The organism is Planobacterium oryzisoli (assembly GCF_015354315.1).
GTDB lineage: Bacteria > Bacteroidota > Bacteroidia > Flavobacteriales > Weeksellaceae > Planobacterium_A > Planobacterium_A oryzisoli.
The window spans coordinates 57,216-114,886 of the sequence record NZ_JADKYY010000003.1; the positions used below are offsets into that span (position 1 = coordinate 57,216).

The 57,671-nt window shown below is 41.4% G+C and carries 60 protein-coding genes and 2 tRNA genes (2 of these 62 cut by a window edge); 13 read left to right on the top strand and 49 right to left on the bottom strand.

Translation table 11 applies throughout. The annotated features are described in order from the left end of the window. The 28 genes from secY to rpsL form a co-directional block, all read right to left on the bottom strand. A protein-coding gene (gene secY, locus IC612_RS03075; protein ID WP_194738712.1) for a preprotein translocase subunit SecY crosses the window boundary here: on the bottom strand, positions 1-860 show its 5' portion. Its footprint begins 520 nt before the window's first position; only the first 860 of its 1,380 coding nucleotides appear in the window; its start codon is at positions 858-860; its stop codon lies beyond the left edge, outside the window. Between the two features lie 14 nt (positions 861-874). Then, a complete protein-coding gene (rplO, locus tag IC612_RS03080) occupies positions 875-1,324 on the bottom strand; it encodes a 50S ribosomal protein L15 (protein ID WP_194738713.1) in 450 nt (149 codons plus the stop codon). 14 nt (positions 1,325-1,338) lie between these two features. Continuing rightward, positions 1,339-1,518: a 50S ribosomal protein L30 gene (gene rpmD, locus IC612_RS03085; RefSeq protein WP_194738714.1), complete on the bottom strand. Its 180-nt coding sequence runs from the start codon at positions 1,516-1,518 to the stop codon at positions 1,339-1,341. A gap of 12 nt (positions 1,519-1,530) precedes the next feature. Continuing rightward, the gene (rpsE, locus tag IC612_RS03090) at positions 1,531-2,055 is read right to left on the bottom strand and encodes a 30S ribosomal protein S5 (RefSeq protein ID WP_194738715.1); all 525 of its coding nucleotides are present in this window, start codon (positions 2,053-2,055) and stop codon (positions 1,531-1,533) included. 19 nt (positions 2,056-2,074) lie between these two features. Continuing rightward, positions 2,075-2,422: a 50S ribosomal protein L18 gene (gene rplR, locus IC612_RS03095; protein ID WP_194738716.1), complete on the bottom strand. Its 348-nt coding sequence runs from the start codon at positions 2,420-2,422 to the stop codon at positions 2,075-2,077. A gap of 14 nt (positions 2,423-2,436) precedes the next feature. Next, positions 2,437-2,982 carry a 50S ribosomal protein L6 gene (rplF, locus tag IC612_RS03100; protein ID WP_194738717.1) on the bottom strand — a complete coding sequence of 182 codons (546 nt, stop codon included), beginning with the start codon at positions 2,980-2,982 and terminating at the stop codon, positions 2,437-2,439. 18 nt (positions 2,983-3,000) lie between these two features. Beyond that, the gene (gene rpsH, locus IC612_RS03105) at positions 3,001-3,399 is read right to left on the bottom strand and encodes a 30S ribosomal protein S8 (RefSeq protein ID WP_194738718.1); all 399 of its coding nucleotides are present in this window, start codon (positions 3,397-3,399) and stop codon (positions 3,001-3,003) included. Between the two features lie 130 nt (positions 3,400-3,529). Continuing rightward, positions 3,530-3,799, bottom strand: a complete 270-nt coding sequence (gene rpsN, locus IC612_RS03110) for a 30S ribosomal protein S14 (protein ID WP_194738719.1) — start codon at positions 3,797-3,799, stop codon at positions 3,530-3,532. Between the two features lie 2 nt (positions 3,800-3,801). Further along, positions 3,802-4,353: a 50S ribosomal protein L5 gene (gene rplE / locus IC612_RS03115; RefSeq protein ID WP_194738720.1), complete on the bottom strand. Its 552-nt coding sequence runs from the start codon at positions 4,351-4,353 to the stop codon at positions 3,802-3,804. A gap of 10 nt (positions 4,354-4,363) precedes the next feature. Further along, positions 4,364-4,684, bottom strand: a complete 321-nt coding sequence (rplX, locus tag IC612_RS03120; protein ID WP_194738721.1) for a 50S ribosomal protein L24 — start codon at positions 4,682-4,684, stop codon at positions 4,364-4,366. A gap of 19 nt (positions 4,685-4,703) precedes the next feature. After that, positions 4,704-5,072, bottom strand: coding sequence for a 50S ribosomal protein L14 (gene rplN, locus IC612_RS03125; protein ID WP_194738722.1), 369 nt, complete (start codon positions 5,070-5,072; stop codon positions 4,704-4,706). After that, positions 5,072-5,326, bottom strand: coding sequence for a 30S ribosomal protein S17 (gene rpsQ, locus IC612_RS03130; RefSeq protein WP_194738723.1), 255 nt, complete (start codon positions 5,324-5,326; stop codon positions 5,072-5,074). The genes rplN and rpsQ overlap by 1 nt, the downstream gene beginning before the upstream one ends. A 12-nt stretch (positions 5,327-5,338) precedes the next feature. Beyond that, positions 5,339-5,524 (bottom strand): 50S ribosomal protein L29, encoded by a 186-nt coding sequence (gene rpmC / locus IC612_RS03135; RefSeq protein WP_194738724.1) that lies wholly within the window; start codon positions 5,522-5,524, stop codon positions 5,339-5,341. A 10-nt stretch (positions 5,525-5,534) separates the two neighbouring features. Then, positions 5,535-5,960, bottom strand: coding sequence for a 50S ribosomal protein L16 (rplP, locus tag IC612_RS03140; protein ID WP_194738725.1), 426 nt, complete (start codon positions 5,958-5,960; stop codon positions 5,535-5,537). 96 nt (positions 5,961-6,056) lie between these two features. Continuing rightward, positions 6,057-6,797, bottom strand: coding sequence for a 30S ribosomal protein S3 (gene rpsC / locus IC612_RS03145; protein ID WP_194738726.1), 741 nt, complete (start codon positions 6,795-6,797; stop codon positions 6,057-6,059). A gap of 8 nt (positions 6,798-6,805) precedes the next feature. Next, complete coding sequence (gene rplV / locus IC612_RS03150; protein ID WP_194738727.1) at positions 6,806-7,204, bottom strand: 50S ribosomal protein L22; 399 nt, start codon at positions 7,202-7,204, stop codon at positions 6,806-6,808. A 5-nt stretch (positions 7,205-7,209) separates the two neighbouring features. Beyond that, positions 7,210-7,488: a 30S ribosomal protein S19 gene (gene rpsS, locus IC612_RS03155; RefSeq protein ID WP_055861765.1), complete on the bottom strand. Its 279-nt coding sequence runs from the start codon at positions 7,486-7,488 to the stop codon at positions 7,210-7,212. A 2-nt stretch (positions 7,489-7,490) separates the two neighbouring features. Then, complete coding sequence (gene rplB, locus IC612_RS03160; RefSeq protein ID WP_194738728.1) at positions 7,491-8,312, bottom strand: 50S ribosomal protein L2; 822 nt, start codon at positions 8,310-8,312, stop codon at positions 7,491-7,493. Between the two features lie 31 nt (positions 8,313-8,343). Beyond that, complete coding sequence (rplW, locus tag IC612_RS03165; protein WP_194738729.1) at positions 8,344-8,631, bottom strand: 50S ribosomal protein L23; 288 nt, start codon at positions 8,629-8,631, stop codon at positions 8,344-8,346. Positions 8,632-8,634: 3 nt separating this feature from the next. Next, complete coding sequence (gene rplD, locus IC612_RS03170) at positions 8,635-9,264, bottom strand: 50S ribosomal protein L4 (RefSeq protein ID WP_194738730.1); 630 nt, start codon at positions 9,262-9,264, stop codon at positions 8,635-8,637. Next, positions 9,255-9,878 carry a 50S ribosomal protein L3 gene (rplC, locus tag IC612_RS03175; protein ID WP_194738731.1) on the bottom strand — a complete coding sequence of 208 codons (624 nt, stop codon included), beginning with the start codon at positions 9,876-9,878 and terminating at the stop codon, positions 9,255-9,257. The genes rplD and rplC overlap by 10 nt, the downstream gene beginning before the upstream one ends. A 241-nt stretch (positions 9,879-10,119) precedes the next feature. Further along, a complete protein-coding gene (locus IC612_RS03180; RefSeq protein ID WP_194738732.1) occupies positions 10,120-11,307 on the bottom strand; it encodes a PepSY-associated TM helix domain-containing protein in 1,188 nt (395 codons plus the stop codon). 52 nt (positions 11,308-11,359) lie between these two features. Next, entirely contained in the window at positions 11,360-11,977 is a 618-nt protein-coding gene (locus tag IC612_RS03185) for a hypothetical protein (protein ID WP_194738733.1), read from the bottom strand. Between the two features lie 30 nt (positions 11,978-12,007). Further along, a complete protein-coding gene (locus IC612_RS03190) occupies positions 12,008-14,179 on the bottom strand; it encodes a TonB-dependent siderophore receptor (protein ID WP_194738734.1) in 2,172 nt (723 codons plus the stop codon). 145 nt (positions 14,180-14,324) lie between these two features. Beyond that, positions 14,325-14,630, bottom strand: a complete 306-nt coding sequence (gene rpsJ, locus IC612_RS03195; protein WP_002661363.1) for a 30S ribosomal protein S10 — start codon at positions 14,628-14,630, stop codon at positions 14,325-14,327. Positions 14,631-14,649: 19 nt separating this feature from the next. Further along, the gene (fusA, locus tag IC612_RS03200; RefSeq protein ID WP_194738735.1) at positions 14,650-16,767 is read right to left on the bottom strand and encodes an elongation factor G; all 2,118 of its coding nucleotides are present in this window, start codon (positions 16,765-16,767) and stop codon (positions 14,650-14,652) included. A 6-nt stretch (positions 16,768-16,773) separates the two neighbouring features. Continuing rightward, the gene (rpsG, locus tag IC612_RS03205) at positions 16,774-17,250 is read right to left on the bottom strand and encodes a 30S ribosomal protein S7 (RefSeq protein WP_194738736.1); all 477 of its coding nucleotides are present in this window, start codon (positions 17,248-17,250) and stop codon (positions 16,774-16,776) included. A gap of 25 nt (positions 17,251-17,275) precedes the next feature. Further along, positions 17,276-17,680, bottom strand: coding sequence for a 30S ribosomal protein S12 (rpsL, locus tag IC612_RS03210; protein WP_095072689.1), 405 nt, complete (start codon positions 17,678-17,680; stop codon positions 17,276-17,278). A gap of 232 nt (positions 17,681-17,912) precedes the next feature. On the opposite strand from rpsL, the gene IC612_RS03215 reads away from it, so the two are divergent. From IC612_RS03215 to IC612_RS03235, 5 genes are all read left to right on the top strand, one after another. Beyond that, on the top strand, positions 17,913-18,389 hold the full coding sequence (locus IC612_RS03215) for a Dps family protein (RefSeq protein ID WP_194738737.1): 477 nt from the start codon (positions 17,913-17,915) through the stop codon (positions 18,387-18,389). Positions 18,390-18,476: 87 nt separating this feature from the next. Continuing rightward, entirely contained in the window at positions 18,477-19,652 is a 1,176-nt protein-coding gene (gene pncB, locus IC612_RS03220; protein ID WP_194738738.1) for a nicotinate phosphoribosyltransferase, read from the top strand. Between the two features lie 5 nt (positions 19,653-19,657). Beyond that, on the top strand, positions 19,658-20,143 hold the full coding sequence (locus IC612_RS03225; RefSeq protein ID WP_194738739.1) for a YciI family protein: 486 nt from the start codon (positions 19,658-19,660) through the stop codon (positions 20,141-20,143). 5 nt (positions 20,144-20,148) lie between these two features. Then, entirely contained in the window at positions 20,149-21,660 is a 1,512-nt protein-coding gene (gene rmuC / locus IC612_RS03230) for a DNA recombination protein RmuC (protein ID WP_194738740.1), read from the top strand. Next, positions 21,657-22,439 (top strand): TrmH family RNA methyltransferase, encoded by a 783-nt coding sequence (locus tag IC612_RS03235; protein ID WP_194738741.1) that lies wholly within the window; start codon positions 21,657-21,659, stop codon positions 22,437-22,439. The genes rmuC and IC612_RS03235 overlap by 4 nt, the downstream gene beginning before the upstream one ends. 57 nt (positions 22,440-22,496) lie before the next feature. On the opposite strand, the gene IC612_RS03240 is transcribed toward IC612_RS03235, so the two are convergent. Together IC612_RS03240 and IC612_RS03245 are read right to left on the bottom strand one after the other, a co-directional pair. Next, on the bottom strand, positions 22,497-22,730 hold the full coding sequence (locus IC612_RS03240) for a hypothetical protein (protein WP_194738742.1): 234 nt from the start codon (positions 22,728-22,730) through the stop codon (positions 22,497-22,499). Between the two features lie 100 nt (positions 22,731-22,830). Then, a complete protein-coding gene (locus tag IC612_RS03245) occupies positions 22,831-23,169 on the bottom strand; it encodes a hypothetical protein (protein WP_194738743.1) in 339 nt (112 codons plus the stop codon). 191 nt (positions 23,170-23,360) lie between these two features. Between IC612_RS03245 and IC612_RS03250 the strand changes: the two genes are divergently transcribed. Both IC612_RS03250 and IC612_RS03255 read left to right on the top strand, forming a co-directional pair. After that, the gene (locus IC612_RS03250) at positions 23,361-24,473 is read left to right on the top strand and encodes a hypothetical protein (protein WP_194738744.1); all 1,113 of its coding nucleotides are present in this window, start codon (positions 23,361-23,363) and stop codon (positions 24,471-24,473) included. Beyond that, positions 24,457-25,038, top strand: a complete 582-nt coding sequence (locus IC612_RS03255; RefSeq protein WP_194738745.1) for a hypothetical protein — start codon at positions 24,457-24,459, stop codon at positions 25,036-25,038. The genes IC612_RS03250 and IC612_RS03255 overlap by 17 nt, the downstream gene beginning before the upstream one ends. Here IC612_RS03255 and IC612_RS03260 read toward each other — a convergent pair. Genes IC612_RS03260 through IC612_RS03270 form a run of 3 tightly spaced genes read right to left on the bottom strand, consistent with a single transcriptional unit; the run spans position 24,996 to position 27,046 of the window. Beyond that, positions 24,996-25,562 (bottom strand): 5-formyltetrahydrofolate cyclo-ligase, encoded by a 567-nt coding sequence (locus IC612_RS03260; RefSeq protein WP_194738746.1) that lies wholly within the window; start codon positions 25,560-25,562, stop codon positions 24,996-24,998. The genes IC612_RS03255 and IC612_RS03260 overlap by 43 nt on opposite strands. Further along, entirely contained in the window at positions 25,562-25,792 is a 231-nt protein-coding gene (locus IC612_RS03265; protein ID WP_194738747.1) for a ferredoxin, read from the bottom strand. Before IC612_RS03265 ends, IC612_RS03260 begins: the two co-directional genes overlap by 1 nt. Before the next feature lie 9 nt (positions 25,793-25,801). After that, a complete protein-coding gene (locus tag IC612_RS03270) occupies positions 25,802-27,046 on the bottom strand; it encodes a peptidase U32 family protein (protein WP_194738748.1) in 1,245 nt (414 codons plus the stop codon). Positions 27,047-27,281: 235 nt separating this feature from the next. On the opposite strand from IC612_RS03270, the gene IC612_RS03275 reads away from it, so the two are divergent. Beyond that, entirely contained in the window at positions 27,282-28,793 is a 1,512-nt protein-coding gene (locus IC612_RS03275) for a trypsin-like peptidase domain-containing protein (protein WP_194738749.1), read from the top strand. A gap of 44 nt (positions 28,794-28,837) precedes the next feature. On the opposite strand, the gene aroQ is transcribed toward IC612_RS03275, so the two are convergent. Then, positions 28,838-29,263: a type II 3-dehydroquinate dehydratase gene (gene aroQ, locus IC612_RS03280; protein ID WP_194738750.1), complete on the bottom strand. Its 426-nt coding sequence runs from the start codon at positions 29,261-29,263 to the stop codon at positions 28,838-28,840. 94 nt (positions 29,264-29,357) lie between these two features. Between aroQ and ku the strand changes: the two genes are divergently transcribed. Further along, on the top strand, positions 29,358-30,161 hold the full coding sequence (ku, locus tag IC612_RS03285; RefSeq protein ID WP_228512847.1) for a non-homologous end joining protein Ku: 804 nt from the start codon (positions 29,358-29,360) through the stop codon (positions 30,159-30,161). A gap of 6 nt (positions 30,162-30,167) precedes the next feature. Further along, on the top strand, positions 30,168-32,621 hold the full coding sequence (gene ligD / locus IC612_RS03290; protein WP_194738751.1) for a DNA ligase D: 2,454 nt from the start codon (positions 30,168-30,170) through the stop codon (positions 32,619-32,621). A 179-nt stretch (positions 32,622-32,800) separates the two neighbouring features. On the opposite strand, the gene IC612_RS03295 is transcribed toward ligD, so the two are convergent. The 4 genes from IC612_RS03295 to IC612_RS03310 all read right to left on the bottom strand — a co-directional run bounded on the left by IC612_RS03295 (position 32,801) and on the right by IC612_RS03310 (position 34,764). Further along, a tRNA-Glu gene (locus tag IC612_RS03295) sits at positions 32,801-32,872 on the bottom strand. 10 nt (positions 32,873-32,882) lie between these two features. After that, positions 32,883-33,137, bottom strand: a complete 255-nt coding sequence (gene rpsT / locus IC612_RS03300; RefSeq protein WP_194738752.1) for a 30S ribosomal protein S20 — start codon at positions 33,135-33,137, stop codon at positions 32,883-32,885. A 204-nt stretch (positions 33,138-33,341) separates the two neighbouring features. Beyond that, positions 33,342-33,413, bottom strand: a tRNA-Glu gene (locus IC612_RS03305). A gap of 49 nt (positions 33,414-33,462) precedes the next feature. After that, positions 33,463-34,764, bottom strand: a complete 1,302-nt coding sequence (locus IC612_RS03310; RefSeq protein WP_194738753.1) for an N-acetylmuramoyl-L-alanine amidase family protein — start codon at positions 34,762-34,764, stop codon at positions 33,463-33,465. Between the two features lie 137 nt (positions 34,765-34,901). On the opposite strand from IC612_RS03310, the gene IC612_RS03315 reads away from it, so the two are divergent. The 3 genes from IC612_RS03315 to IC612_RS03325 are packed head-to-tail and all read left to right on the top strand — an operon-like array spanning position 34,902 to position 38,307. Next, positions 34,902-37,412: a putative LPS assembly protein LptD gene (locus IC612_RS03315; RefSeq protein WP_228512848.1), complete on the top strand. Its 2,511-nt coding sequence runs from the start codon at positions 34,902-34,904 to the stop codon at positions 37,410-37,412. 54 nt (positions 37,413-37,466) lie between these two features. After that, a complete protein-coding gene (locus IC612_RS03320; RefSeq protein ID WP_194738755.1) occupies positions 37,467-37,847 on the top strand; it encodes a RidA family protein in 381 nt (126 codons plus the stop codon). A gap of 4 nt (positions 37,848-37,851) precedes the next feature. Then, on the top strand, positions 37,852-38,307 hold the full coding sequence (locus IC612_RS03325) for a hypothetical protein (RefSeq protein WP_194738756.1): 456 nt from the start codon (positions 37,852-37,854) through the stop codon (positions 38,305-38,307). A 97-nt stretch (positions 38,308-38,404) separates the two neighbouring features. Here IC612_RS03325 and pckA read toward each other — a convergent pair whose 3' ends face one another. The 11 genes from pckA to infB form a co-directional block, all read right to left on the bottom strand. Then, complete coding sequence (gene pckA / locus IC612_RS03330) at positions 38,405-40,009, bottom strand: phosphoenolpyruvate carboxykinase (ATP) (protein ID WP_194738757.1); 1,605 nt, start codon at positions 40,007-40,009, stop codon at positions 38,405-38,407. Between the two features lie 127 nt (positions 40,010-40,136). Further along, a complete protein-coding gene (locus tag IC612_RS03335) occupies positions 40,137-41,039 on the bottom strand; it encodes a GYDIA family GHMP kinase (protein ID WP_194738758.1) in 903 nt (300 codons plus the stop codon). 2 nt (positions 41,040-41,041) lie between these two features. Beyond that, positions 41,042-41,920, bottom strand: a complete 879-nt coding sequence (fabD, locus tag IC612_RS03340; RefSeq protein WP_194738759.1) for an ACP S-malonyltransferase — start codon at positions 41,918-41,920, stop codon at positions 41,042-41,044. Between the two features lie 58 nt (positions 41,921-41,978). After that, entirely contained in the window at positions 41,979-43,838 is a 1,860-nt protein-coding gene (locus IC612_RS03345) for a LysM peptidoglycan-binding domain-containing protein (RefSeq protein ID WP_228512849.1), read from the bottom strand. 38 nt (positions 43,839-43,876) lie between these two features. Next, positions 43,877-45,466 (bottom strand): bacillithiol biosynthesis cysteine-adding enzyme BshC, encoded by a 1,590-nt coding sequence (gene bshC, locus IC612_RS03350; RefSeq protein WP_194738760.1) that lies wholly within the window; start codon positions 45,464-45,466, stop codon positions 43,877-43,879. A 1-nt stretch (position 45,467) separates the two neighbouring features. Then, complete coding sequence (locus IC612_RS03355) at positions 45,468-47,381, bottom strand: putative porin (RefSeq protein WP_194738761.1); 1,914 nt, start codon at positions 47,379-47,381, stop codon at positions 45,468-45,470. Between the two features lie 87 nt (positions 47,382-47,468). Further along, on the bottom strand, positions 47,469-49,040 hold the full coding sequence (locus IC612_RS03360) for a RagB/SusD family nutrient uptake outer membrane protein (RefSeq protein WP_194738762.1): 1,572 nt from the start codon (positions 49,038-49,040) through the stop codon (positions 47,469-47,471). Between the two features lie 12 nt (positions 49,041-49,052). Beyond that, positions 49,053-51,932: a SusC/RagA family TonB-linked outer membrane protein gene (locus tag IC612_RS03365; protein ID WP_194738763.1), complete on the bottom strand. Its 2,880-nt coding sequence runs from the start codon at positions 51,930-51,932 to the stop codon at positions 49,053-49,055. Between the two features lie 502 nt (positions 51,933-52,434). Further along, positions 52,435-53,853, bottom strand: coding sequence for a RagB/SusD family nutrient uptake outer membrane protein (locus tag IC612_RS03370; RefSeq protein WP_194738764.1), 1,419 nt, complete (start codon positions 53,851-53,853; stop codon positions 52,435-52,437). Between the two features lie 19 nt (positions 53,854-53,872). Beyond that, the gene (locus IC612_RS03375) at positions 53,873-56,794 is read right to left on the bottom strand and encodes a SusC/RagA family TonB-linked outer membrane protein (protein WP_228512850.1); all 2,922 of its coding nucleotides are present in this window, start codon (positions 56,792-56,794) and stop codon (positions 53,873-53,875) included. 275 nt (positions 56,795-57,069) lie between these two features. Next, positions 57,070-57,671, bottom strand: partial view of a translation initiation factor IF-2 gene (gene infB / locus IC612_RS03380; protein ID WP_194738765.1) — the 3' portion only. It continues 2,245 nt past the right edge of the window; only the last 602 of its 2,847 coding nucleotides appear in the window; its start codon lies beyond the right edge, outside the window; the stop codon is at positions 57,070-57,072.

The window sequence follows — 57,671 nt, forward strand, 5'->3', positions numbered from 1 at the left end:
ACTTTAAGTGGAATCCACTGTCTTGCACCTTGCATTAGGTTTTTGTTCACGCCCCCACGAGCCTGAGCACGGCTTACGTACTGAATAGGAATCTTTCTTACGGCTACCGAAAGAATAATACCTAACAGAACCACCAGCATCCAAAATAGAACCTCAATTAAAATCATGATAGTTCCAGCGCCACCAGCACCTGTCTGCGTTGCAATCTCTTGCATGAAAGCAGAAGGAAGATCCGCAAGAATACCTACCATAATCAAAATAGAGATACCGTTACCAATGCCTTTGTCCGTAATCTTTTCCCCAAGCCACATGGCAAATACCGAACCAGCAACAAGTATCACAATACTTGGCAGCCAGAACATGATGGAGTTAGGCTCCACGTAATATGCACTTTGGAATTGAGAATAAGGAAGGAACATCTGCGTAATGGAAGTCAGATAAGAAGGAGCCTGCACCAGACATACTGCAATGGTTAACCACCGAGTAATCTGATTAAGCGTATTTCTTCCACTCTGTCCGTCTTTCTGCAATTTCTGCAGATACGGAATTGCCATCCCCATCAACTGAACGATAATGGAGGCAGAAATATAAGGCATGATACCCAAAGCCATTATTGAGGCCCGGCTAAATGCACCACCCGTAAATGAAGAAAGTAGTCCCAACAAACCTGCGCCCTGGTTACTACCTCCTTGATTTTGGTATACTTCCAAAAGATTCCCTACCTCTGCCATATTGATGGCCGGTAGGGAAATATAAGATGCGAATCTATACACTAGGATTAACCCTAAAGTAAATAGGATTTTCTCCCGCAATTCCTTAAGACTCCAAATGTTTTTAAGTGTTTGTATAAATTCTTTCATTTCTGATAAAAAGATTAAAGAGTGATTGCTTTGCCTCCAGCTTTGGAAATAAGTTCCTCAGCAGATTTCGTGAATTTATCAGCAGTAATGGATACGCCCGCTTTAAGCTCTCCTCTACCCATGATTTTCACAATATCATTTTTAGAAGCCAGTCCATTCTTTACCAACACCTCCTTAGTAATATCACCTGAAAGACCTTTTGTGTCAATTAGATTTTGAATGGTGTCAAGGTTGATTCCTCTGTATTCTTTTCTGTTGATGTTATTAAAACCGAACTTCGGCAATCTTCTTTGAAGTGGCATTTGCCCCCCTTCAAATCCAATTTTCTGAGAGTATCCGGCTCTGGCCTTCTGACCCTTGTGTCCTTTGGTAGAAGTACCACCTTTTCCACTTCCCTGTCCTCTACCAATTCTTTTGGAATTGTGTGTAGAACCTGTAGCCGGTTGTATGTTATTTAACTTCATGTTGATTAATTTGATTAGTTTTCCTGAACTTCTACTAAATGTCTAACCGCTGCTACCATTCCTAAGATATTAGGAGTAGCTTCGTGCTCTACTACTTGGTGTAATTTCTTTAAACCTAAAGCTTCAAGAGTTCTCTTTTGGGTTTTAGTCCTACCAATAGCACTTCTTACCTGTTTTACTTTAATTGTTGCCATGCTTTGATACTTTTAGTGTTTAAATACTTTATCTAGTGATACACCTCTCATTCTAGCAATCTCTTCAGGAGTTCTAATGTCCAATAACGCCTTGAATGTAGCTTTCACCATATTATGCGGATTGGATGAACCTTTAGATTTTGTAAGAATGTCTTTGATACCTGCAGATTCCACAACGATACGAACAGTGTTACCAGCGATAACCCCTGTACCGTGAGAAGCAGGCTTCATAAAGATGTTTGCCCCACCAAAACGAGCCGTTGTCTCATGGTAGATTGTTCCTTCTTTAGTTACAGGAATCTTCACCAAGTTTTTCTTAGCGTCTTCTACTGCCTTTGAAATAGCCGTTGCTACTTCTTTGGATTTACCTAAACCGTAACCAATTACACCTGCTTCGTCACCCACCACAACGATGGCTGAGAATCCAAATGCACGTCCACCTTTGGTAACTTTAGTTACTCTGTTTACAGCTACGAGACGATCTTTAAGTTCTAATCCTCCCGGTTTTACTTTTTCGATATTATCTAGTCCTAACATGTTATCCGAAATTTATTGATTAGAATTTTAGTCCGCCTTCTCTAGCTCCGTCCGCTAGAGCTTTCACTCTACCGTGGTATACGAAACCATTTCTGTCAAACACTACGTTTTCAATCCCTGCAGCTTTTGCTTTTTCAGCAATAGCTTTCCCTACTTCCGTAGAGATTTCCACTTTGGTACCTTTAGCGTTTAATGCTCTTGAGGAAGCAGCCGCTAAGGTTTTACCTTCTTTATCATCAATTAACTGAGCGTAAATTTCCTTATTACTTTTGTAAACGGATAATCTTGGCAGTTCAGCAGAGCCGGAGATTTTCCCTCTAACTCTTCTTTTGATTCTGTTTCTTTTTTGTACTTTGTTCAGTGCCATTTTCTTAAAATTTATTAAGCAGATTTACCAGCTTTTCTTCTCACAATTTCTCCAACGAATCTTACACCTTTTCCTTTGTACGGCTCAGGCTTTCTGAATGATCTAATCTTTGCAGTAACCATTCCTAGAAGTTGTTTGTCGTGGGAAGACAAAGTAATAATTGGGTTTTTACCTTTTTCAGTCAATGTATCTACTGTAACTTCCTTTGGAAGATCTAGAACGATACCGTGGGAGAAACCTAGTGCAAGCTCCAGTTTCTGACCTGAATGCGATGCTCTGTATCCTACCCCTACTAGCTCGAGTTTATTTGTAAAGCCTTCGGATGTACCGATTACCATATTATTGATAAGTGCTCTGTACAAACCGTGAAGGGCCTTATGTTGCTTAGATTCGGACGGGCGGCTCACTGTTAGCTCACCATCGTTCTGCTCTAAGGTAATTCCTTCAGAGAGTTGCTGTGTAAGTTCCCCTTTAGGGCCTTTCACAGTCACAACACCGTCCTTCTCAGTGATGGTAACTCCTTGTGGAACTGTTATAATTGCTTTACCAATTCTTGACATTTTCCTTATTTTATAAAATTAATAAACATAGCAGATTACTTCACCGCCTACTTTTTCATTTTTGGCTTGCTTACCAGTCATAACCCCTTTAGAGGTTGAGATGATTGCAATACCTAAACCGTTAAGAACTCTTGGAAGTTCAGTAGATCCAGCGTAGTATCTTAGTCCTGGACGAGAAGCTCTCTGGATGGACTTGATGGCTGGTTTACCGGTTTGTTTGTCATACTTCAAAGCGATTTTGATTGTTCCTTGAACCGCGCTATCTTCAAACTTATAGTTTGTAATATAACCTTGGTCAAATAGAATCTTCGTAATCTCCTTTTTGATTTTCGATGCAGGAATTTCCACCACTTTGTGGCCTGCGCTTTGTGCGTTCCTTACTCTGGTTAGGAAATCTGAAATTGGATCTGTTACCATTTTTCTGTTTTGTTGTTATTGGTTGATGATAATCAGTTTTTGAAAACTAAAACAGAAGGCAGCATTCTAATACGATACTGCATTCTGTTTATTAGGTTCAAACTTAATTATCTTGATTTAAACTAAATTGTTACCAACTTGCTTTTTTAACACCTGGGATAAGTCCTTGGTTTGCCATTTCTCTGAAAGTTACTCTGGAAAGTCCGAAGGTTCTCATATATCCTCTTGGTCTTCCTGTAAGTTTACATCTGTTGTGTAGTCTTACAGGAGAAGCGTTCTTAGGTAGTTTCTGCAATGCTTCGTAATCTCCAGCTTCTTTCAAAGCTTTTCTTTTCTCAGCATACTTAGCAACCATTGCTTCTCTTTTGCGCTCACGCGCTTTCATTGATTCTTTAGCCATTCTTAGTTCTTTTTGAAAGGTAAACCGAAGTGAGTTAGTAGTGCTTTTGCTTCCTTGTCTGTTTTCGCAGTAGTAACAAAAGTAATGTCCATACCTTGGATTTTCTTCACTTTGTCAATTACGATTTCAGGGAAGATAATCTGTTCGGTAATACCTAAGTTATAGTTTCCTCTACCATCAAAACCGTCTGCTTTGATTCCAGAGAAATCTCTGATTCGTGGCAATGCAGAAGAAGTAAGTCTGTCTAGGAACTCGTACATCTTTTCTGCTCTAAGAGTAACACGTGCACCTACTGGCATACCCTTTCTAAGTTTGAATGCAGCTTCGTCTTTCTTTGACAAAGTTCCAACTGCTTTCTGCCCGGTGATCATAGTTAACTCCTCTACGGCGTAGTCCACAATTTTCTTGTCTGCAGTAGCAGCTCCCAAACCTTGTGATACAACGATTTTTTCCAATTTAGGCACTTCCATAACGGACTTGTACCCAAATTCTTCCATCATTGCAGGAATGATCTTTTCTTTATATATTTTCTTTGGTCTTGCTATAAATTCCATCTGTCTCGATTTATAAAGTTTCACCGGTTGACTTAGCAACTCTTACTTTTTTATCTCCTTCCACTTTTGTTCCCACTTTAGTAGCCTTACCGTCTTTGTCCATAAGGGCTACATTGGAAATGTGTATTGAAGCTTCTTTCTCAACGATACCACCTTGTGGGCTCGATGCAGAAGGCTTAACGTGCTTCTTAACCACGTTCACACCCGCAACAATCACACGAGGATCTTTACCTTCTTTCTTAATCACTTCAAGAACTTCACCTTTACTGCCTTTATTCTTACCGGTAGTAACGATTACGTTGTCTCCTCTTTTTATTTTAACTTTTGTCATTGTCTTAAAATTTTAAAAATTAAAGTACTTCAGGAGCTAATGAAATGACTTTCATATATTCTTTATCTCTGAGCTCACGGGCAACAGGACCGAATACACGGGTACCTCTCATTTCTCCCGCAGCATTTAAAAGAACGCATGCGTTATCGTCAAATTTAATGTAAGATCCATCCTTTCTTCTCACGGCTTTCTTTGTACGTACAACAACCGCTTTAGAAACTTGACCTTTCTTAGCATTACCTTGTGGTGTAGAATCCTTGATAGTCACTACGATCTTATCACCAACTGAAGCATATCTTCTTCTGGTACCACCCAGAACTCTGATCACCAATACTTCTTTTGCACCGGTATTATCAGCTACTTTTAATCTTGATTCTGTTTGTAACATTACTTAGCTTTTTCAATGATTCGTACTAATCTCCATCTCTTGCTCTTGCTTAGAGGTCTTGTTTCAGTAATTAATACTGTATCTCCCTCATTGCACTCGTTATTCTCATCGTGTGCGGTGTATTTTTTCGTCTTTAATACGAACTTACCGTACATTGGATGTTTCATTCTCAGGGTCTCACTAACAACAATAGTTTTTTCCATTTTGTTGCTGGAAACAACGCCGATTCGTTCTTTTCTTAAATTTCTTTCCATTTCTAAATGAAATTATTGTTTGTTAGTTAACTCAGTATGTACTCTAGCGATCGTCTTTCTCAAATCTCTGATCTGAATAGGGTTCTCTACAGGGCTGATTTTGTGAGCTAATTTTAATTTTGTGTATTCAGCTTTCAATTCAGCAAGTTTGATTTGTAGGTCACCTGCGCTTAAATTTTTGATGTCAGCTTTTTTCATTTTCAAAGATTTATTGAGGTTTAACGAAATCGTTTGCAACTACAAATTTGGTCACTACCGGTAATTTTTGTGCTGCAAGTCTAAGTGCTTCCTTAGCTACTTCGTAAGGAACACCACCAACTTCGAACATAATTTTACCTGGCTTTACTACAGCTACCCAATACTCCACGGCACCTTTACCCTTACCCATACGAACCTCTGCAGGTTTTTTAGTAATTGGCTTGTCCGGGAAGATTTTGATCCATAGCTGACCTTCTCTTTTCATATATCTCGTTGCCGCAATACGTGCAGCCTCGATTTGTCTTGCAGTGATCCAAGCGCCGTCTATTGCCTTGATTCCGAAAGTTCCATACGCAAGCTGTGAGCCTCTCTGCGCATTTCCTTTCATCTTCATCTTATGAACACGACGGAATTTGGTTCTTCTTGGTTGTAACATAATTTCTAAATTTTAGATTTTAGATTTTAGATTTTAGATTTTTATATTTTAAAAGAGTAACGGTAATTTAAAATGCAAAACTTCTAATCTAAAATTTTAATTATTATTGTTTCTTCTTGGTCTTCTGTCACGATCGCCTCCTCTGTCGTTTCTGTCTCCTCTTGGAGCAGATTTCTTCTGTTGTTGGCCTACAAGTGGAGTAAGATCTCTCTTACCGTACACCTCTCCTTTCATGATCCACACTTTCACACCAAGTCTTCCGTACGTAGTATGTGCTTCTGACCAGTGGTAGTCAATATCAGCACGGAACGTAGATAATGGAATTCTTCCGTCTTTGAAAGACTCACTTCTCGCCATTTCCGCACCGTTAAGACGTCCAGAGATCATAACTTTGATTCCTTCTGCACCCATTCTCATGGAGCTTGCAATTGCCATCTTTACAGCTCTTCTGTACGAAATTCTGTTTTCGATTTGCTTTGCAATGCTGTCTGCAACAAGTACTGCATCCAGTTCAGGTCTTTTAATTTCAAAGATATTAATCTGAACTTCTTTACCAGTAAGCTTCTTAAGCTCTTCTTTTAGCTTATCTACTTCCTGTCCGCCTTTACCGATGATTAGACCTGGTCTGGCAGTTGTAATAGTTACAGTTACTAGCTTAAGTGTTCTGTCGATGTATATTCTAGATACACCACCTTTAGATAATCTTGCTTCAAGGTATCTTCTGATTTTGTGGTCCTCAGCGATTCTATCACCGTAGTTTTTACCACCAAACCAGTTAGAATCCCATCCTCTGATGATACCTAATCTGTTACCAATTGGATTTGTCTTCTGTCCCATACCTTGAATTAATTTTCTTTATTGCCTAAGATTAAAGTAACGTGGTTCGATCTTTTTCTGATTCTGTACCCTCTACCTTGTGGTGCTGGTCTTAGTCTCTTAAGTTGTCTTGCACTGTCTACAAAGATTTCCTTTACGATAAGGTTTGCCTCTTCTATATCAGCTCCTTCGTTTTTAGTCTGCCAGTTAGCAATTGCAGAAAGAAGTAATTTCTCCAATTTATTTGAAGCCTCCTTTTTGGAGTATTTCAAAATGTACAATGCTTTATCTACTTTTTCTCCGCGGATGATATCAGCAACTAATCTCATTTTTCTAGGAGAAGAAGGGCAGTCATTAAGACGGGCTTTAATCACGTCTTTGTTCGCTTCTTTTCTAGCGATTGCGCTATCTTGTTTTCTTGATCCCATAATGATTATCTGCTTCCTTTATTTTTATTACCACCGTGACCTCTAAAAGATCTAGTCGGAGAAAATTCGCCTAACTTGTGACCCACCATGTTTTCAGTTACATATACAGGAATAAAAGATTTTCCGTTATGTACTGCAATAGTTTGTCCTACAAAGTCCGGAGAGATCATAGATGCTCTGGACCAAGTTTTAATAACAGTCTTTTTACCAGACTCTACATTTGCCTGAACCTTCTTATCTAAAGTATGATGAATGAATGGTCCTTTTTTAAGTGATCTTGCCATAATTATTTTCTTTTAGATACGATGTAACGGTTAGACCCTTTGTTTTTCTTTCTGGTTTTGTATCCTTTAGCAGGCATACCGTTTCTTGATCTTGGATGACCTCCTGATGAACGACCTTCACCACCACCCATTGGGTGATCAACTGGGTTCATCACTACCGGTCTAGTTCTAGGTCTTCTACCTAACCATCTGCTACGACCCGCTTTTCCGGATACTGTTAGCTGGTGGTCAGAATTGGAAACCGAACCAATCATAGCGATACACTCAGTTAGAATCATTCTGGATTCCCCTGAAGGCAGCTTAACAATTGCGTATTTTCCGTCTCTGGAAGTAAGCTGGGCAGAAGATCCAGCAGATCTTGCCAAAATTGCGCCTTGTCCAGGTCTCATTTCGATACATGAAATCACAGTTCCCAAAGGAATGTTTTTCAGTTTCATCGCGTTACCTACTTCTGGTTCTGCAGAATCAGCAGAAATCACTTTTTGATCTACTTTAATGCCGTTTGGAGCAATGATGTATCTTTTCTCACCATCTGCATATTCCAAAAGTGCGATAAAAGCAGTTCTGTTTGGATCATACTCTACAGTCTTCACCGTAGCTTCAACATCAAACTTGTTTCTCTTGAAGTCGATAATTCTGTATTTCTTTTTGTGTCCACCTCCGGTGTAACGCATGGTCATTTTACCAGTCTGGTTACGTCCACCTGACTTTTTAATACCAACTGTAAGGGATTTCTCCGGCTTGTTGGTAGTAATTTCCTCAAAGTTGTTCACAACTCTGAATCTCTGTCCCGGGGTGATAGGTTTTAATTTTCTAACAGACATTACTATTATTTATAATTATTTAAAAATATTCTTACACTGAGAAAATGTCGATAACCTCGCCATCAGCAAGAGTAACAACTGCTTTCTTTAGTTTGTTGGTTTTTCCAACTTGAAGTCCTTTTTTAGTGTATTTAGCAGAAACTTTAGGAGCATAAATCATGGTTCTAACGTCCGCTACTTTCACACCATACGCTGCCTCTACCGCATTTTTGATCTGAATCTTATTCGCTTTTGGATCTACCAAGAAAGAATAAGCACCTCTAAGATCTGTAAGATAGTTGGCTTTCTCTGAAATGACCGGTTTTATAATAACTGACATGATTTATTTCTTTAAATTTTCCTGGAATTTTTCAACGGCACCTTCAAAGAAAATGATCTCACCTGCATTCACAAGATCGTATGAGCTGATCTCGTTGTACTTAAGAACTCTAGTCTTAGGTAAGTTTCTTGAAGATAAATACACATTTTTGTTAGCTTCCGGAAGGATGAACAACGCTTTTTTACCGTTTAGTTCCAATGCGTTTAATACGCTGATGAAATCTTTGGTCTTAGGAGCGTTTAGGCTCAAGTCTTCCAATACTTTAATACTGTTGTCTTTCAGCTTTTGAGAAAGTACGGATTTCTTAGCAAGTCTCTTAAGAGCTTTGTTAAGTTTGAATCGGTAGTCTCTTGGTTTTGGACCAAATACTCTACCCCCTCCTTTGAAAGTTGGAGACTTGATATCCCCGTAACGGGCAGATCCAGATCCTTTTTGCTTCTTAAGCTTTCTGGTTGAAGCAGTAATCTCGCTTCTCTCTTTAGCTTTATGCGTTCCCTGTCTTTGTGCAGCCAGGTACTGTTTTACTTCTAGGTAAACCGCATGCTGGTTAGGCTCAATTCCAAAAACGGAATCATCAAGCGTCACTTTTCTTCCGGTTTCCTTACCTGAATTATTTAATACTACTAGCTCCATCTTCTTACAATTACATATGAATTTTTAGCTCCCGGAACAGCACCTTTTACTACTAAAAGATTTTGCTCTTCATCTACTCGTAACACTTGAAGGTTTTGAACAGTCACCTGCTTACCTCCCATTCTTCCGGCCATTCTCATACCTTTGAATACTCTTGATGGATCAGAACCAGCACCAATGGAACCTGGAGCTCTTAAACGGTTATGCTGACCGTGGGTGGCCTGCATTACCCCACCAAAATTGTGTCTTTTCACAACACCCTGAAAACCTTTACCTTTAGAAGTACCGGTAACATCCACGTACTCACCCTCATTGAAAAGGTTCACTTTAACCTCATCACCAACCGAAAGGTTTTCAAATCCATGTTTGAATTCAACCAATTTCGCCTTTGGTGCAGAACCAGCCTTTTTAAAATGGCCAGCTAACGCTTTTCCAACGTTCTTCTCACTCTTGTCATCGAAACCTAGCTGCACGGCTACATAACCGTCAGCATCTTCAGTTCTGACCTGTAAAACCGGACATGGCCCCGCTAGTATAACGGTACATGGGATGTTTTTCCCATTCTCGTCAAATAGCGATGTCATTCCGATCTTTTTTCCAATAATACCTGACATTATTCTATTATATATCTATTGTTTACACTGTTTGCTCATCGGTTTCGAAGTGATTTCTATATTACAATTAGGCACACGTCTCCCCTAAAATGAGTGTGCAAATTTATGAAATAATTTGGAACTGACAAACAGAGAGTTAAAAAAACTTTCTGCACAGCAAGGAAAAAGAGCATGTAGTGCGGATGCTTCCTGAGATTGGATGTAATCGATTGGTTTAGAAGCTAAAGCCCCCGTAGTGCAGTTAGGATTTGGATAAGCGCCGGTACCAGATTAAAAAACCTGTTACAGGCAGCAAACAGCCACAAAGAGATGCTATAAAATACAGAATGATGCTCGGCAGCCCTAAGATCTCACCCGTGTGGAGTGGTTTGACTAGTGCCGTAAATTGCCGGTCCAACGAAAGCTCGGTAAAGCGCTGACTTTCTTTCAGGACGCCTTCCTTATCATACGATAGGGTGCTTGGAAGGAGTGCTCCTAAGTACTGTGAGCGCTCCAGCTTGGTGACATTATACCGCGGATCCTCAGCCGTAGGAAGCGTCAGAGTAAGGGCTCCACGGGAAGGAAACAGCTGATGTGTCTTTTGCGTTAGGCTGTCCAGATTAACTTCCTGCAGTGCCTTAGGAGTGGAAAGCTCCTTCTGCCTTGCCAGCATATCGTCCATGAGTGCATCAAAAGCATCACTGTTATCCGTAACTGCAATCTGGGAAAGCGGCGTGCCACCCAGCGATACAATTAGGGTGTTTTTTACCCAGGGATAGGTGACGTACAGACCGGTCACAGAAATAAAAAAAAGTAAAAGCATACTGTAAAATCCTACTACCTTATGCAGATCGTAATTTAGCCTGGCAAACTTGGCGTTCCATTTTACAGTAAGGCCTTGTTTTAAGTACTTTATTTTTTTTGGAACCCAAAGGACAAGCCCTGACAACATTAAAAACAGAAACATAAGTACGCCCACCCCGATAATGTGCTTCCCCACGTCACCCATTAGGAATGTCCGGTGAAAATCCAGCACCACATCAAAAAAACGGTTTAATGACACATCCGAACTGCCCAGTTCTGCTTTTAAATAAGGATTGAAATGCACCGACTCCACAGCACCCTGGGCATTCTCGTATCCGATCAGCCAGGAACGGGAGCTAGACTCAGGGATGTGCACCGACAGGAGTTTTTTGTCCTGCTGGGACAAATGAGCTTGTAGCTGGCTGAGCGAAAGGGGCGCCGCCGATTCATCTACAAAAACCTTTTCGTAATTGTAGAGTTCAATAATCTGGGTCTTAAACGCATAGACCGCTCCGGACAAACTGGTTAGAAATACCACTACTGAGCACAAAAGACCTACCCAGAGATGGAGCAGCCACAGTATATACCGCAATGGTGTCTCGCTTGAGCGCTTGACGCGGAACAAACTTTTTGTAAACTTTCTCATAGCAAAAAGAACAGAAATTGCTTTCTGTTCTCAAAAAGGGTGGGTTTTGTATCTACTTCTCGCTTCTGTTGGAAGGCTTAACGTCCTTCACCACTGTTAAAAATGCGGCATACTGCTCTGGTGTAAGCGCTTTTTCAATAGCTGCTTTACGCTGCGTATCATACTTAGTCCAGTACTCTGCAGCCAAGTCATTATTGCCATGGTAGACATCATGCGCTTCGTGGTACGCTTTTTCAAACGCATTATTGGCCGCGTTTACCACTTGCATCTGCGTCTGATCCAGACCTGCTTCGTTTTCTATACGGGCAAGAAGCGCGTCATTATACCGTGGACGCTTACGGGTATTTTTCTCTACAAAGCGCTCATAGACTTTCATTTGTTCTGCATTCAAAAGAGCGGCTATTTCCCCGTCCTGCTTTTTTTGAATTTCTTCCATCTTAGAGAATAGTACTACGCGATCCGGCTTTTCTCCCTGTGTTTCGCGAAAGGCCTTTCGTTCCTGATCGTACTTGGAAGTGATGGCATCATACTTTGTAGCCGTCTCACCTTGTAGATTAAGTTCCTTCTTTACGAGGGAATAGTCCGCAGTCTTTCTTTTTCCCCCTTTATCACTACAGGAAAAAAGAGTGAATAGAAGCGTAGCAGTAAGTAGAAATTTTAGTGTTTTCATGTGTCGTTAGGTATTAATTATGTGTTGTGTTTAGAATTTATAGCTGATCTGCGCAGAAAAATGACGCGGAAGAATTTGATCGATGTACCCTCCTCGGAAATAGGAGTTGTATCCAACCTCATCGAAGATATTGTTAAAGAAAACGCGCAGATCCAAGCTGCTGTTCCACTGGTATCCAACCTGAGCATCTACCGTTGTATAGGCCTTCATAAGAAATGGCTTAACACCAGGTTCCACGCCTAATACATGGCCGTTATAAAAAGTTTTCTGCGTAAAGTCATCCACGGGTCTTTCTCCTACATAATAGATTCCCGCGCCAATATCCATTCCCCGCAAAGCACCGGTAGAAAAACGGTAATTCAGCCACCCATTGGCCGTATGGTTGGGGGAATTCATCGGCGCAGATCCGTTTACATAGGCCGGGGAATCCTGGTATTTTGCGTCCAGGTACGCCCATCCGGTCATTACCTGCAACTCCGGGGAAATTCTTCCTATTACCTCAACCTCCAGTCCTTTACGGTTAAGAGACCCTGCCAAGTCGTAGTATCCGGTGGCATTTCCGTTCTGGTCCAGCACCGAGTAGGAGAGATTGGAGGTATTGATATCAAACAGGGTCAAGTTAACCCGGAGCTTCTCATCCAACCAGTCGGACTTAATACCTGTTTCCCACTGCCTGGTGGAAGAGGGACCCGTAGTTCCTCCGCCCTGCAATGGATTTGCAGCGCTTCTAAGTGAGGTAGTAGTGGTATAGGATCCAAATATATTTATATTCTCTTTTGGAAAGAACATCACTCCTAAAGCAGGATTCCATGCATCGCTATCTTCCTCCCCGGATCTGCCGTTAAGTTTACTGTAACGAAGACCTAGATGCATCTTGATGAATTTACCCATGGCCACAACATCCTGTACCATAAACCCTACCGTGGGCGCTAGGGCGCGCACCGGCGCGGAGGCCAGTTCAAAATTCGTATAGTCCACCCCTTCCGGCAACGTATTGGAAACGTCTTCCAGAACATTTATCTGGTCAATATTTTTCGGTTTGTAAGAGGTGGTTAGTACTTCCGACTGCTTCCAGTCCACGCCTAACTGAACAATGTGATTGGCAAATCCGGTCCGAATGCCTTGTCCGATAAGATCCACTTGAAGAACCTGATTTATATCTTCTCTATGGCTCTTTCCTAGGGTACGGTTGCGCAGTTCATCGGGCGCACTACGGTTCACTGGGCTAAGTGCGGCACCGGTATTCTCTAGCGTGTAACTGCTTCCCATATACGCCGTCCGTACCTTCCACTTATCAGAAAGCTGGCGGTTTGCGGTTATAGAGTAATTGAACGTTTCGGTATGCGCATCGTCCGTGCGGAATCCTAAAAACTTTCCTTTAGGCATCTCATAAAGCGCATTAACATCACCCCCAGCAAGATTCACCGTACCCCTGTCCGGAGTAGTGTGGTTATTCATATAGTCCATCTCTACTACAAGAGTGGTTTTCTCATCCGCACGCAGCGCAACGGAGGGGTTCACATAAATTCTGTTGGTTTGCACCCCTTTCCGGAATGAATTACTATCCTGAAAAGCCCCATTGAAGCGAACTGCAACTTTTCGGTCCTTATCGAGAACTCTTTGAAAGTCTACCGTAGGACGATAGAAATCCCAACTTCCATAACGCATTCCTACCTGGGTCTGGTTGATAAAACGTGGAGTCTTTGTAACCATATTTATAACGCCCCCTGCGGCGCCCAGACCGTCCCCTATTCCTTGCGTCACTGCGGCCGATCCTTTGATTACCTGTATGGATTCTATTCCCTGCATATCGGTAAGCATCGAACCAGTTCTAAAATCCGAATCCATAAGTACACCGTTCTTAAGTACCGGAACTCCCCGGTACCCTCTAACAGACATGGACTCTTTAACGCCTCCGTAACTACCAAATTGTATTACACCGGGAATGTTCTTCACTACGTCTGTGACCGTAAGACCACCAAGTTCCTCAATTACGCGGTGCGATATAACCGATATGCTTTGTATCTGATCCCGAGGTTTAAGTGGAAGCCGCGTGATTTCTTCCAGGCCCTCTGGCTGCTTGTTTTTCTCTCCAAACAGTTCGACTTTGTCAATGGTGTATACTTTGGATTCTTCCGTGGTCTCCTGCGCGTAGAGGGTACCTCCTAAAACGAGCAGCGCAATACTTATTTTATTTTTCACAAGTCATAATTTATTTCCAGTGCAAATATATTATTTTTAATTGTTCTAAATAAGAAAAAGTACTGACAAAAATCATATGCATAAAAAAACTGCACCTTTTCAGATGCAGTTTTACGTATTGTCCAGGACACCTAGGTCCTTAGTATCACACTTTAATTTCTACGTCAACTCCTGACGGAAGTTCTAGCTTCATTAGAGCATCCACCGTTTTAGAAGAAGAAGAGTAGATATCCATTAATCTCTTGTGTGCAGATAATTGGAATTGTTCCCTTGCTTTCTTGTTTACGTGCGGGGATCTTAGTACAGTAAAGATCCTTTTGTTGGTTGGCAATGGAATAGGTCCATTTACCACCGCTCCTGTAGCTTTTACAGTTTTTACGATTTTCTCTGCAGATTTATCTACTAAGTTGTAATCGTAAGACTTAAGTTTTATTCTGATTCTTTGTGACATTTTAAATCTAATTTTTAAATTAACCTCTAGCTTTTGCGATTACTTCCTCAGCGATATTCTGCGGAGCAGGTTCGTACTTTTCAAATTCCATTGAAGAGGTAGCTCTACCTGAAGAAAGCGTTCTTAGTGAAGTTACATAGCCAAACATCTCAGAAAGCGGAACGAATGCTTTGATGATTTTTGCATTGTTACGATCGTCCATACCGTTCACTGTTCCTCTTCTTCTGTTAAGGTCACCCACAATGTCCCCCATATATTCTTCCGGTGTCACCACCTCAAGCTTCATAATAGGTTCCATAATAACTGCTTTAGCAGCTCTACCGGCTTCCTTGAATCCCATCTTAGCGGCAAGTTCGAAGGATAGCTGGTCGGAGTCCACTGCGTGGAACGATCCGTCTTTTAGAACAATCTTCATGGCCTCAACTTCAAATCCAGCAAGTGGACCGTTTTTCATTGATTCCTTGAATCCTTTTTCTACAGAAGGAATGAATTCCTTAGGAATGTTACCTCCCTTGATTTCGTTCACAAACTCAAGACCAGTTTTCCCTTCGTCCGCTGGACCAATTTGGAAAACGATATCTGCAAACTTACCTCTACCACCAGACTGCTTCTTGTAAACCTCTCTGTGGTTTGCAGTAGCTGTAAGAGCTTCTTTGTATTCTACCTGCGGCTGTCCTTGGTTTACTTCAACCTTGAACTCTCTACGCATTCTGTCAACAATAATATCCAAGTGCAACTCACCCATACCAGAAATAATGGTCTGACCAGATGCCTCATCGGTTTTAACCTGGAACGTTGGATCTTCCTCTGCAAGTTTCGCAAGAGCATTACCCATCTTATCCTGGTCTGCTTTAGTTTTAGGTTCTACAGCAATACCAATTACTGGATCTGGGAAAATCATAGATTCAAGAACAATTGGGTTCTTCTCATCAGATAGTGTATCCCCAGTCTTAATATCTTTAAATCCAACTGCAGCACCAATATCTCCAGCTTCGATAAATTCTACTGGATTTTGCTTGTTAGCGTGCATCTGATAGATTCTAGAGATTCTCTCTTTGTTACCAGATCTGGTATTAAGTACATACGATCCTGCATCTAGTCTACCAGAGTATGCTCTGAAGAATGCTAGACGTCCAACGAATGGGTCGGTCGCAATCTTAAATGCAAGTGCAGCAAACGGTTCCTTTACATCCGGCTTTCTCGTAATAGGAAGATCGGTCTTAGGATCTGTTCCGTCAATAGCTTCCTTATCCATTGGAGATGGAAGATATTTACAAACTGCATCTAACATGAATTGTACTCCCTTATTTTTGAAGGAAGAACCACAAGTCATTGGTATAATAGAAAGATCGATAGTTGCTTTTCTTAAGGCTTCGTTGATTTCCTCCTCAGTAATGGAATCCGGATCTTCGAAGAACTTCTCCATTAATGTATCGTCGTAATCAGCTACAGCTTCAACTAATTTTTCTCTGTACTCAAGAACTTCCGCTTTCATATCTTCTGGAATTGGCACCACGTCAAAGGTTGCCCCTTGCGTATTCTCATGCCATATGATTGCACGGTTCTTGATCAAGTCTACCACACCTTTAAAATCTTCCTCAGCACCAATTGGAAGTACAATTGGAACAGCATTAGACCCTAGCATTTCTTTCACCTGCTTACACACGTTTAAGAAATCAGCACCTTGTCTGTCCATCTTGTTAACGAATCCCATACGTGCAACTTTATAGTTGTCAGCAAGTCTCCAGTTAGTTTCCGATTGCGGCTCCACACCATCTACAGCTGAGAAAAGGAAAACAAGACCATCAAGAACTCTTAAAGATCTGTTTACCTCCACTGTAAAATCTACGTGCCCTGGGGTATCGATAATATTGAAATGGTATGCCTTAGTTTCAGAAGTAGGCTCTCCTTGTTCGGTTGGAAAGTTCCAAGAACATGTAGTAGCTGCAGAAGTAATGGTAATACCTCTTTCCGCTTCCTGCTCCATCCAGTCCATTGTGGAAGCACCTTCGTGCACTTCTCCAAGTTTGTGGGTCTTTCCGGTGTAGAATAAAATCCTTTCTGTCGTGGTGGTCTTACCTGCATCAATGTGCGCAGCAATACCAATGTTTCTTGTAAGTTTAAGATCTCTTGCCATTTCAGATTAGAATTTAAAGTGAGAGAATGCTTTGTTAGCTTCTGCCATCTTGTGAGTATCGGATTTCTTCTTATATGCCGCACCTTCTTCTCTGGAAGCAGCGATGATCTCCGCAGCAAGTTTTAATGCCATGGATTTATCGTTTCTGGCTTTAGCGTACTTGATAAGCCACTTCATTGCCATGGAGATTTTTCTGTCTGCTCTAATAGGCATCGGAATCTGAAAGTTCGCACCCCCTACCCTTCTTGAACGTACCTCCACGTGTGGCATAACGTTAGTAAGAGCATCTTTCCAGATTTCAAGGGAAGACTTTTCATTATCTCCTTTCTTTGACTCCACTACTTCTAGGGCGTCATAAAATATTTTGAATGCGATGGATTTTTTTCCATCAAGCATTAAGTTATTCACGAATCTAGTTACCAATTGATCATTAAATTTTGGATCCGGTAACAACGGTCTTTTTTTCGCTTTTGTCTTTCTCATTGTTTCGTTTCTAAAAATTTAATGTTTACTTCTTCTTACCAGTAGGCGCAGCCTGACCTGGCTTAGGTCTCTTAGCTCCGTACTTGGATCTTCTTTGGGTTCTACCATTAACACCAGCGGTGTCAAGTGCTCCTCTAACAATGTGATAACGTACTCCCGGTAGGTCTTTCACCCTTCCGCCACGCACCAATACTATCGAGTGCTCTTGAAGATTATGTCCTTCGCCCGGGATATAAGCGTTGACTTCCTTACCATTGGAAAGTCTAACCCTTGCAACTTTTCTTAGTGCAGAGTTAGGTTTCTTAGGCGTGGTGGTATATACTCTCGTACATACGCCTCGTCTTTGTGGACATGATTCAAGGGCAGCCGATTTGCTCTTCTTGGCAAGTGTGGCTCTTCCTTTTCTAACTAATTGTTGAATAGTAGGCATTTAATTGCTTTTTATTTTAGGGTGCAAAAGTAGTGAAATATTTTTTATCCACAAATGGGTGTAATGAAATTTGTAAGTAAAATAAACTATCGATCAAATAGTTACCACCCAAAAAATATAATGCGCGATAACCCATCGAAACACCTAATATGTAAATTGATAAGTTCTATAGCAAAGAAATGGGCATCCAAAGGGCATTTTGTATCTTTGACTAATCAAAAAAAATATTATTATGAAAAATTCTAACATCATTGGACTTAAAGAAACGGACTGCACGGCTATTGCTGACAAACTCAATGTACTTTTGGCAAATTACTCTGTATTCTATCAAAATACTAGGGGAGCACATTGGAACATTAAAGGAGAGCAGTTCTTTACATTACACCCTAAATTTGAGGAACTTTATAACAACCTCGTTTTGAAAATTGATGAGATCGCCGAGCGTATTTTAACCTTGGGTGCCACCCCGGCGCACAACTACTCGGACTATCTGGAAGTATCTACTATAAAAGAGAGCAAGGAAGTTAGTGACGGCACGAAAGCAGTGGAGAATATTCTTAGTTCGTTTAAAACGGTGATAGACCTTCAAAGGGAACTACTGGATATCACGGAAAAGGCGGGCGATGAAGGAACCAATTCACAGATGAGTGACTACATCACCGAACAGGAAAAAGAAGTTTGGATGTATAACTCCTACCTCGGTAAGTAAGCCCCAGGTAATCCCTTTACTTAAAATAAGCATTCTTCGGAATGCTTATTTTATTTGATTATGTACTTTTGTATTTAAACCCTTCCTATGACTCCAGTAAAACTGAATTCCATCCTTGATAACGATTTTTATAAAATCACGATGCAAAATGCTGTAGTGAAACTTTTTCCCACGCAGCGGGTCAAGTATGAATTTATTAACCGTGGCAACCACCATTTTCCCGAAGGTTTCGGAGAGAAACTGCAGCATTCGGTTGCAGCAATGGCGCAACTGTGTCTAACTAAAGAAGAGAAAATTTATCTACAGAAAACCTGTCCGTACTTGGAACTTCCCTACTTGGATTTTCTAGAAGGTTTTCGATATGATCCTTCGGAAGTGCTAATACAGCAAGTCGGAAATGACCTTCAAGTAAGTGTAGAGGGTTATTGGTACCGCACAATCCTTTGGGAAGTACCGCTTCTGGCTTTAATTTCGGAACTGCACTACGAGTTAAACCACCTAGAAAGAGATACTAATACTACAGTAGCACATACAACAATCGAGAAGGCTCAAAAATTAAACTCTCTAGGAGTCACCTTTGCGGAATTCGGTACCAGACGAAGACACTCTTATAAGGTTCATGATTTGGTTGTTCATTCCTTAACACAGGCAAGCGATTCGAAGTTCATCGGTAGCTCCAATGTACATTTTGCCATGAAATACGGAATAAAGCCCATTGGTACACACGCACACGAATGGTTTATGTTTCATGGAGCACAATACGGATTCAAAATGGCCAATGAAGTAGCACTCGAACACTGGGTGGATGTATACCGCGGTGATTTGGGGGTAGCACTCTCAGACACGTATACAACAGAGGTGTTTTTCCGCCAGTTCGACAAGAAATTTGCGAAGCTTTTTGACGGAGTTCGGCACGACAGTGGCGATCCTCTTGAATTTGCAGATAAAACCATTGCACATTACAAAAGTCATGGTATTAATCCCCTATTTAAATATATTATATTCTCCGACGGATTAAACCTTGCCAAAGTGGAAGAAATCACCCACTACTGTCGAGACAAAATTGGAATTTCATTCGGCATAGGCACTAATCTCACCAACGATGTGGGGCTTCAACCCATGAATATCGTCATGAAACTATACGGCGTACAGGCTGATAATGGGGATTGGCTCCCTACCATTAAGCTTTCTGATGAAAAAGGAAAATATACTGGTGACCCCACAATGATCAAATTGGCGAAAGAATTTCTACGAATAAGTTAAAAAATATGCGCACCCTATTTTACTTAACCCTGCTGGCATTCGGAGTAATCGGATGCACCGCGAAAAATAAAATCGTACCTACCGAACCGCTTGCTGGTGGGTACGACCATCGTTTGGCAGATTCGCTTGGAGCCGACCAGCGCGGAATGAAAAACTATATGCTGGTCCTTTTAAAGACGGGTCCCAAGGACAGCGTCATTACCGATACCCAAAAGCGCGCGGAAATTTTCAAGGGGCACTTCGCCCATATGGAGAAAATGCAAAAAGAGGACAAACTCATTATGGCCGGGCCCTTTGCCACCAAGAACCACCTCGCGTACCGGGGACTGTTTCTGCTGCAGGCCGCTTCCCCGGAAGAAGCACGGGCTATAGTACAGGGCGACCCCAGTATTGCTAGCGAAATATTTTCTGTTGAAATACTTCCTTTCTACGGTTCGGCTGCCCTTCCGATGCATTTGAAGTACCACCAAAGGATAAGTAAACAGGACTAAACCTAATGGAAACAACTACGCTACTTCTAGGGCTTTTACTTGGGCTATTAATTGGTATAACCATTGCCTATTTTGTACTGAAAGCTAGCTACATACCCCGTAGAGAATTGGAAAAGCAGAGAACTGATCTGATTCAGACTAAGGCGGAACTTCAAAGTGCGCAGCAGCAGCTATCACAGTACCAACAATCCCTTCGCGAAAATAAAGATGAGCTTCAGCAGCAGAGCGATGAACTCGGACGGGCGCTGCAGCAGGCAGCGGGATTAGAAGCCACAAAACGCGCACTAGAACAAACCCTCAAAGACAGCCGAGAAAGCGAGCTTCAATTTAAAGCAGAAAGCAACCGTAAAGAGCTACAGCTCCAGGAATTAATCGCAACAAATGCAGACCTGAGCGCCAAGCACGACGCTGTCCAATCCTTACTTGAACGCCAAAAAAAAGAAATCGAAAAACTACAGGAAGCAGCCGAATTACAGTTTGAAAACCTAGCCAATAGGATTCTTGAAGAGAAAACATCCAAATTCACCGCGCAAAACACCTTGCAACTTAAAACCATTCTCGAACCTTTTCAAGAAAAGATTACGGAGCTAAAAAACAAGGTAAGCGAGACGTACGATCGGGAATCCAAAGAACGCTTTTCCCTAGGGGAAAAAGTGCGAGAACTGGCAAGTCTCAACCAGCAAATCTCCCAGGATGCAAAAAACCTTACCCGGGCACTTAAAGGGGAAAGCAAAACACAGGGACGCTGGGGGGAAATGATACTGGAAAGCATTCTGGAGAAATCCGGCCTTTCCAAAGGGCGCGAATACTTTTTGGAACAGCAGCTCACAGACCGTAACAACCAAGCCCTGTATTCCCAGTACAGTGGCAAGAAAATGCGCCCGGATGCTATAATTAAATACCCCGACGATCGAAACGTAATAATCGATTCCAAAGTATCGCTCACCGCATTCGCGGAATTGACGGAAGATCTTCAGCCGGAGCAGTATAAGGTAAAATTAAATGCACACCTTGCCTCCGTCAAACAGCACATTATGCAGCTTAGTCAAAAGGCGTACGACGACTATGATAAATCGCTTGACTTTGTTATGATGTTCATCCCCAGTGAACCCGCCTACATTGCAGCAATGCAGGCCGACCCCAACCTATGGAACTTCGCCTACGAGAAACGGATACTGCTTCTAAACCCGAGTAATTTGATTACCTCTCTTAAGCTTATTTCCGATTTGTGGAAACGCGAGGCGCAAAACCAAAACTCCTTGGAAATCGCGGATCGGGGCGCAAAATTATACGATAAATTCGTAAGCTTTGTAGAGAACCTCGAAAAGGTGGGCAAAAACCTGGACACTGCAAGATCCGCGTACGATGAAGCCTATAAGCAGCTCTACACGGGAAAGGATAATCTAATACGCCAGACGCAGCGAATGAAACAATTAGGTCTTAAGCCAAAGAAGAATGTACCCCAAAATCTGATTGATTTGGATGCAGCCGATACTGAAACTCCCTTACTTCCATGATTGAGAGCATACAAAATCCGAAAATTAAAGCGTTGGTAAAAATCCAGCAAAGCAATGCAGAGCGCCGCAAAGAAAACAAAATTATCGTGGAAGGACGCCAGGAAAATACGCTGGCCCTTTCAAAGGGCTACGAGCCTTTGGAGTTTTATATTTGCAGCACCATCTTCCCAGATGCGCTGCCCTCCCAGGCAAAGGTGCATTTGGTAAGCGAGAAAGTGTATGAAAAAATCGCCTACCGAGGGGGCACAGAAGGTATTGTGGGCGTATATAGATCTGTAGAGCATTCCCTGGGCAACTATACGCCGTGCGATGCGGTCTCTATTATTGTGGTAGAAGGAAGCGAGAAACCCGGAAACCTGGGGGCCATAATTCGGAGCTGTGAAGCTCTTGGCATAGACAGTTTGATCATTACCGATCCCAAAACCGATCTGTACAATCCCAACGTGATCAGAAGCAGCGTGGGTTGCGTCTTCTTACTTAAAATCTTCACAACTACAAACGAAGAGCTGCATAATTTTTTAGAAAAAAACCGTATTGCTCTCTATACAACAGATATGCACACCGAAGCGCGCGCCATCGATTCGGTAGATTTCACCAGGTCCTGCGCATTACTTTTTGGAACCGAGCACTCCGGCATTTCCACCTTCTGGAAGAAAAAAGGACAGAATGTTTTAATTCCAATGCATGGAACTATTGATTCTCTGAATCTGAGCAATGCGGTTGCCATCAGTGCATACGAAATGCAAAGACAAAAGACTTCCTCCCGCCAAAGCTTATAAAAGCAAAGAAGCCGTCTCGCATGCGAGACGGCTTCTTGTTTTTTCTGTAACTAGTGATTAGTTAGCAGCGTCAGTTGCAACTTCAGCAGCATCTTCAGCTACAGTAGCAGCAGAATCAGCTACAGCAGCAGCAGAATCAGCTACAACAGCAGCAGAATCAGCAACGATAGCAGTAGAATCAACTAGAACTTCAGTAGAATCAGTTGTAGCAGCAGCATCAACAGTTTCAGTTTTTTTACAAGCTACAAGAGCAAGAGCAGCTACACCAGCTACGAATAAAGACTTTTTCATAATAAATTATTGTTTTAAAAATTGTTTTTTTGAATTTCAAGCGTGCAAATTTACTTAAATTTTTAAATGTTGCACATTTTTTTTTAAATGTTACGAAGAATTAATTTGCAGCGTCCTTCACCGCTTTCTTGGCATCCTTAGCAGCATCGGCAGCAGCATCAGCAGCACCTTTCGCAGCATCGGCCGCTCCTTCTGCAGCATCCTTAGCGATCTCTGCACCGGCAGCAGTAGTCGCTGCAGCAGCATCCTTAGCAGCATCCACAGTAGCAGTAGCAGCAGAATCGACAACTGCAGCAGCAGAATCTGCTACAACTGCAGCAGAATCAGAAAGCGCAATTGCAGTGGAATCTGCAGCGCTGGCTGTTTCAACAGTTTCCGTCTTTTTACAAGCTACTAATGTAAGGGCTGATACTCCGGCAATTAATAATACTTTTTTCATTGTTAATAAATTTGTGTGGTTTGAATTTACTATTTTTGATTATCGAAATTTCTCTTGCTGAGGCTTTTCGACATGACAAAGGTAGAAGCGAAGCGAAAATAGTCTCTGAAAATTGATTGTAATACCTTTGTAAAACAGTTTTACAATTTTTGATATCTGAATATCAATTAATTAAACAAAACTATACCAATTTGACTGATTTGGATTTACTGCATTTCGAACAGCTAAAAAGCGAAATTCAGACAAAATATTTACAGACACATACCCCATCTAATGAGAATATTGCTCATTGGAAAGGCATAGATATAATATATTTTCAGGAAGACCTGCGAAAAATTGCCAAAGGAAATATAAGTGAGAAATCCTTTTACACCTACTTCAAGACTTCGCCAGTGACAAAACTGCCCCGGATCGACATTCTAAATTTATTGTCCCAGTATGCGGGGTACCAATCGTGGTTTGATTTTAAAAAGCAACATCTTTTTGCAAATGAAATCCTTGAAAACGACTTGGAGGACGAGCAGCTCGAAAGTAAACTCGAAAACGATTTGCGCAGTGCTCCGGTCGAGGAGGAACTAATACCCGTTGCTCAAAAAAGTGATCCTACGCCAATAAAAACGGAAACGGATTTGACGCATGAGCCTACGCGCAGCACCGGTGTTGAGAGAAAAAGAATACCCTCCTACAGTATTCCTAAATACCTTATTTTAGTTGCGGCAGCCACGCTCACTTTTTTATTGGGACTCTTTATATTCCGGGACCAGCTTTTCAGTAAGGAGTATTATTACAATTTCATCGATTCGGATCGAAATTCGAAGATAAATGCGGAACTGCAAGTGCAAATATTAAAGGAAAACGAGTCGCCCATTCTCTATACTGCAAAGCCCAATGAACCCTTTGTATATAAGAATCCGACCACCAAGACATTAACTATGGTGGTCTCCTCCCCCTACTACAGAACAGACACCATAAGAAGGAACCTTGAAACCGCACCCGAAAGCGAAATCATTGAGCTCAAGCCCAACGACTACGCTATTATGCTCTACTACTACTCCAATTCGTTGCAGGACATTAAGCGCAAGAGGGAAACCCTCAATTACCTTATTAGCAGTGACGCGTTAATATACCAAGTGTATGACAATGAAACCTACGGAATCGAAACACTGGACAAGCAGCGCTACATCACACTAGTGACTACTCCGACCACTTCACTTAAAAACCTGGAAGTGATCGACACGAAAATGGAAAATGGAAAAATTGTATTAATAAAATTTAGAATCTCACAAAATGAGCAGACTCCATAGACACGTCCTCGTTCTTTTAGTGACACTGGTACTGTTTTCTTGTCAGGAAAAACCGCAGGGCCCGGTGTCATTGGAACAGGTCAAATACAATAATAATAAGACGAGCTACCCCGACACCAAGATGGACAGCTTACAGGCTATCAATGCCATTACACGCCAGAAAGTCCAGGAAGTTATTGACCTCTCCATTCTGTACAGCTCCGGTAAAAAAGACACTGAAATTGATTCTGCGATGTATACCCAGATCTTGGGTTATTTCCACGCACCGGACAGTTTAACGCTCCAGCCGTTACTTCAGGAACTGGAAGGGTTCAAAGTGCGCAGCGCAAAGGTCAATAACCTTCAGGTATACGAAGAGTATCATGAGCAGGATACCCTTAACTTTGCACGGTTCCAAGTGGATTATTTTGACGCATCAAATAAGCCCATTGCGCGCAAACAAAGAGAAGCGCAGTATATTCTTGTATCCTCGCCCCAAAAATTCAAGAAACAGTTTCGTTTTTATTTCCTAACCTTTTACAATCAGCCTATAAAAGACAGTATCTCGGAAGCGGTAACTAAATAATGTAGGGGCACATCGTGCGGATGTACATCAGTAATAATTTCTAAAGGAGGAAAAAACCCTACGCCAATACGCAGTGAGCTCTCGTCCAGCGTACTAAAAAACGAGTCGTAGTATCCCTTACCGTATCCTACCCGGGCTCCACTGCTGTCGGCATATAGTAGCGGCGTGACAATGTAATCGTAATGGGCGCGCTTCACATCAGTATTGCTCTCTGGCTCCCTAATTCCAAAAACGCCTGCCGTAAGTTCCGTATCAGGCCTGAGCGCTACCGAAATCATTTTTCCATCAACGATTTTGGGTACAAACACATCAACCTTGTTCTTATGGCAATAATCTACAAGATACGCGGTATCCACCTCATTAAATTTGGAGCTGCTTAAAAACAGGTGCATGGAATCTCCTGGCCCTGGAGCGAAGTGGCTTATAATGCGCTCACAAATAGATTTAGAGAGCGCATCAATCTCCGTGCTGCTTAACTGCTTTCTCCTGTCCAGATAAATCGATCGAAGTTCCTTCTTGAGCATTACACCATTTTTACCGAGATTATATTTACAGGGCACGCTTTAGCTGCTTTTTCGCAGGGGTCAAAGGCGTCCTGAAGCGGCGTCTTAATAGTATGGAACCCCTTTTTCTCAATGGACCGCAGCAAAACGGATTTCCCGTCTTTCTTGGACATTCTGAAATATTCAGGAGCAAATTCGGCGCAATAGTTACAGCCAATACACTTTTCCCTCTGTAAGGTTACTATTACCATTTTTAAAGTCTATGCGCTGACGATTTTGTATAACTTATCGGAAGGACGAACTCTAAAATCAGTCTTGAACGTTACCACATCTGATTTGCTGGCCACCAGCGAATCCGCCTTTTGATCCACCATAAAATCCTCCACTACCATTTCCTGGGATCCCGTGGTTGGACCCTGAATCAAAATTTTGTCTCCTTTATTAAGATCGTAGGCCTCAATTAAAAATTCAGCAATATTAGATTTAGGGTAAAAGTGCCTTCCTTTTCCAATGTAAATTTTCTTCTGGGTCGCATTCGATCCCGGATTTTCAGACCATTCCCCTAATTCCTGACCCAAGTAATATCCGCTCCAAAAGCCTCTATTGTACACCGTTTCAAGTCGGGACATCCAGTCGCTGACTTTCTCTTGTGAAAAAGTTCCCTCCGCTATGGAGTCAATTGCCTCGCGGTAGCATTTTATCACTGTGGCAACATATTCCGGCGCTCTTCCCCTACCTTCAATTTTCAGCACTTTCACCCCTGCATCCACAATCTGATCCAAAAAGCCAATAGTGCATAGATCTTTAGGCGACATCATGTATTCATTATCAAGCTCGATCTCAAAGCCCGATTCCTGATCAATTACCGTATATTTCTTACGGCAATTCTGTTTGCAGGCTCCACGGTTCGCGGAGGAATTATGGGAATGCAGACTTAGGTAGCATTTACCGGATACGGCCATACATAGCGCTCCGTGCCCAAAAATTTCAATCTCCACCAGGTTTCCAGAAGGTCCTTTGATCTGTTCCCTTTCAATTTGATCACAAATCTTTTTGATCTGCGTTATACTTAACTCCCGGCTCATTACCATCGTATCGGCAAAAAGCGCATAGAACTTCACCGTTTCGATGTTCGTGATATTAATTTGCGTGGAGATATGAACTTCCATACCTATTTGCCGCGCATAGGAAATAACCGCTTGGTCCATTGCAATCACAGCAGTCAGATCTGCAGCTTTCGCTTTATCCAGTAAGGTTTTTATAATCGATAGATCATGGTCGTAAATGATCGTATTTAAGGTCAGGTAGGTTCGAACCCCTTTTTCCTTACAACGCCTGGAAATTTCCGGAAGGTCGTCAATGGTAAAATTCATAGAAGCCCTTGCTCTCATGTTCAGCTGTTCCACTCCAAAATAAATGGAATCCGCACCGTTATCTAGTGCAGCTTGCATTGCTGTAAAGTCCCCTGCAGGAGCCATCAATTCTATTTTGCCAGATGCAGTCATATAGTAATTTAAATTTTTGCAAAGATACTGTTTTAAAATTTTGTGTGTTAGCCAGATACGTGTGACAATTTGACTTCACCATGTAGATTTGGACAGAAATTTGCATAATCAATCTTAAATAGGTGTAATTGTTGTTAAAATTTAGTTAATAATGAAACGCGCCCTATAATATATATACCTATTAGATGATTAAATTGATAAATTTGATGTGTTTAAAATTAAACAACGATTTAAGATGAAGGAAACAATTAAGAAATTCCTGCCCTATGTAGCGGTAGGAGTGCTCTCTGGAGCTACCGTTTTTGGTGGTATTGAACTAACGAAAGAGCAAAATACTGCATCCGACACAGGCTACTTCAGTACCGTAAAGGATCCGCAAACGCAATTTGTAGGCATGAATATGAGCGGACTGGGTGAGGATTTCACGAAGGCTGCAAAAATGACCGTTCCTGCCGTAGTAACTATAAAGAACTACACCAACAGGACGGCAGGGAGAAGTACAGAACAGGATATATTTGATTACTTCTTTGGTAATCCACGACCGCAACAAAGACAGAAGCCGGATAATATGCCAAGTGGCATGGGGTCAGGCGTTATCATTTCTCCCGACGGGTACATTATCTCCAACAACCATGTCGTTGCTGGCGCGAACAAGCTTGAAGTGGTTTTAAGTAATAAAAAAACCTACGTTGCAACGTTAGTTGGGACCGATCCCAACACAGATATCTCGCTTTTGAAAATTGATGAAAAAGGCTTGCCATACCTAAACTTTGCAAATTCCGATCTTGTGGAAGTGGGCCAGTGGGTGCTTGCAGTGGGTAACCCGCTGGGACTTAATTCTACGGCAACCGCAGGAATTATTTCTGCTAAAGGAAGAGGGATCGGTATATTAGCCCAAGGATCGGCTTCCAATCCTATTGAAAGTTTCATTCAGACCGACGCTGCAATTAATATGGGTAACTCTGGAGGGGCCTTGGTAAACACCAATGGGGATTTAATTGGTATTAATTCGGCCATAGCTTCAACGACTGGATACTACCAAGGTTATGGTTTTGCCGTTCCATCTAATCTGGCACGGAAGATCGTAGAGGATATTAAGAAATTCGGTATAGTACAGCGTGGATTCTTAGGAGTAACCTCCCTGGACTTATCCGACGCGCAACAGGTTTCCCAATACAACCAGCAGTTTAAAGCCAATATTAAACCCGGAATAGGGATGTATATCAGAGACGTCGCCGATAACAGTGGCGCAGAGGACGCTGGATTACGTTCGGGTGATGTGATTACCAAAATAGACAACGTGACGGTATCGGATTTTGCGGATCTCTCTCTGGCGGTAGGAAGCAAACGCCCAGGAGATGCAGTGAATGTCACATTCCTTAGAAACGGTAAGGAATCTACTGTCCGGGTGGTTCTTAAAGACCAGAAAGGAAATACGAAGGTACGCACCAAAGCGGATCTAACGGTGAGTGAAAAAATTGGAGCGGAATTTCAACCCTTAAATGAAAGTTTTAAAACACGTTACGGCCTAAACAGTGGAGTACTTGCCCGCGGCGTTGTGGAGGGCGGTGAAATAGCCAAGATTGGTATTGTAGACAACTATATAGTAATGGAAATCAACGGCAAACCCGTGAATTCACAAAAGGACGTAGATAAAATTCTGGACGGTTATACTGGAAATGTCCAAGTAAAGTATGTGGACGAGTACGGGAGAATCTATACGCAGGGTTTTAAAATGCCCAACTAAATTGCAGTAATTTTTATAAACTCAAAGCGGAATAATCTGTTGGATTATTCCGCTTTTTTATTTTGGGTTAAAAACTGCACTGCCATCCTGTACCCCTCCAATCCAAAACCGGAAATCAGTCCGTCCATAGCAGGGGCGGTCACAGACTTGCGTCTGAATTCCTCCCTTTTATATATATTGGATATATGCACCTCCACTTTAGGCACCGCAATAGTTCTTAGGGCATCTGCAATCGCATAGGAATAATGGGTATAAGCACCGGGGTTTATAACCAATGCATCAAAATCACCTTCTTGCAATCGGTCAATGATGACGCCTTCGTGATTGGATTGGTAGTATTCCAACAAAGTACCATCAAACAAGGGTCTTAAATTCTCCAGATACTGTTCCATACTTAACTCTCCGTAAATTTCTGGTTCGCGACTGCCTAAAAGATTAAGATTAGGTCCGTTAAGTATTAATATGCGCATGGTAAAGGATTTGACCAAAGATACTAAACCTACCCTTAGAGGGAAAATACCCCCTCGATTATTTACAGAAAAAATTTGGAAGCATATTTGATACATGAAAAGTAAAACATCGATCATGCGTGCAATATGGAATGGTGCCATTGGTTTTGGCCTGGTAAATATCCCGGTAAAGTTGTATTCAGCGGTGGAACAGAGCAATCTGGACCTGGATATGCTGGATAAAAAAGACCTCTCCAACATTCAATTTAAGAGGGTTAACGCCACGACGGGCAAAGAGGTAAAGTGGGAGAACATTGTCAAGGGGTATAAACTGGAAGACGAATACATTGTGCTCACCGACGAGGACTTCGAGGCAGTGAGTCCTGAGAAATCGAAAATCCTATCCATTACGCAGTTCGTGGACACCAGCGAGATAGACAGTGTATATTTTGAGACCTCCTATTTTTTGGAGCCGCAAAAGAACGGCGAACAGGCCTACCAGCTTCTTTTGCAGGCTCTACTTAAAACCAAGATGGCGGGCGTTGGTACTTTTATCTTAAGGGAAAAAGAAATCTTAGGTCTGGTGCGGCCCTACGATGAGAAGATCCTTATGGTTACCCGTATGCGCTACCCTGAGGAAATCCGCTCTTATGAAGACCTTAAAGTTCCTAAGGCAAAAAAAACAAAAGGAAAGGAACTCGAGATGGCAGAAAGCCTTATCAAACAATTGGCTTCGGAATTTGATCCCGGCGAATTCACCAACACCTATAACGAAGAATTATTAGAGCTCATAAAAGCCAAAGCGAAGGGAACGCCGAAAAAAGCGCCTGAAGAGAAAGACGCTGAAGATGTGGATCCTACCGACCTTATGGCACAGCTAAAAGCAAGTTTAGAAGCTTCAAAAAAGAAAGCAGGGTAATTACTAATGAGCGGTCCTCTTTCCAAATACCACGATAAACGGAACTTCGACTCCACCCCGGAGCCCAAAGGCAGTATTGAGAAAAGTGGCAAGCACTTGCGGTTTGTTGTACAACGCCATAAGGCCTCGCGTCTCCACTACGATCTACGATTAGAAGCCGGGGGCGTTCTAATGAGCTGGGCTGTACCAAAAGGCCCCTCTCTGGATCCTTCCGATAAGCGCCTTGCCATAAGAACTGAAGACCATCCTATTCAGTACCTTAGCTTTGAAGGCAAAATCCCTAAAGGCAATTACGGAGCAGGAGAAATGGACATCTGGGACGCGGGAACCTACCGTCTTATAGAGCCTAATGAAAATGTTCTTGCAGAGGATCAAATTAAGGCAGAAATCGATTCCGGATCGTTAAAATTCGTGTTGGAAGGAGCGAAACTGAAAGGAGAATTTGCACTGGTCCGTCTGAAGGACCCCAAACAAGATAATGCATGGTTACTGATTAAGCACAAGGATGCACATGCGGTAACGCCCTATGATAGTGAGGACCATTTGTCCAAACCTTCCCAGGCTCCATTGCAAAAAACCAAAAGCAATACTAAAAATGAATCCCTTACAGACGAGAACGCACCGGGCACATTTAAACCGATGCTGGCAGAAGTTAAAAAAGATGCATTTTCACACTCGGACTGGGCATTTGAAATTAAATGGGATGGATACCGCGCCATTGCAGACTTGCGGGGCGAGCCTATAATAACTTCAAGAAACGGACATTCTCTAAACCAGAAGTATCCCAAGCTTCTAAGCGCCCTGTCTTCACAGACCCACACGATGGTCCTTGACGGAGAAATAATAGCCTATAATAAGGATGGCCTCCCGGATTTTGGAATTTTGCAAAGCGTGGAACAGGACACAAAGCACTCGGTCTACTATCAGGTCTTTGATCTGTTGTACCTAAACGGTCATTCCACCCTAAATCTAAGTTACCTGCAACGCAAGGAGCTTCTAAAAGATGCTCTGGACGCGCACCCGCTCATACAGTACCACGACCACGTGCTTGAAAAAGGAAAGGAATTTTTCTCCCTAGCAAAACAAAAAAACCTAGAAGGAATTATTGCCAAACATACCGATAGTCTGTACAGCCCAGGACAGAGAACCGGTCAGTGGCTAAAGATTAAAACCAACGAGACCACCGACGTGTATATTTTGGGTTATACTAAGCCCGGAGCAGGCAGACAGCATTTTGGCTCTTTACTCATTGGGCAGTTTCGAGAAGGTACTATGGAATTTATGGGTCATGTAGGTACGGGGTTTTCCAGTAGCCAGCAGAAGGATTTGAAAGAAAAAATGGAGGCATTGGCACAAAACGAGCCGCCGGTGGATCCCGCTCCTAAAACCAATGGTACCCCGGTGTGGATTAAACCCAAGCTCCTGGCAGAAATCAAATATACGGAACGAACCAAAGACAATAAATTCCGGCACCCTGTATTTATTAGAATAAGGGAAGAGTTTGATACATTGCATAGGGGGGAGGTAAAACAAAAAAAGAGAGTTCCTCTACCAAAAGGAATTAAGATCACCAATCCGTCAAAAGTATACTTTCCAGAGAAAGCAGTAACCAAAAGCGATCTGATCGCATTTTACCAGAGTATATCAAGTTATATTCTACCGCATCTAGTTCAGCGTCCCCAGTCGCTTAACCGCTATCCGAACGGCATAAACGGGCTGAACTTTTACCAGAAAGACACTGCGGATTTCGCGCCCCCCTGGATGGAGACCGCACGGTTTTATTCCGAGTCTGCGGAAAAGGAAATTGAATATATTCTTTGCAATAACATCAAAACTATGGCCTATTTAAATAATTTAGGCTGTATTGACTTCAATGTGTGGACTTCTAAATTAGAGACCATCGATAACCCCGATTATCTGGTGTTGGATCTGGATCCTTCTGAAGGAAACAGCTTTCAGGACGTAATTGAAACGGCCCTAGCCGTAAAAGAGATCCTGGATCTGGGAGAAATCCAAGGATACTGCAAGACCTCCGGCAGTAGCGGAATTCATATATATATCCCTATGGGCGCTGAGTACAATTTTGATCATGTACGCCATTTTGCCCATGTGCTAATGAAGATGGTTCAAAAGAAACTTCCCACGCTGACTACTCTGCAAAGAAGCTTAAGTAAGCGGGATAGAAACAAGATCTATCTCGACTATCTGCAGAACAGAAAAGGACAAACGCTTTCGAGCGTCTACAGCGTGCGGCCTAATGCCCATGCAAGTGTATCGATGCCTGTGGACTGGCAGGAGCTGACTGGGGAATTAAGGCCGCAGGATTTCACCATTGAAAATGCTAAGGAAAGGATTGAGAAAAGAGGGGATATCTTCCTTCCTGTTCTCTCCCAATCTACGGATATATTAGTGGCTTTGGAGAAACTATCAGGTAACGGGAACACTCCAGAAAATAAATAGAAGTACTGTACTAAGACTCCAAATCCCCACTATACTACCCGCTCTGCAACTACTGCATTAAAAACTCTGGTGTTAAACCGTACATTTTTAGTGCACAAGGTGCCGTTGAATATCCAATGGTATGCACAGGTATCCGCATAAAAAAAAGAACTTCGTCCGAAGTTCTTTTTAATTTTTAGTAGCCCGTAGGGGAATCGAACCCCTCTTGCAAGAATGAAAATCTTGAGTCCTAACCGATAGACGAACGGGCCGCTATAACTATTAAGCCAGTTTATTAACGTGCTTAGTTAATTTGCTTTTTAGGTTAGCCGCTTTATTCTTGTGAATAATGTTCTTTTTAGCCAACTTATCAACCAAAGAGATCACCTTAGAAAGTTGCTCTGTAGCAGCTTCTTTATTCACTTCATTACGAAGACCCTTTACAGCAGTCCTTGCAGTCTTGTGATAATATCTATTACGAAGCCTTTTAGCTGCGTTTTGTCTGATTCTCTTTAATGCTGATTTATGATTTGCCATAATTGTTTCTCAATTGTGGGTGCAAAGATATAACATTTTTTAATTTGCGCAAATTTTATTTGAAAAAAATTGCTCTGGTTTTCTATCTTTTTATTTTTTGAATAAAGAAAACCCTTTTCTTGCATCCGGTTGCAAATATATAAGAAATAATATCATTTGCAACCACCGAATTTAAGAACTTGTATATCTTTTACGCCCGGTTTGTAGCCTATAGGGGAATCGAACCCCTGTTGCAAGAATGAAAATCTTGAGTCCTTACCACTAGACGAATAGGCCGTTTAATTTAAGCGTGCAAAATTAACAAATAAACACTAAAATTCAAAGCCTACTTCACAACCTTCTGAATGACCAGATTCTTAAGTCCCTTTTTTTCTAGATCTTTCATAATAGCAATCGCTTCCTCCAGGGTTTTAGCAGTACCGTAGGTATAGTAAAAAACACCTCCTACTTTTGTTCGGACCGCCTTGTCGCTTACCGCTTTTAAAATAGGTGAGGAACTCGCCAACCTGTCCTTTCCGGCATATATTTCAATGGTATAGTAACCGGAGGCTAATTTTTGGTCCGGGGTGAACCCAATGGAGGTAGCATTTTTAAACCCTGCATCCCGCGCGGTCTTGATATTGCGGTCCCTAACGGAGGCCATGTTGGTATTAGCATAGTAGTATTTGTATAGATTGCCTTCCTTAATAGTAAGTATGTAATTGAGTCCTTTGAGTGCAGGATCTCCGGGTACATACTTGCTTGGAGAACTCATCAGCAAAATTCTAAAATCATTTTTAAGAGGCTGCTCTTCCACTACTGCCGGTTTGGATTCCACGATCCGGCCACCGCCTGATTTTCGGTCGTAGGCCTTCTTGTAGCTAATCACCGCCTCATAAATACTTTCTGATATTTCTGCCTGGCCCTTACTGGAAGCTAAATAATGAGCTTCATCGTAATTACTCACAAAACCCACTTCGATTAGAACAGAAGGCATTGCATTCATTCTCAAGACGTGCAAGTTCATTTGTTTAACCCCTCTAGAGAGCCGCTTGTCTTTATTAGCAAAATTTCCTTCAATAAATCCCCCTAAAATAAGACTGCCCTCCAAATACCTACTCTGCTGTATTTTAAGTGCAATCAAAGACTCCGGGGAAGAAGGGTCATAAGAGCCAAAAGTCTGCCTGTCCTGAGCGTCTAAGAAAATCACATCATTCTCTGCTTTGGCCACTTCAAGATTTGTTCTATTCTGATCAGGACCCTGTACATAAGTCTCCGTACCATAAGGAGACGTTTTCTGATTTGCATTTACGTGAATAGAGAGGAACAAATCTGCTTTACTGCGATTGGCCAAATTGGTCCGCTCTGTAAGGGTTGGGTATACGTCAGTCTTTCGGGTGTATATTACTTTAAAATCTTTGTGCTTTTCAAGCATCCTACCCACGGCTAACGCCACATTGAGTGTTACGTCCTTTTCCGCAACATAGCCTATCTCGGGATATGTCCTTGCTGCTCCATGGTCTTTGCCTCCATGCCCGGCATCTAAAACAACTATAAATTTCTCCTGTGCGCCTAATGTAAATGTGAAGAGCAGGAGCGCGATGCTTAAATATTTAGAGAGCACACTTGTTATTATGTATATCTTCATTATATGATAAAAATAATTTAATTTTGAGCCCTATTAACTTAAATATTAAGCGGATCAAAAGCGGTTTCAAAAATATACCACATATTCTTACAATCCTAATTTTTAACAGTTTTTTAGCACTGCTTAGTGCTCAAAATATGCCTAAAAATGAGGATGTTAATCTATCTGTTCAGACTGGCGACACTATAATTAAACCTCGGGAGCAACTCCAGGACATTGTAAAGTCTTCAGCGGATAATATCAGAAACGATATACCTAAGAAAATGACTTACCTCAACAAAAATGCTGAGGTATCCTATCTAGACCTTAACATCAAGGCCGACTATATTTCCATTGATTGGAATACAGGAAACGTCTTTGCAAGAGGAAAACTAAATGAGGAGGGCAGGGTGATAGAACCAGTATTAACGGAACAAGCAGGCAAGCTCTACGAAACAGATCAGTTCAACTTTAACTACAAAACGCAACAGGCCATTGCTTACAATGCCCGCACGGAGGAAAGTGAAGGTGTAATTGTTGCGCAAAAAACAAAAAAGGTGAACGATTCGGTATTTTTTATGCGGCGTGGGATGTATACCACCGATGAGTATTTTTTAAGCAAAAAAGACACTCTAGCAGATTACTATCTTCTTGCGCCCCACATTAAATTAATAAAAGGGAAGGACCGCTCACAAGTCATTACCGGGCCTATTCAAATGTATATTGAAAACGTTCCTACTCCCCTAGCTCTACCATTTGGTATACTTCCGTTTTCTGATAAGAGAACTGCAGGAATACTAATACCTAGCTTTGGAGAACGTCAGGACGTAGGCTTTTTCCTTAACAGTCTTGGGTACTACCAGCCTATTGGTGAACACTTCGATGTAAAGGTGCTGCTTGATTTTTTCACCAAAGGTAGTTGGAACATTCGCCCAGAAGTAAACTATAGAAAAAACTACAAATTCAATGGGAACTTCTCATCCGAGGTGGGAACCACCGTGCGAGGAATTAAAGGCCTAGACGACTACAGTAAGTCTTCAACCTACCGAATTGGGTGGAGACACCAACAAGATCCAAAGGCGAACCCGTATTTCAATTTTTCCGCATCTGTGGATATTGTGAGTAATAAATTCTATACCAACACCATCAATAACAACCATATATTTAACGAGCGGGTATTAAATACACAGCAGAATTCAACAATAAGTGCAACTAAGCGGTTTTTGACTCTCCCATTAACTATAACCGGTACTGCCTCCTATTCGCAGAACTTCGCGGATGGAACGGTAAATTTAAGGCTCCCGCAAATGAATGTGGCAGTAAATCAATTCTATTTATTCAAACCTAGAAACGGAGCCATAAGGGAAGGGCTTTTGGAAAACATTACTCTTAATACCGGCCTAAACTTCACAAATTATGTCAATAGCGTAAAAGAGGAAGATATGTTTCAAAAGGCAATGTGGGACAACCTACAGACCGGCGTGCAAAATAATGTTGCTTTATCCACCAACACCACCATTGCCAAATACTTCACTTTTAGCCTGTCGGCCAATGCAAACAATGTACTTACTACAAAAACGGTTCGCAAAGTGTACGACCCCATTGAAAATCGGATAGAAAATGAGTTTAGTAAGGGGATTGCTGGTTATTCGACCTTTTCTACTAGTGCCAGTATTCAAACCACTCTCTACGGATTGTTGAGTTTTAAAAAAGGAGCTCTTGTGGAACGAGTCCGCCACATGGTCACTCCAAGCATTGGTTTCACCTACCAGCCAGACTTTGGCGCACCTAGTTGGGGATATTACAGAAACTACTATACCCCTGCGGGAGAGCTCACGCCGTATTCTATTTTTGATGGAGGTATATTCGGTTCCCCGCCCACTGGAATGATTGGAGGACTAACCTACAATATTGGGAATAACATAGAAATGAAGGTGCGGTCAAAAGAAGATTCCACGGGTATAAAGAAGGTCAAACTGTTTGAGAACCTCAACATTTCAGGTGGATATAATTTTGCTGCAGAGCGTTTTAAATGGTCAATGATCAATGTAAACGGTCAGACGTCCTTTTTTGATGGCAAGATAAGCTTGAATTCCAGTTTGGTGATCGACCCTTACGAGACCATTTATAACGACCTTGGAGTGGGTACACGGACCGAAAATTTCGGCAAATTCAACGTTCAAGGGTTTAATGTACAATTTTCATTGCCGCTGAGCGAGACTCTATTTGCAAGTAAAGACAAGAAATCTCCAGAAGAACGCTACGATACAAAAGGTAAGATAAGGTACGAGAATTATTTCTTTGATCAGTACAATTATGCCCATTTCTCTCAACCTTGGACTCTAAATCTTAATGCCAATTACGCCTACACTAAGGGCGGCTCTCAATTTGGATCCACAGTTGCCTCGGTAGGTATTGACGGGTCTTTGAAACTTACTCCCTATTGGAATATAAACGGAAGTACCCACTACGATTTTGTCACTGGCAAGCTCGCCTATACAAGGCTCGGCTTCAATAGAGACCAAAGAAGTTTTACTATTGATTTCAACTGGGTTCCCTTCGGGCAATATAAAGTGTATGACTTCTTCATCGGTATAAAAGCAAATATTTTAAGAGATGCAGTGAAATACAGGGACCGCAGTTTTGTCGAACCCAATCCACGGTTCTAGTTTTTTTAATCTTAACATAGTGGTATATTTGCACCATTCAAGTTCTTTTGCGTAATGAAAAAGATTATATCTTCCACCAAAGCACCGGCCGCAATAGGCCCTTATTCGCAGGCCATTTTAGTTAATGGAGTACTGTATATATCCGGTCAGATTCCCTTGGATGCAGCTTCGGGTAAACTTGTAGAAGGCATAGAGAAAGCCACACACCAGGTTATGAAAAATCTGGAAGCTATTCTACTGGAAGCGGGAATGAGCTTCACCAATGTCGTGAAAGCCAGTATATTTCTTAAGAACATGGACGATTTCGCAGCGATGAATGACATCTACGCTTCGTATCTGGATCCAGACCATTATCCTGCTCGGGAAACGGTTCAGGTATCATGCCTTCCTAAAAATGTGGATATTGAAATTTCCATGATCGCACACCAACTCTAAGCGCATGAATTTCATTCGCAACACCATTGCTGTGATGGTTGGCTTGGGAGTAGCTGCCTTAGTCATAAGTTTGGGGATCCGAATTAACCCAGATTGGGTTACGTACGACCGATTCTCACCATTCCAAAACTGGGAGAAATTTCTCTTTTCTATGCGAGGAAGGGACGAATTTTTCGTGTTTCTACTTTTTCTCTCTGGCGCAGCAGCAACGGTCGGAGGAGTTATAACCGCTATTGTGGTAAAGTACGCTAAGGTCGCCTACGCTATATTAATTGGGTTTATTTTGCTCTTTATAGCCATGCTGGATATTATCATATTTCCCTACCACCCGACTTTTTATAAAATACTAATTTTCCTCACCTTCTTTCCCTTTGCTTGGCTGGGTGGCAAAATCACCGAAGTTCTATACGAAAGGAAAAAGAGCAGGGAAAGAAATAAATTCCGAAAACCCCAACCTTAATTTAAGCTCCTCATAACCAAATAAACTGCCCCCAAAAGTCTAGCTTTTTGGGGGCAGTTTAAATGTAAAATGTTGATTATTTAACTTTTTGCAACCTTTAAAGTTGAGGTCCCGCGCTTATCAAGCGTTTTCCTTCTTCTGTATCAGTATATTGTTCAAAGTTTTTCACGTACCTTGAAGCTAAATCCCGGGCTTTGTCTTCCCATGCTTGAGCTGATTCATAGGTTTGGCGCGGATCCAAGATACCCTCAGAAACGTTTGGTAGAGCTGTTGGTATCTCCAAATTCATAATTGGAAGAGTTGCTTTTTCGGCAGTATCGATCGATCCGTCTAAGATGGCATCAATAATAGCTCTCGTATCCTTTAAAGATATTCTTTTACCAGTGCCATTCCATCCTGTATTCACTAAGTACGCTTTAGCACCGTGTTCCCTCATTTTGCCAATCAATGTCTTGGAGTACATTGTAGGATGGAGTGTTAAGAAAGCCTCTCCAAATGCAGGTGAAAAGGACGGTTGTGGTTCTGTAATTCCTCTTTCGGTACCAGCTAATTTCGAAGTGTATCCACATAAGAAATGGTATTGTGCTTGATCATCATTAAGAACGGACACTGGAGGAAGAACTCCGAACGCATCCGCACTTAAATAGATTATCTTATTGGCATGACCTGCCTTTGAAGGAAGTACAATCTTATTTATATGATAGATAGGATATGAAACGCGCGTATTTTCTGTAATGGAATTGTCTGAATAATCCGCTTCACCGTATTCGTTAACTACTACATTTTCCAATAGGGCATCGCGTTTGATTGCTCTGTAAATGTCTGGCTCTTTTTCCTCACTTAAATCAATCACTTTGGCATAACAACCACCTTCGTAATTAAATACTCCGTTATCATCCCATCCGTGTTCATCGTCTCCAATCAGGTACCGTTTAGGATCGGCAGAAAGTGTAGTTTTTCCTGTTCCTGAAAGACCAAAGAAAAGTGCCACATCTCCTTTTTCACCCACATTTGCAGAACAATGCATAGAAGCCATACCTCTAAGTGGAAGGTAGTAATTCATCATGGCGAACATTCCTTTTTTCATTTCTCCTCCGTACCACGTACCACCTATGATTTGAATCTTTTCCGTAAGGTTAAACATTACAAAATTCTCAGAGTTCAAACCTTGTGCTTCCCAATTAGGATTTGTGGTCTTCGAACCATTCATTACGATGAAGTCAGGTTCTCCGAAGTTTTCCAACTCATAGTGGGAAGGACGGATAAACATATTAGTTACAAAATGTGCTTGCCAAGCAACCTCCATAACAAATCGAACTTTAAGTCTCGTATCAGGGTTTGTACCACAAAATGCATCCACCACGTAAATACGTTTTGAAGTGGAGAGTTGATCCAATACTAACTTTTTGCATTCACCAAAAATCTCAGGAGTAGTAGGGAAATTCACCTTACCATCCCAGCAAATCGTATCTTTAGTTACATCATCTAAAACAATATAACGGTCCTTAGGCGAACGACCCGTAAAAATACCTGTCTTTACTGCCACAGCTCCCGATTCAGTCACTGCACCTTTTTCGAACCCTTTATTCTTAGTTGAGGTTTCGGCCTTAAATAATTCTTCATAGGAAGGATTATAGACTACCTCTTGGTACCCTGTAATTCCTAACTCGTGCAGCTCTTGGATGACCTTAATGTTTTTCATAAAAAATAGTTTAGCGATTTAATTTTGAAGTACAAATTTATGATTAATGCAAAATTTAAGTGCTTTTAAAGATAATGATATTAGTCAGAAACAGCAAGAATAAATAAGTATTATAACCGCCTATAAATCAAGCAATTAAATCGCCCCATGTAAATACTGAGTGAAAACCCTTTTCGTGAAAATAGTCCTCAAAACCGCTAAAGCGTTGGGTCATAACAAAATCGCCGCCCCAGGCTCCTAAGCTTTTTACAAATACAGGAATATCCGAAAAACGTTCTTGTTTTACCGTTTTAAGTCCTAGAAAGGAAGAAAGTGCCAATTCGTGCGATTCCATCAGATTACCAAATTCGTGTAAATTTGTGCAATTTATTGTGTAATTTGTAATTTCAGAGAGATGTGCTATCAAATGTGAGGAATAAGGCTGCTTTCGATAACGATTTATACCCTCGCGAGAATCTTGCTTAGTATTAAGAGGAACGAAAAGCAATTCTTTTATGAAACTAGGTTTAAAATCTACTTCCTCCACCATTCGTTTCCCCTTATAAAGCTGGTAGGTAAGTGGCGTCCCATGAAGGGCTACTGCAATATCGTAACCGCTTCCTCCTAGAACATCCTCATTTAATTCGTACGGATCCACACCAGCCCACCGCGCTACATTAGCTATCAGCGTAGAGCTACTTCCAAGCCCATAATGCGCCGGAAATTCCAATCGCGTCGTGATACATAATGGGTTGTCAAAGAGATTGGGATTTTTTCGCGCGACAGTGTGAAGAAGACTAGCAACGAATTCTGCCGCTTTTTGGTTATTAGTACTAGTAATGCGCAGAGTAGTTATTTCAAACTGTACTGTAAGCCAATGCTTTTCTTGATGAAAGGCATTCCATTGGATATACTTTCCATCAAAATCAGATTCAACTTCTAGAGTCTGTCCTAATCTTGTAGGGACAGCAAAACCGATTGCACCGTCTAGAACCGCATATTCCCCGGTAAGAAGGAGTTTTCCAGGTGTTCGCAACCTAGTAGTGGCCATAGTTATAATGCGGAAGTTACACTCACGGACGGATCTATTTTCTTTATAAGTCCTTGTAGTGTTTTACCAGGACCAACCTCCACGAAGAGTTCGGCTCCATCCTTTATCATATTTTGCACACTTTGGGTCCATTTAACAGGACCTGTAAGTTGAGCAATCAGATTTTTCTTTATTTCATCCGCATCCGTTACAGCACTGGTAGTAATATTTTGATAAACAGGTAAAGTAGCCTTACGGAACTTAGTGTTTTCGATGGCCGCTGCTAACCTGTCCTGTGCGGACTGCATAAGAGGTGAGTGGAAAGCTCCATTGACAGGCAAAAGCAAGGCTCTCTTTGCGCCTGCTTCTTTGAGTAGACCACAGGCCGATTCAACAGCCGTGGTCTCACCAGAAATTACTAGTTGGCCCGGGCAGTTGTAGTTTGCTGGGACTACGATTCCATCGACTTGGGCACAAATCTCTTCCACGAGTGCATCCTCTAACCCCAAGATGGCAGCCATCGAGGAAGGGTTCGTGTCGCAGGCATCCTGCATCGCCTGCGCACGTTCGTAGACTAGGCGTAGGCCGTCCTCAAAGGAAAGAACACCATTGGCTACTAATGCGGAGAATTCACCAAGCGAATGTCCAGCTACCATCTGAGCACCCAGAGCGTTTATTGCTTTCACCGCAGCAACAGAGTGAATAAATATAGCAGGTTGAGTTACACTGGTTTTCTTAAGATCCTCATCCGCGCCTGAAAACATAATAGATAGTATGTCATAACCTAAAATGTCATTAGCTGAATCCATAAGATCCTTAATATCTTTTCGGGAATCGTAGAGCTCCTGGCCCATTCCTACATACTGCGCACCCTGTCCTGGGAACACTAAAGCTTTGCTCATAATTTAACTTAAGATTTAAAAGTAATTCTACTTCTAATGAATTTAAATGGTATAGTTTTTAAGGCACTAAGCGAATGACCCGGTACCCTGTATTTATGTATGCACCTCCCCTTTGGGCACGAACATATTCAAATTTAGTCGCAAGCTGTGTCTGTACTTTGCCGATTTGCTTGAAAATCTCACCTTTGGCATTTTCTCTGCTTAGTACATCGGACACTACATCGAATCCTATGATGGCATATTTTGATGGCATCTTACAATAAAGCCTGTCGTATTCTCCAAGAACCTGTTTTTCAAACTTACCGTCTGTATTGACTTTCCGGTCCATTAGATAAACCAAATTCGCTTGACTTAGTTCATCAATTCGGGACTCGAAAATACTGTTGTAGTACATGCTAAATGCTTTTACGCCAGAAACTTGAGAAGAAAGCTCAATGACTTTTTTACCAAAATCCTCGCCAAGCCCCTCCTCATTGGAAGCAAGTACTGCAATGACTGGAGCATCTTGGCCTGTGGCCATGTTTTTGTCCAGCTGTATAGCACTAGGACTACTTACCACGACAATTTCGCCGTTTTTAAGCTGCTTTTCTAAAGAGGCTTTTACCAATGCAACACGCTCTGAACCTCTTTCCCCAACGATGTAAATCTTCTGGTTGGAGTACACATTTTTCACTTCATCTGCGATTTTTTCGGCATAAACCTTATCCGTAGTTTCTACTATAATCAAGTTATTATAACCGTAAAGATCTTCAGAGTTAGCAAATGGCGCGACCACCGGAATCTTAGTATCTCCAATGTAATCCAGGACTTCCAATACACTTGACTTGAATAGCGGACCAATTATCAGATCCGTGTTATCTTTATTAATCTGGCTTAGGCTTTGCTTAAAGCTTTGCTCGTTTCCAGCATCCACAATTTTAACATCTAACTTCTGACCACCTTTAGCACTTCTTTCAATGGCTAATTTGGCTCCTGTCAGAAAATCGGTGCTAATGGAGCGGTATCTAGAGTCGTTACTATCAAAGCCAAATGGCAGCATGATAACTACGTTCAGTGCATCACCAGACTTTTTGGAATATTGTGCATCCAGCACTTTTATCCTTAACACCATCCCCGACCTAAGGCCTGAAGAAAGTTCCGGATTAAGCGAAAGGAGCTGGTCTAAAGTAATTCCAAACCGGTTTAAGATTCCAAAAACTGTGTCTCCACTTTTCACAGTGTACGTTACATACTCGTGATCGGAGCTCTCTTGTACCGTATCGTTGGTAGCGGAATTTTCAGATTTAACTTCTACCTGCGCAGTAGCTGAGGATGCATCACCGCCATTGTTAGGACCTTGCGTAGAGGCAGGAATAACGATAATATCTCCGGCCTTCAATCCTTTGGATTCCAAACCAGGATTGCTCGCAAATAATTCCTGCTGGGAAATATTGAATTTGCGTGTTATTTTGTAATAATTATCTCTTGGCTCAACGGTATATTTTTCAAGAGATCCAGTTGCCAGCACCGTAGAATTTTCACTCACTGTACCCTTACCATAACGCTGAATGTTGGCAAGAGGCAATACAATCCTGTTACCAATTTTCATCTTAGACTCCAGATCTGGATTCAAGGAACGGAGTTGCTGCTCGGTTATGTGGTACTGCTTAGTAATTCCATATATCGTCTGTTTGGGCTGTAAAATAATATAGCCATTAGCTGAAGAGCTTTTCGTAGTACTATTTCTTACCACAAGTACTTGACCAATAGCGATTGTACCGTCCTTAATCGAAGGATTAAGTGCGTAGAGCTCGGACAAGGACAGTCCGTATTTTTTTGAAATATTATAAGGTGTATCACCTTTGGAGACAGTATGGTTTTGAGCCTGAGCCCCAAAAGTTAAACCAAAAGCTGTTATTAAAAGAATTTTTTTAATCATTGTGCAGCTGTATTACTTGCAAAAATAATGCTTTAAAATTAAATCGGAAGGATGATAAGCGCCGATTTGGTCACCTCCATTTCTTGGTAACAATTTTGAAGCCAATCTTTACCATAATCCCTGTAAAAAACACTGAAGTTCAGTACCCTTTCCTGCCAAAGTCCACGAGGGTGGATTTCGTTGTAAAGTTGCTCAATACGTTCTACTTTTTCGCCGTGTTTGATTTTTTCTGCCCGCAATAACCTCTTTCTAAAGCGATTGTAGGATTTCGTCTGCCGTGCCTGTTCAGCCTCCACCATTTGCATGAAACTTCCCTCGGTCTTTTGTGCTAATTCACCCAACTGCTCAAAAGCATCTTTTAATCCCTTTTCTAACTGATCTATCTGATCCTTAAGAGAAGATTCTTCCAAAAGATAGCTTTTTAGAAACTGGTGAAGAGGTTGAAAAAAATCAATGGGATCTCTCTGCAGCTTTTCAATCTTAACTCTTGTTTTTTTAGAAAGAAACAACAATGAGTTACGTGGTATAAGTATAGGAAAAGGAACTCCCATCTTACTGAAGTACTCTGGAAGTTGAATCCAATACATTATTTCTGCATTACCTCCTATATAGGCTATATTAGGGAGGATCTTCTGCTGATATATTGGACGCAGTAAGGCATTCGGACTGAAACGTTCAGGGAATTTTTCCAGTACTTCCATTAGCCCAGAGACAGAAAACACCTCGCCTGTTTCCAAAAGACGGAAACCACCATTGTGGGACTCAATTCTTTGACGAATTGTGTCCAAATGAAATAAATTAATAGAACGAGGATTGACTTGCAGCCTGCCGTACTTTTTGAGTATCATCTCATTACGACCCTTTGTTTCGTGAAATAAACTCTGATTTAATAACTCCTCTTTAAAATACGGAATCATTTCCTGCTTAAGTGTTCTCGTATCCCCATCCAGCACCAGCAATCCATAACTGGAAAACAAATGCTGAACAATTTCCCTTGTGGACTCAGCCAAGTTCTTTCCAGGGGTGTACGCATCCATTAGCAATCGGCTAAGCTCTGTGCCATACACCGTATCCCTAACTTCCTGGGAAAACGCTTCGTTAAAGGAAATATCTTTGGGAACTATCCTGCCAACAGCACCTCCACTTTCTCCCTGTATGTGATACGTTGCCTGCAGCGTGGAAAAGTGGTCAATTTCGTCCAAGTCATGATCTTCTGAAGCCATCCAGAAAATTGGCACAAAATTAAATTCGGGCAACTCAGTGCGCAGATAATGCGCCGTTTTGATGGTTTGAAGAATTTTGTATATAAAGAAAACAGGACCCGTAAATAGATTCAGCTGGTGCCCTGTACACACAGTAAAAGTATTCTCTTGTATCAGCAATCCTAAAGATTCCTTTTGCTCAGGAGCTATTGGGAGACATCCATGTTGCCTTTCTAGTTCTTGGCAAAGAACGGCTCGCTCATGACCAGAGAAAGCGCCTTGTTGCTGTTCTATCTGTTTCCTAATGGATTCGATAGTAAATAAAGAATCTTCTAAGCCAGGAACTTCCCTATTGAGAAAATCTCTAACTAGTTGGGGAATACTTGACAGCGACCTAAAGTCACTAATGGTTCGTTCATTATTCATACTAGTGGAAAAGGTGCCAGAGGATGCCTATATTTAATCGAAAATCGTACAATGGGTAATAGGGTGCGGTATAGGATCGATTTTGAAACGCAGCTGCAGTAAGGTTCTGCCCTTCAATATAGAATTGCATGGTTTTAACCTTCATGTTAAAAAAGACGTCCACTATAGGTTCATTCCCGATGGAATATGCAGTAGCCGTAGGCAGATAAAACTCGTTAACCTCTGGAGAGAATTCCCTTGAATGAAAACCACTGAAATAATAAACTTTAAGTCCGGTCATGATTTCTGCAGCATTTTTAAAGGCTTTGCTTTGAAAGAAAAGATTCACTCGACCAATTAATTCCGGGGCGGGATATACTTCCTTCGCGCCGGTGATCATCTGAAAGGTTAGGCGGGGTTGCAGGTTAAACTTTCCAAACCTGAAATGTGCCTGCCCTCCTATTTGGGTTGCTCCTACATCAGAGGACTGCTGGATGCTACGCTGCGCATCAATATAGGTGTAATTGGATACATTAAAGAAATCTGCATACAGACTGGCTTTCATCCAGGGAATTCGAAGTTCACCGCCGATACCAAGAATATTCTGGTTCTTGAAATCCTCTAGTGTATAGTTCCACGACGCAATGGGGGATGCGTTGGTTAGTAAATTAAAGGAAGGTGCCGTACTTAAATAGTTTAGTTTTGCTAACAACTGGTATCCAGCCCAAGGTTCCAATGTGAGCGTACTACGAGAACTTATATGATTCCCAAAAACATCACCACGCAAAAGCTCGGCAAATGAATTGAGCTCAATTTTATCCCGAAGATTCCAACGAAGACGGGCTAAAGCCCCTAATCGATTTTCTTTAAAAAAATCTCCGGCCATCTCTCCAGAGCCCGTGGGAGCGTTTTCACTGCCAAGCTCTAATATCTGGTATTTTATACCAGCGCTTAATTGGAAATTCTCTTTATCCCAAAGCGCGCTAAGTGAATTGCTTAAATTGTTGGAGTATTTCTTACTTGCTAAAGATCTACCCTGTACTAAATCGGTATAAAATCCAGTGTCAGATACCCCCACATTGTAGTAATACTTGTTTCCCTGATGGGATATCGTATGGGACAATTTGAAAGGAATTTTTTCTGGATTGAAAGGCGCAAAAGTTTGCGTAAGATAATACCTACGCGCGGAGAACCTTGAATCCGAGTCATTCAAATTCACTTCCAGATTTTGACGGTTTCGAAACCGGGAGTCTCCCCCCAGAAACAGTTCCAAATCCTTTATACCCCCGTACTCTTCGTTGTTTACATTCTGATGGATAAAGTGAGCAACGAATCCATACTTTCCGGAATCTGTTTTATAATTGGCAGAGAAAAGTGTATGGTTATTGGCTGCAAGGCTATTCGTGTAGAAACCCTCGGACCGTAACCCCATATACTCTACCGCAATATTGAAATTGCGTCCCACATTTTGTGTATATGTGGACTGAAGCGCAGCTCCGTTACGCATGGCACTATGGTATAAAAAGGAAGTGGTGGGTGTCTTCACATCATAGTATTTAACACTGTCACTCTCAATATAGAAAAAGGACTTTCTTTCTGGAAGCAGGTCGTGAATCGGGGAGCTATCCGGTCGAAACAGCAGCCTTTGGAAACCACTTCCGATATTAGCAAACTGAATGGACCCATAGTTGTCCTTATTATTGTACTGCGTGAGTCGGTAGGACCGCTCCACAGTAAAAGTAGTATCATATGTCACGACAGGACCAAATTCGGTCCTGTAGGTATAGTCTTCAATAGTGGGTTGAAAGATATTCATAGAATCCTTTCCTCCATTATCCACCACCAAAGTATCGCTTGGAATTCGTGAATTAGTCTTGTTGATTATCTGTGCATTAAACAAGGAGCTTATGAGCAGCAGGATAAAAAAGTATTTCATGCAAATGGTCTTGTGGACAAATTTAAGAAATAAGCCGATATAAAAAACCCCGCATAAATGCGGGGTCAAAAATGGTATTGAAAAAATTTAATACCCAGGGTTCTGTTGGCCAGCAAGTACGGCATTGGCACTAGTTTCCAAAGTTGGAATAGGCCATACATAGCGGTGTTCAGAGTACGCCATCGCTGGTACGTCTCCTGTTTTGATAACGTAAGGAACTCCAATTTGGTAGTCTGCAACGACAGGATTAGCACCGTTCTTGTATTTTGCAGGCACCCCATCCATTGGAGCAATATCGTCATGCTGCAACCTGTGGATGGTGTTCCATCTTAAACCTTCCGCAAGAAATTCAATTCTTCTTTCAAGTAGGATAGCATTTACTGCAGCGGTACGGTTAGCAAATAGTGTATATTGTTCCGTGGCAGGACTGGCAAGGGAACGGTTACGAACCGCATTCAGATCTGCAAGGTAAGAGGCGTCGTTGAGCCTGGCTTTGGCCTCTGCACGATTTAAAAGAACCTCCGCGTATCTAAGTAGCGGGGAAGCATCAGATAATGTCGAAGTATCTTTATACTTCAAGGTATAGTAACCAGAAGTCCTCTTGTCCACTAGACTAGCACCCCTCCTCTTGTCCGTAGCAAGCCATCCTGCATTATTCCAAATGATTGGACTTATTGCAATTAAGCTACGTCCATTGTATTGGGAAGCCAGGGCTCCATTTACACTTGGGTTGTTGGTCGCAGAGTTTTCTAGGGAAAAGATGCTTTCCGAGTTTCCGTAGTTGTTTGCAAACGGAGTATTTGGATCTGGCGTAAGTGTAAATTTCCCGTCCAGCTTATTGGCCTCGGTAATAACTTTTGCATAGTCTCCCTTACTTAAGTAAACTCTAGTTTTTAGTGCAATCGCAGCTTCACGGGAAACATATACAATCGCATTTTTGCCAGATCTCGCACTAGCAGGAATATAACTTTCTGCCATATCCAAGTCTGCAAGAAGTTGCGTATAGTTCTCAGCTACAGAGCCACGTCCTAAACTAGCGTTTTCTTCAATTGTAGCTACAGAATTACTGGCTTTTGTACGGTAAGGAACTCCCGCGTGCGATGCATCGGCCGTGTGTTTGTACGGACGAGCAAAGAAATTAAGTAGCTCATAGTGGCTGAATGCTCTAAAGAAGAGCGCCTGTCCTATGTAGTCTTTTCCTTCTGCATCAGTAAGCACACCTTTCTCTACTGCCTTGGTGACTCCCTCAATCACTAGATTGGCTCTGTTTATCAGTCGGTAAGTATCTACCCAATAATACACCGTATTTAAAGCTCCAGCAGGGTCCCAAGTACCTTGATAAGTTATGGCATAGAACGAGGCAGTATTTACCATATCTTCCCCACGCATATCATTTTGCTGAAAGTATGCAGCACCAAACGGATAACCACGACCGGCAGTTGAGGAGCCCCCGTTATTGTAAAGTCCTACCTGGGCTGCCTGGTACATTCCATTTACGGACAGTACGATATTCTCTTTAGTGTCAAAGGCTACATTTTCACTAATCTGGTTGTAGGGTTCCAGATCCATAATGTTTTCTCTGGTACATCCTGTCATCACTAAGCCCGCTGCGGCAAGGGACAGAACGTACTGCTTAAGTTTCATATTTTTTAAATTCATTGTTGTAAAATTTTAGAAAGTTGCATTTAAACCAATGGAGAATGTTCTTTGTCTCGGTACTGAATTATAATCCATACCATTGCTTTCCATTTCTGGGTCAATACCACTGTAGTTAGTAAACATAAAGGCATTCTGAACCACTCCGTAAATTCTAAGCTTTGTTAGTCCCACAGCCTCGAAGATAGAAGGATCCATCGTATAGCCAAGTGTCATGTTATCAATCTTAACGAAATCTCCGTCTTCAATGAAACGGGAGTTTGCCACTCCTTCCAAGTTAATGAAGTTTCCTCTACTTCCCCATAATCTTGGAGTCCATCCATCTCCTGGATTTTCAGCACTTTGCCATCTACCAAGGATTTCTGTTCCGTTGTTATAGAAATCCTGGTTAAGAAGTTCTCTTCTCGTGACGTTAAAGATCTTGTTGCCTCCACTGAATCTCGCCATAACGCTAAAGTCAAATGCTTTATACTTGAAATTAGTAGATAGTGAACCAAAATACGTAGGCAACGTGTTTCCAAGGATATAACGGTCGTCGTTACTTAAAGAAGATGCTGCTCCTAAAGTACCTGGATTCGCAGGATCAAAACCGTAGTATCTACTGTTTGCGATATTACCTTGAACTAAGGATCCATCCGCCTTGTAGTACACTGGGTTACCGTTTGCAGAGTTCACCCCCCAATACTTAAATCCGTACAGTGATCGAAGGGACTCTCCTTCTCTTATTAAATAAGCGGTCTGACCGTTCTGAGATTGAATAATATCATTACCGTCCACTAAGGTCTGTACCTCATTTTCAATTAAAGTAAGGTTCCCTCCTAGACTCCAGCGGAAATTTTCCGTTCTGATAATATCCGCGTTTGCAGTAAATTCAAAACCTCGGTTCTCCATTTTTCCAATATTCTTGTTGATGGAATTATTAGGCACACCTAATGAAGGAGATACAGGCACGGCAAGGATAAGACCGTCATTTACGTTAACGAAGTAATCAGCATTAAGTGTAATACGGTTGTTAAGGAAACCAAAGTCCGCTCCGATGTTTTGTTTCGTACTTGTTTCCCACTGCAACTGGTCGTTACCTGCTTGAGAATACCCTATACCTGTGTAATCTGCATACTTGTAACTACTGTAAAGCCCAAGGTACGGATAGTTACCAATTTCAGTGTTTCCAACCTTTCCGTAAGATGCGCGTAGTTTAAGTTCTGAGAGAGCGTCATTACCTTTAAGGAAGTTTTCATTGGATACAGTCCAACCCACAGAAACCCCAGGGAAATTACCCCACTTGTTAGCCTCTGGTAATGAAGAAAGTCCATCTCTTCTGATACTGGCCTGTAAGAAGTACTTATTGGCAAAATTATAACTGAAACGTGCTGCATAGGATATCAGTCCGTTCTCAGAAGCCCCACCTCCGGAATACTGGGTAGTATAAGATCCTGAAATAACATTTACGGACCCAAAGAAGTCAGCAGACAATCCTTGTCCGTCAGCGAAGAAGGAGTTAGAACGTTGTTTTTGGTACTCATTAACTAGCACAAGGTTTAAGTTATGCTGGTTAAAGGATTTACGCATATTTACGATATTCTGGATATTCCAACGGTCTAGGTTCAAATAGTTGTTGTCTATATATCCTCCTCTTGAAAACCCGTCTCCGTGTACCCTATTCCAGTAAAGGAATCCGGTTGTAACAGAACGGTCTTTACTTATTTGAAGACGGTAGTCTAACCAATCAGTAACAGTTACATCAGCAGCGGCGCTACCTATAAAACGGGTAAGGTCCGAGGAATACTTATTATTGCGAACGATGTACGCGATATTGGTAAGGTTGCTGGTAATTGGGATGTTATTTTCCCACTGTCCAACTCTACTGGTGGTGCCTTCTGTGAAGATATTGTAGCCGGTTGGTGTGGACGGGTCGTATATCGGAGTGTTAGGTAGCTGCCTTACAGCACTGAACATTGCTCCTGAGATGGAATTATAACCGTTGTTTAGACCCTCATAACCGGTCTCGGAATATGCCATACTAGTGCTTAGTTTTAACCAGTTGGTCACTTTCTGATCCGCATTCAAACGAAGGGAAGTTCTTTCCATTGCGTTCGGCATGATTACCCCTTCCTGCGTCGTATAACCAAGGGAGGCATAATAGTTACCTTTTCCTAGTCCACCGGTCATAGATAAAAAGTGGTCCATTTGGGTACCAGTTCTTAAGACGGCATCCTGCCAGTCGGTATTGTACTCAGAACCTTTAGCCCAAACCGTATTTGCTGCGCCAGATTTCTCATTTGAGATTGTAAGGAAGTCAGGAGTTTGTAGCAAGTCAAACTTCTTAACCACGTTGGCGATACTGAACTGGTTATTGTAGTTCACGGAGAATTTACCGCCACGTCCTTTTTTAGTTGTAATTAAGATTACTCCATTCGCAGCTCTGGATCCATAAATCGCAGTAGCAGCACCGTCCTTAAGAACGGTCATGTCCTCAATATCCGCAGGGTTAATATCTGCTAGCGCATTGGCCGGTGTATTACCTCCTCCAGTATCACCAGCAAACATCGGTACACCATCGATTACATAAAGTGGAGATGTTCCGGAAGAAATGGAATTAATACCGCGGATCCTAACCACAGGTGCACGACCAATCTCTCCCGAGTTATTGACCACTTGTACCCCTGAAGATCTTCCCGCAAGTTGCGCCTCAAACGTAGGTGTATTCAAGTTAGCAATTTCCTCTCCCTTCACCGAAGAAAGCGAAGAAGTAACGTCAGATTTACGCTGCGTACCATACCCTACTACCACGACCTCATCAATATCTCTGACCCGGGTTGTGTCAGTCTGTGCCTCCATTCCTTGAGATAGGAAAAAAAGTACACCAGCACTTAATACTTTTAATTTCACATTCATATTAACAGTTTATTATACATTGACACAAATATGTTCAAAATATATCAATCACACAAATTTTAAACAAAGTATTTTTTAACTTATTTTAACAAGTTTTTATTTCCTAACTCTCTGTTTATTAATTATTTAAAAATCTCCTGTGCTAAACATTTAATTAAACGATCAGAAAACTGCAATTATGAGTAGTATTACTTATTAACAAATTTTATATAAAATATGGTAAACCGTCATCATATCTTACATCTAGTACATTGATATAACTTTTCAAACTTTTTTAAAAAATAATAAAACAAATGCTCATACAAATACAAATTTCATAAAATTGCCTCTATAGTAAATCATGACTATCATATCTGTCAAATTATTACTAACGTCGTAGCCAAAACAAAAAAAATATCAGCATAACATACTTTAGACCTTACTAAACACTTTTTTAGTGGAATAAATAAAAAAGCCAGGAATATAACATCCCTGGCTAACTATGTATTATAAGCACTCTAACTTATCTATCGGCATTAATTGAAGCATCAATATTTGGGTTTGCATCAATCTCAGCTTGAGGAATTTTCAAGAAGAAACGCTTATCATTAGGAAGCATTGGTTTGCTTGCTAAATTAACTCTATGGAAAGCATCTCTAGGTAGTCCTCTTTGAAGTCTCTTAGCGTCATACCATTCAACACCTATCTCACCATAAAGCTCTTTTTTACGCTCAGTTAAAATTTCTTCCAACAAAGCACTTCCAGTATTAGCAGATTTAACTTTGCTTGGATCTCTGTTTACTTGCAATGAGTATAATAAAGCATGTGCTGCAGCTGGATTACTATGATATAAAGCTTCTGCTTCAATCAAGATCATCTCTGCCGTCCTAATCAGAGCTAGATCCGCATCAAATGCAAATTTAAATTTAGTTGTATACCACTGACGGTAATCTGTAACTCCGGTTTGCTTAAACGTGTTTCTAACATCAGTTGGAGAAAAAAGTGCCACGAAATTCCTATTGATAAAAGTATTATTATAAGCACTTTCAGTTCTTGTGTAGAAACCGTGCGGAGCTAAATAATAATAATTTGATTGATCGGCGGTTTGTGGATCAGCTAAAAGCCATTCTACACCTTCATCCATATCGTCAAACCCTAATTTATAAACACTTGGACTTAGCGCGGAAGCAACATTACCACCGTAAGCAGCTCTAGCATTCGACGCAGCTTTTGGCCAATCTTCCATTACTTGGTAAACTCTTGCAGCAACAGCATGGGTTACCGCTTTATTAAAATAAGACTTATTTTCTCTGCTCATAGTACCAATGCTTAAAGCATACTCGAGGTCCTGAGTTATTTGAGCATACATCTCTTGCATAGTACTCATAGGCTTTCCTTCTAGCGCACCTGCTTCAGTATAAAGCGGCGGAGCTGGTAGTGAAGGATCATAAGAGTAGGTGTGCTGAAATTCTAAACTTAATTCAAAGTAGAAAAAAGCTCTCATAGTATACGCCTGCCCAAGTAGTTCATCTTTCTCTACTTGACTAATAGCTGTACTTTTCTCAACTCCATCAATGAAAGCATTCACCTGACCGATAAGATAATAAGGGAAATTCCAAGTAAATACTGTTCTTCTGTAGTTTGGTTCTCTATTGTCATTCTCGTAGTCAAAAGAAAACCAGCTACCGTTATTGATGGATATATTACCTTTATTTTCTCTCGCGAAATATAGAGACCCTAGATTTCCCGCGTCGGTAGCAGTAAACTGCCCTCTAGTCCTTCTTAAGATTCCTGCTATGTGCGCTTTAGCACCTTGATAAGAACCATATGCCACATCTGGTGCTACAGCGTCCGTGGGTGCAGGCTCGTTCAAATATTCTTCACGACATGACTGAACAAATCCAATCAATACTATGAATAAAAATAGACTAATATTTTTCATTTTAAATTTTCTTATTTAATTAAAATCCAACGTTTACTCCTAAAGAGACTGTTTTTAGATTGTAAGATCTACTATCTGTAGTTCCAGAAATTCCTTGTTCCGGATCGATACCTTTGTGGCTCTGCCAAGTCCATAGATTGTCCCCCTGTAAGAATATTTTCATGTTCGAAAGCCCCATGACATCTATCAAGTCTCTATTAACATTATAGCCGATTGTTAAAGCCTTTAATCTGATATAATCATTCTCGAAAAGGAATCTTGACGATGTTGATGCATTCTGGTTGTTGGAAACAATATTCATTGGAACGTCTGTAATGTCACCAGGTTGCTGCCACGCATTTTTAACATCCACATGCTGCTGTCTACCTATTGATGCAAATCCACTCATAAGCGCTGCATACGATGAGTCGTATACATACGATCCAAATGCGAAATTGAACAAAGAGTTAATTTCAAAATTTGCAATTCTAAAATTATTTGTAAATCCTCCTCTAAACTTTGGTAATGAACTACCAAGGTATCGCTTACTAGATTCCACGTTAGCGAGGTTGTAATTTGAAGTAACTTCTCTAGTAACAGTTCCATCGGCATTTTCTTTGTCATAATACCAAGTTCCCATACCAGTCTGAGGGTCAACACCCGCCCACTCAACTAAAAAGAAGTCAAATAGAGATCTACCCACTTCCCAACGCTTTGTACCATTGATGAATGATTCCTGTGTTAGCTCAGTGATTTCATTTTTTTCAAATGTCACATTTAAATTTGATCTCCAACTAAACTTTTCAGTATCAACGTTTAATGTATTTAAATTAACTTCCCATCCATAATTTCTTAAGGCACCTACATTAGTAGTAATGGAGGTATTACCAGTAGATCCAGGTAGGGGCTTAGCGTAAATCAAATCAATTGACTCTTTATTGAAATAATCTACATCGGCTGTAATTCTGTTGTTAAAGAAGCCCATCTCTGCTCCTGCATTAAATGACGCAGTCTTTTCCCAAGTCAAGAAATAATCTCTGGCGCCTCCAAGAATTATTCCGGTTTGATCTAAGTTATTCCAACCAGTATTGTAGACTGCCAGGTATGGGAAATAACTGGTGGTGGCATTGTTTCCAAGTTCACCGTAAGATGATTTAAGCTTCAAGTAATTCATCACATTATTTTGGAAGAAATTCTCTTGACTAACAACCCATGCACCTCCGACAGAGAAGAAAGTACCCCAACGCGTCTCAGGTGAAAACCTTGTAGAACCGTCTGTTCTAACAGAACCTTCTACGAAATATTTTCTGCCGTAGTTATATGCCGCACGTCCTAGGTAACCCACAAGTCTTTCTTGATTGATATATCCACCAACTCCTTCTGGCAATGTAGATCCGTTCAAAACAAAAACTTCCGGAAGATAACCTGTCCCTTGAGCACTTAAAGCATCATAACGATAGTCCATAAGCTCGAAAATCGCCTGTGCGTTAACGTTATGCTCACCAAAGCTCTTATCAAATGTTAAACTATTAGTCCAGTTTATAGTTTTTGCAAGATCTCGGCCTTGAGATACTCTTCCACCCACACTTGCAGCATTACCGTATAAGTAATGATCGTAGTCATAACTATCGTAAGTATAGAGCTGGAAAGACCCTTGAGATCTTAGTTTAAGGTAATCTGTAAATGAAACTTCTGCAAAACCATTCGTAAAAACATCATAGCGATTATATCTTATCTTATAATTATACAATGCTCCGACTGCATTTTCATTATTAAGGATTTCACGCTGTGCGTTGACACGACGTCCTGATGAGGCATTATTTCCATAATCATACTGTGGATTTCCAAAATTGTCTAAAATCAAATTTCCATTCTCATCTCTCATGTGCAATGGATAAATGCTAGGCATTGTATAGATCCACTGGATAGCACTCTGATAGGAAGAACCAGACTGTGTAGGATAGTTTTGAGATGAACTTGTAAAGGAGGTATTTAATCCAACTTTCAACCAATTATTAACTTTGGATTCAACGTTACCTCTAAACCCAATTCTTTCGAATTTAGAAGTTTTTACGTTTCCATACATGTCAAGATAATCTGCTCCTACAAAATATGTAGTATTCTCACTACCACCTGTTAAGCTGAATCTATGCTCTTGCTTGAAAGCGGCATTGTTAATTAGCTCTTTCTCCCAATCTGTATCCCACAGTAAAGTAGCTCCATTAACCACATTTCCATTAGCATCAATTGGATTATTGACATTATATGGGTTATACCCCAATCTGGTAATTAGGTTATTGGTTGCGAACTGTGCGGCCTCCGCAGCCGATTTACCTCCATTAACAATCTCATTATTACGGAGAGCCTGCCAAGTATATCTCATGAAGTCTTCAGATCCCATAACCTCATGAAAAGGAACGGCATTTGTAGATACCCCCGCTAACGAAGTTATGCTAACGCGCGGCTTTTGATTAGTACGACCTTTTTTAGTAGTAATAATAATTACACCATTTGCAGCTCTTGAACCGTATAGTGCTGTAGCTGACGCGTCTTTAAGAACCGACATAGATTCTACCTGATCTTGAGGAATGGAGTTAATATTTCCTCCATAAGGAGAACCGTCCACAATAATTAGCGGCTGCGTGCTAGCATTGATGGATGAAATCCCCCGGATATATATGGACGGGTTGTCCCCAGGCATACCACCTGTAGATATTACATTTACCCCTGCCACAGTACCTTGTAACGCACTAAGTACACTTGTAGCTTGCTGACTCTCAATTGTTTTTTTATCGACAGTTGCAACGGAACCAACGATTGCCTCCCTCTTCTGTGTACCAAATGCAACAACAACAACCTCCTCCACATTTTGTGTTCTCAAAGAATCCTGTTGAGCAAAGGCCATCTGACCACCCATAAAAAACAGGGCACCGGCCGTAAGTACTCTTAATTTCACATTCATATTAACAAAATTTAATATTATATTTTCGCAAATATGTTAAAAAATCCCAACACACGCAAGTTTACTGTATTAAAGTTTGGAATTATACAATTAGTTTCAGGTTTTTTTAATGAATAAATGAATCGACTCAACGATTATTTAATTATTTGAAAAGAAGCTGTCTAATTTTAGCAAATAGCTGATAGTTATCATATTATAATTTAGAATTAATTTAAATAAGCAAATAAGCAAATAAAAAAGCCACCTCAAGGTGGCTTAAACTGTAGTAATTAACACTATTTAAGTTTTTTCTTTACAGCTACTTCTTCATAAACTTCTAGGATATCTCCCACTTCAATGTCGTTGTAGCCCTTTATATTAAGACCACACTCGTAGCCTTTTGTGACTTCTTTAACATCGTCTTTAAAACGCTTCAAGCTTTCCAGCTCCCCGTCGTGTTTTACGATACCTTCCCGAAGTAGGCGAATTTTCGAATTCCTAGTAACCTTTCCTGTTAGGACCATACAGCCCGCAATGGTTCCTACTTTGGAAATTTTAAATACTTCACGGATCTCTACGTTACCGATCACTTGTTCTTTAATCTCTGGAGATAACATTCCCTCCATTGCCTCTTTGACTTCGTCAATGGCCGCATAGATAACCGAATAGGTTCTGATCTCGATTTCTTCTTTATCGGCTAGATCCTTGGCGTTGGCTCCAGCACGTACATTAAATCCAATTACAATAGCATCGGATGCTGTAGCCAGTAGAATATCCGATTCAGTGATTTGTCCTACTCCTTTATGCAGAATATTGATCTGAATTTCTTCCGTAGATAGTCTTTGCAACTGATCCGAAAGAGCCTCTACCGAACCGTCCACATCCCCTTTAAGGATAA

Coding starts and splice junctions, on each gene's coding strand:
- IC612_RS03225 (WP_194738739.1), top strand. CDS start 19,658: ATGCGCACCCTATTTTACTTAACCCTGCTGGCATTCGGAGTAATCGGA.
- rplX (WP_194738721.1), bottom strand. CDS start 4,684: ATGACAAAAGTTAAAATAAAAAGAGGAGACAACGTAATCGTTACTACC.
- IC612_RS03360 (WP_194738762.1), bottom strand. CDS start 49,040: ATGAATTTAAAAAATATGAAACTTAAGCAGTACGTTCTGTCCCTTGCC.
- rpsC (WP_194738726.1), bottom strand. CDS start 6,797: ATGGGACAGAAGACAAATCCAATTGGTAACAGATTAGGTATCATCAGA.
- IC612_RS03365 (WP_194738763.1), bottom strand. CDS start 51,932: ATGAATGTGAAATTAAAAGTATTAAGTGCTGGTGTACTTTTTTTCCTA.
- rpsN (WP_194738719.1), bottom strand. CDS start 3,799: ATGGCTAAAGAATCAATGAAAGCGCGTGAGCGCAAAAGAGAAGCAATG.
- IC612_RS03245 (WP_194738743.1), bottom strand. CDS start 23,169: ATGAAAAAAGTATTATTAATTGCCGGAGTATCAGCCCTTACATTAGTA.
- IC612_RS03265 (WP_194738747.1), bottom strand. CDS start 25,792: ATGGTAATAGTAACCTTACAGAGGGAAAAGTGTATTGGCTGTAACTAT.
- rplE (WP_194738720.1), bottom strand. CDS start 4,353: ATGGAATTTATAGCAAGACCAAAGAAAATATATAAAGAAAAGATCATT.
- IC612_RS03270 (WP_194738748.1), bottom strand. CDS start 27,046: ATGACTGCATCTGGCAAAATAGAATTGATGGCTCCTGCAGGGGACTTT.
- rpsT (WP_194738752.1), bottom strand. CDS start 33,137: ATGGCAAATCATAAATCAGCATTAAAGAGAATCAGACAAAACGCAGCT.
- IC612_RS03375 (WP_228512850.1), bottom strand. CDS start 56,794: ATGAATGTGAAATTAAGAGTACTTACGGCCGGTGCCCTGTTTTTTATG.
- rplB (WP_194738728.1), bottom strand. CDS start 8,312: ATGTCTGTTAGAAAATTAAAACCTATCACCCCGGGACAGAGATTCAGA.
- IC612_RS03260 (WP_194738746.1), bottom strand. CDS start 25,562: ATGCTCAAGAAGGAACTTCGATCGATTTATCTGGACAGGAGAAAGCAG.
- rpsS (WP_055861765.1), bottom strand. CDS start 7,488: ATGGCAAGATCACTTAAAAAAGGACCATTCATTCATCATACTTTAGAT.
- rplF (WP_194738717.1), bottom strand. CDS start 2,982: ATGTCAAGAATTGGTAAAGCAATTATAACAGTTCCACAAGGAGTTACC.
- IC612_RS03185 (WP_194738733.1), bottom strand. CDS start 11,977: ATGAAAACACTAAAATTTCTACTTACTGCTACGCTTCTATTCACTCTT.
- rpsL (WP_095072689.1), bottom strand. CDS start 17,680: ATGCCTACTATTCAACAATTAGTTAGAAAAGGAAGAGCCACACTTGCC.
- rpsJ (WP_002661363.1), bottom strand. CDS start 14,630: ATGTCACAAAGAATCAGAATAAAACTTAAGTCTTACGATTACAACTTA.
- rpsH (WP_194738718.1), bottom strand. CDS start 3,399: ATGGTAACAGATCCAATTTCAGATTTCCTAACCAGAGTAAGGAACGCA.
- rplP (WP_194738725.1), bottom strand. CDS start 5,960: ATGTTACAACCAAGAAGAACCAAATTCCGTCGTGTTCATAAGATGAAG.
- rpsQ (WP_194738723.1), bottom strand. CDS start 5,326: ATGGAAAGAAATTTAAGAAAAGAACGAATCGGCGTTGTTTCCAGCAAC.
- rpsG (WP_194738736.1), bottom strand. CDS start 17,250: ATGAGAAAGACAAAAGCGAAAAAAAGACCGTTGTTACCGGATCCAAAA.
- IC612_RS03355 (WP_194738761.1), bottom strand. CDS start 47,381: ATGAAATACTTTTTTATCCTGCTGCTCATAAGCTCCTTGTTTAATGCA.
- ligD (WP_194738751.1), top strand. CDS start 30,168: ATGAGCGGTCCTCTTTCCAAATACCACGATAAACGGAACTTCGACTCC.
- IC612_RS03320 (WP_194738755.1), top strand. CDS start 37,467: ATGAAAAAGATTATATCTTCCACCAAAGCACCGGCCGCAATAGGCCCT.
- rpmC (WP_194738724.1), bottom strand. CDS start 5,524: ATGAAAAAAGCTGACATCAAAAATTTAAGCGCAGGTGACCTACAAATC.
- rplN (WP_194738722.1), bottom strand. CDS start 5,072: ATGTTACAAACAGAATCAAGATTAAAAGTAGCTGATAATACCGGTGCA.
- IC612_RS03310 (WP_194738753.1), bottom strand. CDS start 34,764: ATGAAGATATACATAATAACAAGTGTGCTCTCTAAATATTTAAGCATC.
- IC612_RS03315 (WP_228512848.1), top strand. CDS start 34,902: ATGCCTAAAAATGAGGATGTTAATCTATCTGTTCAGACTGGCGACACT.
- IC612_RS03275 (WP_194738749.1), top strand. CDS start 27,282: ATGAAGGAAACAATTAAGAAATTCCTGCCCTATGTAGCGGTAGGAGTG.
- pckA (WP_194738757.1), bottom strand. CDS start 40,009: ATGAAAAACATTAAGGTCATCCAAGAGCTGCACGAGTTAGGAATTACA.
- rplO (WP_194738713.1), bottom strand. CDS start 1,324: ATGAAGTTAAATAACATACAACCGGCTACAGGTTCTACACACAATTCC.
- rplW (WP_194738729.1), bottom strand. CDS start 8,631: ATGTCAGTTATTATAAAACCGGTCATTTCAGAGAAAGCCAACTATCTT.
- rmuC (WP_194738740.1), top strand. CDS start 20,149: ATGGAAACAACTACGCTACTTCTAGGGCTTTTACTTGGGCTATTAATT.
- rplC (WP_194738731.1), bottom strand. CDS start 9,878: ATGTCAGGTATTATTGGAAAAAAGATCGGAATGACATCGCTATTTGAC.
- IC612_RS03180 (WP_194738732.1), bottom strand. CDS start 11,307: ATGAGAAAGTTTACAAAAAGTTTGTTCCGCGTCAAGCGCTCAAGCGAG.
- IC612_RS03235 (WP_194738741.1), top strand. CDS start 21,657: ATGATTGAGAGCATACAAAATCCGAAAATTAAAGCGTTGGTAAAAATC.
- pncB (WP_194738738.1), top strand. CDS start 18,477: ATGACTCCAGTAAAACTGAATTCCATCCTTGATAACGATTTTTATAAA.
- ku (WP_228512847.1), top strand. CDS start 29,358: ATGAAAAGTAAAACATCGATCATGCGTGCAATATGGAATGGTGCCATT.
- IC612_RS03255 (WP_194738745.1), top strand. CDS start 24,457: ATGAGCAGACTCCATAGACACGTCCTCGTTCTTTTAGTGACACTGGTA.
- rpmD (WP_194738714.1), bottom strand. CDS start 1,518: ATGGCAACAATTAAAGTAAAACAGGTAAGAAGTGCTATTGGTAGGACT.
- IC612_RS03325 (WP_194738756.1), top strand. CDS start 37,852: ATGAATTTCATTCGCAACACCATTGCTGTGATGGTTGGCTTGGGAGTA.
- IC612_RS03370 (WP_194738764.1), bottom strand. CDS start 53,853: ATGAAAAATATTAGTCTATTTTTATTCATAGTATTGATTGGATTTGTT.
- rplV (WP_194738727.1), bottom strand. CDS start 7,204: ATGGGATCAAGAAAACAAGATAGCGCAATCGCTAGAAAAGAAGCGAAC.
- rplR (WP_194738716.1), bottom strand. CDS start 2,422: ATGGCACTGAACAAAGTACAAAAAAGAAACAGAATCAAAAGAAGAGTT.
- bshC (WP_194738760.1), bottom strand. CDS start 45,466: ATGAATAATGAACGAACCATTAGTGACTTTAGGTCGCTGTCAAGTATT.
- fabD (WP_194738759.1), bottom strand. CDS start 41,920: ATGAGCAAAGCTTTAGTGTTCCCAGGACAGGGTGCGCAGTATGTAGGA.
- rplD (WP_194738730.1), bottom strand. CDS start 9,264: ATGGAGCTAGTAGTATTAAATAATTCAGGTAAGGAAACCGGAAGAAAA.
- fusA (WP_194738735.1), bottom strand. CDS start 16,767: ATGGCAAGAGATCTTAAACTTACAAGAAACATTGGTATTGCTGCGCAC.
- IC612_RS03345 (WP_228512849.1), bottom strand. CDS start 43,838: ATGATTAAAAAAATTCTTTTAATAACAGCTTTTGGTTTAACTTTTGGG.
- IC612_RS03335 (WP_194738758.1), bottom strand. CDS start 41,039: ATGGCCACTACTAGGTTGCGAACACCTGGAAAACTCCTTCTTACCGGG.
- IC612_RS03240 (WP_194738742.1), bottom strand. CDS start 22,730: ATGAAAAAGTCTTTATTCGTAGCTGGTGTAGCTGCTCTTGCTCTTGTA.
- rpsE (WP_194738715.1), bottom strand. CDS start 2,055: ATGTTAGGACTAGATAATATCGAAAAAGTAAAACCGGGAGGATTAGAA.
- IC612_RS03215 (WP_194738737.1), top strand. CDS start 17,913: ATGAAAAATTCTAACATCATTGGACTTAAAGAAACGGACTGCACGGCT.
- aroQ (WP_194738750.1), bottom strand. CDS start 29,263: ATGCGCATATTAATACTTAACGGACCTAATCTTAATCTTTTAGGCAGT.